Origin of the sequence: Pantoea sp. S62, assembly GCF_016658625.1 — a bacterium.
Taxonomy (GTDB): Bacteria; Pseudomonadota; Gammaproteobacteria; order Enterobacterales; family Enterobacteriaceae; genus Pantoea; species Pantoea vagans.
The window spans coordinates 1-57671 of record NZ_JACVVI010000018.1; the positions used below are offsets into that span (position 1 = coordinate 1).

The following is a 57671-nucleotide window of genomic DNA, read 5'->3' on the forward strand; positions in this document are numbered from 1 at the left end:
GCAGGCCAAAGCCGGCGCTGAGGCGCGTTGAAATTTTCATCAGTTCTCCGGTAAACGTTCGTTTGATGAACGGGTATCGGCAGAAACTTAAGATTCAGCAGGGTTTAGCACAATAGAATTGCACACGATGTAATTTGTAAGTATTGCAGCAGGCAGTAATCAGGACCGGTCTGCTGCATTGCTTAAAGCCTGAATACTGTTCAACCGACATGCCTGAAATGCGTCATACAACTGTCGATGTCAGGTGTGTCAGCAACATTCAGAATTGAAATGTATAACTTCTTAACTTTAACCTTACATTATGTTATTGATAACCGTTATCATATTTATTCTCATTACCGCTGTTTCAGTATGGCATTAAAAACCTTTCAGATAAAAAGGTCTTACACCAGAGGATTATCTGTATGAAGTATTCCACAGCGTGTGCTGCGCTAACGCTGCTCACTGTATCACCGCTTTATGCTCAGGATGATTCAGAAGGTGAACTGATAGTCAATGCTACCCGTACTGAAGGTTCACGTAATGATTCCCCTCAGGTCATCAGAGTCATTGATGAAAAAGAGATTAGCCAGCAGCGAAAAATCACGTCTGACACATCTCAGATCCTGAGTAACCTGTTGCCGTCATTCTCGCCTGCGCGACAGAAAATGTCCGGCAGCGGTGAAACGTTACGCGGGCGTATGCCACTGGTGATGATTGATGGTATTCCGCAGTCTAATCCTCTCCGCCCGACCGGTCGGGAAATGCACACTATCGACGCGTCCATGATTGAACGTATTGAGGTTATCAAGGGCGCAAACGCCAGCAACGGTATCGGTGCGACAGGAGGCGTCATCAACATTATTACCAGACGCGCGCAGCCCGGCACGGTAAATCAGCACTTCAGTGCGGAAGCCACAACGCCAGTGACTGATTTTGACCGCGATACGCTGGCCTATAAAACTAATTACAGCATTAACGGCAGCGAGGAATACGTCGATTATCTTTTTGCATTAAGTTATGAAGATCAGGGTCTGTTTAAAGATGCAGATAATCATGCGATAGGTGTTGATAATACCCAGGGTGATCTGATGGATTCCCGCGCATGGGATTTGCTGGCGAAGGTCGGTTACTGGCTGGATAATGACCAGCGCATACAGCTGAGTCTTAATCGCTATCAGCTGAAAAATAAAGACAATTACGTCAGCGTTACCGGCGATCGTGATGCCGGCGTGTTAACCACTTCTGTAAAAGGCCGTCCGGAAGGCAGCGCACCGCATAATGATGTCTGGACGGCAGGAACCACCTACGATAACTATAATCTGGCAGGAATGAAGCTGACTGCGCTGGCTTATTATCAGCGCTACGAAGCGTTATTCGGTGCAACAAATTCCTCCTCTTTTCAGGATCCTGCCATTGCTCCTCGCGGCACACTGTACGACCAGAGCCGCGCCTTTACAGACAAATACGGAACCAAAATCGCCCTGACTAAGGATGATATCTGGGACGACCGGATTAAAGCGACGGCAGGTTTTGACACGCTGTTTGACAATTCTAAACAGGATTTATGGTCAACCGGACGCACTTACGTGCCCGAAATCAACTACACCGACCTGTCGCCGTTCCTGCAACTTGAGTATGCGCCCGTTGAGTCAGTGAAGCTTAGCGGCGGCGTACGTTATGAATATGCACGACTGAATATAGACAGTTATCAGACGACATGGGCTAACAATCGCGTCAGCGTTGAGGGTGGGTCTCCTTCCTTTGAGCAAACACTGTATAACGCGGGCATTGTCTGGACGCCACTTGAGCCGCTCAGCTTGTTTGCCAGCTACAGTGAAGGTTTTACCGTGCCTGACGTCGGCCGCGTGCTCCGGGGTATTGATACCCCCGGCGTAAGGCTTGATGACTACTCAGGCCTGAAACCGATCGTCACCAAAAACAGTGAGGCAGGCTTTCGCATTCAGCAGGCACCCTTTGATTTTGAAGCGAGCTACTACCGGTCTTCTTCAAAACTCGGCAGCCGTGTGGAGCTGGTTGATGATGCATTCGTCGCCCGGCGGGAAAAAACAGAAATTGATGGGGTGGAAGTCAGCGCAGGTTACAGCGTTAATCCGGATCACAAATTGACGCTCGCCTGGTCGCATATGCGCGGGCGTTACGACAGCGATGACAACGGCAGCCTCGATGCGAAACTCGACGGTCTGAATATTGCGCCGGACCGCCTCATCGCCAGCTGGTCGGCAAACTGGAATTCAGAGCTGAGCTCATTCCTGCAGGCTAACTGGGCCATGAGCAAAAAATTCGACGATGAGGAAAAGGACTTTTCCGGCTACACACTGGTGGATGCAGCCATCGGTTATAAACTACCGCGGGGACAGCTGAGTCTGGGCATCTCTAACCTGTTGAATAAAAAATATATCACCTACTATTCGCAGAGTGCCTCCGTCGATCCTGATCGCTATTTTGCCGGGCGTGGACGTACAGCCACGCTCGGTTATAGTCTTGATTTCTGATGATGCCGCCCCCGTTACCGGGGCGGTAAACCTGATAATGAAAAACCAAATTTTTTTCTCACCTCATCGCCGGCTCTGTCTGCAGGCGCTGCTGTTATGCAGCATTTCTCCATCCCTGCTGGCGGTACAGCCGTCCGGGTGTCGTGCCGTTTCACTGTTTCAGGGCGCCACTGACAGCATGGCTGCGCTGGGCGTTACACCCTGCGGAATCGTTGAGTCCTGGGCTGAGAAGCCCGTATACCGCTACCTGCGGCAGCAGTTTGCCGGCGTGCCTCAGTTAGGGCTGGAAACCCAGCCTGCGCTTGAAAAAATAGTGCTGCTCAGACCCGATATCATTTTTGCCTCCCGGTTTCGTCATCAGGATGTTGCGCCGCTGATGGAAAAAATTGCGCCCGTGGTGCTGCTGGATGACGTTTTTGAATTCAAAAAAACGCTGACGGTCGTTGCAGAAAAGCTTGCAAGGGTAAATGACGCCCGAGTCCTGCTTCAGCGATGGGATGCACGGATTGCCGCCATTGAGACCCTGATGAGTAAGCAGTTTGGTGCACAGACCAGGCCCCAGGTGTCTGTCATTGAAGTCCGGCCCGACCATATCCGTAGCTACGCACCTCAAAGCTTTCCCGGCTCGGTAATGTCCGAGATCGGTTTTACCTGGAATGAGCAGGCCGCACAGGCGAGAAGCACGTCGCTTCGCTTCTCCGGTATGGAGAATATTCCACTGATGGATGCCGATATCTTTTTCATTCTGCTGCGGACAGGCAGCCCGGCCATCATGCGTCAGTACCGGATGATGGCCGCGCATCCGCTGTGGCAGCAAATGCGCGCAGTGAAAGCGCGACAATTATGGCAGGTGGACAGCGTTCCGTGGAGTCTGTCCGGTGGCATCCTTGGCGCAAATCAGATCCTCACAGACACAGAGCTGGCGCTGAGCCGGGGGCCATCGTGAAAGCACGCTTTTTATGCTGCGGTGCACTTCTGGTCCTGATGATACTACTCAGCGTCATGGCCGGTGCGCGCTTCTATTCTCTGTCACAGGTGGCTGACGCTCTTTTTCATACCGATCCCGTCCGTACGGCTGACATCATCATTCGCACTTCACGGCTGCCCCGCACGTACATGGCGCTGGCCATTGGTGCATTTCTGGCAGTAGCGGGCGGGCTTATGCAGGCGCTGACACGTAATCCTGTGGCATCGCCGGGACTGTTCGGTGTGAATGCAGGTGCGGTGCTGATGATTGTGCTCGCTGGCAGCATTTTTTCCCTGAGCGCCCCCTGGCAGACTCTTTTACTGGCATTTTTTGGCGCGTGCGCAGCGTGTGCACTGGTCTGGCTGGCCAGTAAAGCCGGTAACGGACGGCAGAACCCACTCCGGCTGGTGCTGGCTGGCGTAGCAATAACGGCACTGTGCAATGCTTTTACCCAGGCGATCCTCGTTATCGATCAGGAAACACTCGACACGATGCTGTTCTGGCTGGCGGGAAGCCTGACGGATAACAATCCGCATATTTATGCGATGCTATTCCCCGGCACGCTGCTGATAATGGTTGCGTGCCTGTCTGCCGGGCAGATGAATGTACTGAGTGCCGGTGATGATATTGCGGTCGGCCTTGGCCAAAATATCGTCCGGGTACGTTTGGTCGCCAGCCTGCTGGTTGTGGGACTGGCGGGAAATGCCGTCGCACTGGCCGGAAACATCGGTTTCGTTGGACTGATGGTGCCACATATCGCCCGCCAGCTTTTCGGCAGCGACCTGCGACATATGCTGCCAGCCTGTGCGCTGATCGGCGCGTTATTGTTACTGACGGCGGATATCGTCGCGCGCGTAATAATTGTGCCGCAGGAAGTGCCCGTTGGTGTGATGACAGCCCTGATGGGCGCGCCGTTTTTCGTGTTGCTCGCGCAACGCAGGGGAAATCATGCCAGATAACCGCGTTTTTCGCTGCGGCACGTTTTCCCGCCAGTATGCCGGCCGATTAACGCCGGTGGTACTGCTCTGCCTGGGTATCTCGCTGTTAATAACACTTGCAGCATTGAGTGCTGGCGACGTGCCTCTGTCGCTGCCTCAGACACTGCAGCTCCTGATACAGCCTGATGCAAGCGCGCAGAGTTTTATCCTGCATGAGCTGCGCTTACCACGCGTGGTGCTCGCGCTGCTGTCAGGCGCGGGGCTGGGACTCGCCGGACTGGTCATGCAGTTACTTGTGCGTAATCCGCTGGCATCTCCGGACACGCTTGGCGTTACCGCCGGCGCAAGCGTGGGGGCGCTGTTGTGGCTTTCGTTTTTCAGCGTTTCCTGTGGCAGCGCGCTGATGCCGGTGGCGGCGATGAGTGGTGCAGCCTGCGCGGTTGGGCTGATATTCCTGCTTTCATGGCGTAATGGGCTTACGCCGTTGAGACTGATTCTGACCGGCGTGGGCGTTTCGGCAATGGCGGGCGCGATAGTCACGCTCATTCTGGTTTTCAGTCCGCTGACCACCACATTTTCCGCCTGGGTGTGGCTCAGCGGCAGCGTTTACGCTGCGACCTGGGAGAAAGTCTGGCGTCTCCTTGCCATCGACGTGGCCGCATTACCATTCTGGCTGTTTTCGCTGCGTTACCTGAATGCACTTATGCTGGACGACGACCTCGCGACAGGGCTGGGTGTGCGGGTGCCTCTGCTGCGGGTATTGCTGCTGCTGGGCTGTGTGATACTTTCCGGCGGTGCGATCGCGATGGTGGGCGCCATGGCGTTTGTCGGTCTGGTCGCGCCTCATCTCGGGAGGCTGATCGTGCGGCACGGTATTTTTGGCCAAGCGTTTGTTGCCGCATGCGGCGGCGGTGTCATGGTAGTCCTCGCCGATCTGCTGGCCAGAACCCTGTTCCGTCCCTCGGACCTTCCTGCGGGAATTTTCATCGCGCTGGTCGGCGCACCGTTTTTTCTGGTGTTAATGATCCGGCAGCGAACCTGAAATGATGGAGAATGCGTGTCTCTTTCCACACATAAACTGAACGTAAGCTATTCACAGCAGAAGGTAATAGATTCGCTTGATCTGAGCCTTCCTGCAGCGAAAGTGTCTGTACTCATCGGCAGCAACGGCTGCGGTAAGAGCACGCTTCTCAGAGCGATGGCAAGGCTTCTCATGCCGCAGTCGGGCACGGTGATCCTGGATGGAATGGATATTCATGCCAGCAGCACGGTGCAGGTTGCACGCAGGCTGGCCATCCTGCCGCAGACGCCCGTTGCACCCGAAGGCATTTCAGTGCGTCAGCTGGTCAGCCTCGGACGCTTCCCTTATCAGAACTGGCTCCGTCAGTGGTCAGAGAAAGACGAAAAGGAGGTAAACGAGGCGCTTCGTCTGTCCGGCACTGACAAACTACAGCATCGTCCCGTGGATGCATTGTCGGGCGGGCAGCGACAGCGCGTGTGGATTGCCATGACGCTGGCGCAGGCAACGGATACGTTACTGCTGGATGAGCCCACAACCTATCTTGATTTAGCGCACCAGATTGAGGTGCTTGAGCTGTTACGCGGCCTTAATCAGAAACAGGGTAAAACCATCATTATGGTTCTGCACGACCTGAATCTGGCCTGCCGTTACGCCGATCATCTGGTCGCCGTGCACGAAGGGCGCGTTTATGCCCAGGGTGTGCCGAAAGAGATTATGACGGAGCCGCTGGTAAATAAAGTATTTAACCTGCGCTGCCGGATTATTGATGATCCGTTCTTTCAATCGCCGCTGTGCGTCCCTTTTCCCGGAGCGCTGAATGCTGACGCCTGAGGAGCATGCAGTTCTGCGGCAGACTTTCAGATTACGCGTAATCGCCGGGGCCGATGCGCGAAGTATGCCGGCAGAACACGTGCTTGATGAGCAACGTTGCCGGGCGTTATTACATCGTGTTATGCCGTTAACCGGAGCACCGGATATGGCCATTGCCGCTTCGTTATTTTCGAAGCGTCTGGCGTTTCTGGCCACCGGCAATGTGCTCTACGCGTTGAGCGTGTTTGATAAGGGCTTAAAATTGTCACTTTCATCCTGCCGGCTGGAGTATGCGCACGATGACGGGTTATGGACGTCGTCGCTCCCCGCAGACATCGGGGCAACAGGTTATCTCCCTGGTGAACGGGATGCATGGCGCGAAGGCGTCGTGGAGTCTCTTTTTAGCGGGTTTCTTTCTCCGGTCTGGCAAAGTCTGGCGCAGGTAAGCGGGCTGCCCGTGCAGATACTCTGGGAAAACACCTCAGTAAGGGTCTTTTCGCTTTATGAGGGCAGGATGAACAGGCTGGATGAAAAGCAGGAGCAGCGCCGGGAGGCGGATTTTAACTGGTTAATCGGGCAGGCTTCCCCGTCGCTCTTTGGCCTGCCCTGGAACCCGCTGAAACGCTTTCGCAGACCGCTTCAGCAAAACGCGGCGGGGCAGTCCGTGCGCTTCCGTCGGACCTGTTGTTTCTACTATAAGGCAACAGACCCCGCTGAGTATTGCCTCAACTGCCCACTCTGCAGGCGAAAATGAGCTGCGGCCATGGCTGATTACGTCTGTTTCTTGCTCATAGCAGGGTTTTACGATGAGATATCTGTTGAAGGTTTTTTGCTGAAACCGGCAGCATTATTTTGATGCTTACCGCGCGCGGCTGAGGCGTGGCAGAAATATTCGCGTCATCAGTTCTGAAGCTGGAATAAAAAAGCCCGGCGACCGGGCAATGACTCAGCCGCTCCTGTCTGAGCAGGCTACGGGGTGGGTTCATTCAGGGTAGGTGAGTATTAAAGATGGAGCCAAACGGCGGGTAAAAATATTTGCTCCAGAGGCTGCCGGCAGGGAAGAATCGTAGTGGCGGTCCTGAAACTTCTGAGTGGCCTCTGTACGTTATAAGGCTGACATCATTACCTATCAGTCAGCGGTATGAGCACCGGCTCTCACACAGCCTGCTACGGATAAGAGGACCAGTGTGAGATAACCGGTGTCAGCGATACTATTTCCCCGCCCCCTTTTAATGGCGAAAAAAAGCCCGTCTTACGCGGGCTAATTACAACAGAGCATTCAATAGAGAAGCGTTTATTGAGCAACGTATGCTCATTTTTATTATCGGCAGGCAGGGCAAGAGCTTTAAAAGCGGGGGGATGCCCGGACCTGATTTGCGCATGGCTTTATTGCGGTCAGTCGCCGGTCCGCTGGCGCTGCTCACGCTGATACTTGTGGTAATCTTCATCACATTCTGCTGAGCAGAAAGCGGTACCAGCAACAACGGCTTCTTCTTTACACCATATGCACTTACCATTGGGGCTTGCCAGTCGCGGCTTGCGCGCAGACAGTGAGGCTGCCAGGTGCGCTTCTTCGCGTTCCTGCGCCAGATCTGCATCATCCAAAATTTCTCTCCGGTAACGTAACAGAATGTCCTGAGTTCAGTGAACCGCAGGGAGTGAAACTCGCCCGGGCTGAATTGCGCCGGTCAGTATAAATTTAGACGGGTGGCGGGGCCACCAGTTAAGCCGGGGCAAATCAGCCTGAGAATAGCGACCCGCCCCGTCACCTGCCAGAGTAAAATCCTTTCCGGCCCGGTCTTAATACGCATGTGTGAACCGTCCCGTGTTTATCACCCCGCTGATGACGCTGTCTGTTCATACCTTCCTCTCTATGATGACAGACCTCGATAACAGACAATAAGAAGACGGATTCACGGAATAGCAAAGCGCGCCAGGCAATTACGCCAGCTGCATTCCGGAAGCAGCGGCTGTCCTCAGCCCGTTGATGACGGGATAGTTATGTATAAAATAACAGACAGCTTAACGGCCACGCTTCGCGCACCGCTGCCATCAGCCGGTAAAGTCATCTCTGCAGCCAGCCCGTCAGGGCCTGGGCTGCACGGGCATGAGGCTGTCGTCTTCCGCCATCAGCATTGCCTCAAAGGCCGCCGCGGTGAGCGGTCTGCACAGCCCGTTACCCTGCATGATATCGCACCGGGCAGTTGTCACAAAAACGCGCTGTGCCGCATCCTCCACGCCCTCCGCCGCCACGCTGAGGCCGAGGCTTTTCCCTAGTGTTGCGACAGCCCGGAACACCATCCGTATGCGCATGCTGTTGACCAGCTCATGAGTCAGCGACTTGTCAATTTTAAAGCCGCTGACGAAGCCGTGCTGCAGCAGGCTGATGGCGCCCAGCGTCCGTCCGTAATGATCGATAACGAACGTGGCGCCCGTGTGCCTTATCGCCTCCAGCTGCGCCGGCATGTCCTGAGCCAGCAACGCCAGATCCGGTTCATCCACCTCGAGGTCTACGAAGGTAGCATCACCGTCTGCCGCCTCCCGCAGCACGCTTTCAAGACCGTGGGCGGCCAGCTGGCGCGGGAACAGGTTGATGCTGACGCGCAGCAGCGGGCAGCGGGCATGCCACCGCCGAACCTGCGCCAGCGCAGTGCGGATAATCCAGTCGCCCAGCACAACCGAAAGCGGACTTTTCACCAGCATACCGGTAAACTCGGCCGGCAGCAGGAGCCCCCGCGTGGGATGCTGCCAGCGCACCAGCGCCTCGCAGCCGAGCAGGCGGCCGCTGCCGGCGTCATAGCGCGGCTGATAGTGCAGGATGAACTGTTGCTGCCGCACGGCAGTTTCCAGCTCACGCTCAAAGCGCCGCCGCCGCTGTTCCGCCTCGCGAAACGCTGGCCGGAAAAGTACGCTTCGGCCCTTGCCCGAGGCCTTGGCCCGGTAAAGTGCCAGGTCAGCCGCCGACATCACCGCAGACGCATCTTTACCGTGCTCCGGGCAGGAGGCAATGCCGGTGCTGGCACCCACCACGACAGGTGAACCGTGATAGCGGAAAGGCGTCTGCACGGCGGCGATAAGGCGCTCCGCCGTGGAGCTGGCATCGTCATTCCCGCCCGGCAGCAGAATGATGAACTCGTCACCGCCGAGCCGGGCGGCGATGATCGCGTCAGTACACACCTGCCGGATCTGCTCCGCCACGTGGCAAAGCAGCGCGTCGCCCGCAGCGTGCCCGAGCGTATCATTGACGGCCTTGAAGCCGTCCAGGTCCATCATGAGCAGCATGCAGGGCACGCCGGCTTCAGTCAGGTGCTCCAGCTGCTTCATAAATGCGCCGCGGCTGGCCAGCCGGGTCAGCATGTCCAGTGAGGCCAGTTCGCACAGGCGGGCCTCGCTCTCATGCCGGGCGGTAACATCGCGGATGATCAATCCCACCAGGCGTGTGCCGCCCTCGTGCCAGCCCGAGAACGAGACTTCGGCCGGAAACTCCCGGCCGTCGCGCCGCAGTCCCCATGTCTGTATCGTGCGCGGCTGTGAAACTGCCGCCTCGTCACCGCTGAGGCGGTCCAGCTCATTGCGGTAGTCGGTCTGACAGCGATCAGCAATGAGCCCGGCCACGTACCGGCCCGTCATCTCCTGCGGCCCGTAGCCAAACATGCCGGTGGCGGCCGGGTTCCAGAAGGTGATGCCGAGTCGCAGGTCGGTGCAGATGATGGCGTCCGGCGAGGTGGCTGAGATGGACTCCAGCCGCTGCTGGCTGGCGTGACGCAGCTGATCCAGCCGGTGAACTTCCATCCTGTCCATCACCAGCGCAGCGATGTCAGCAAGGTGCTGCCGGTCAGCGTCCGTCAGCGGCGGGCGTGGCAGCGTATCGGCCAGGCACACGGTGCCGATCAGGTGGCCATCCGGGGTGGCGAGCGGGATCCCCGCATAGAAGCGGAGGTGCGGATACCCCTGAACCAGCGGATTGTTGCGAAAGCGCGGGTCATCAAGCGTGTCGGGTACGCAGAGGAATGTCCCCTGTGCCAGCGTATGATCGCAGAATGACACGCGGCGGGCGGTGCCGGCAATGTTCAGTCCGTAGCGTGACGTAAAAAGCTGCCGCTGGTCATCAATCAGTGAAACAAAGGCGGTAGGCACACGAAAAAGCCGCGCGGCAAGCGTGGTGAGCCGGTCGAGCGCGTTCTCCGCCAGCGCATCTGCCTGCTGATACTGCGCCAGTGCGGCAAGGCGCTCGCGCTCAGGGTTTGTGGTCTGGCATTTCAGAGTCTGTCCCCTCGGGTAAATAGGCTGTGGCAGGCATGACACAGTAAAAAGCGGAACGGTTCAATCAGACCTGGGCGCAGAAATACCTGCCGTCCCGCAGCCGGAAGGCGGACCCGTGAGCGGGTCCTGCCACAGAGGGGCGATATACGGGCCGTGCAGCGTCAAAGTGGCATCGCAGCGTTGCTGTGACTGACGTATTCAGGCGGCAGGTTACCGCTGCAGTGCGGCGCACTGCTGGCAGATAGAGCAGTCGGGGTGTCGCAGGCGTGCTGACTGAAGTGCGTGCCTGAGGGAGTAGAACGTACCCATAAACGTCTTCCCGCCAGCCCGCGTCAGTACGGCGCAGCCCTCACAGTAAACTTCTTCAATGGCGGGGTGCCCGCATCGCACCGCATAGTAATATTTCCGGCTCATGGCCTCATCCTTTATCGGCCGGTAACACGTAAACTTCAGGCGCTGCCAGCGGGAACGCTACGTTTTCTTTTTGGGTACAAGGACATAGTGAGGATGACGCCCGGCGAGCAGAAGCAGCAGCTCATACTCTCCCTGACTCAGGGAGGCGGGATTTTTTGCGGCCTCTTTGGTCTGCCACACGCGCAGGCTGAGCTCAAACCGCTCAGCAGCGGCCTCCTGCGACAGACCCGCAGCCAGACGGAGTTCACGGACGGCGGAACAGACAATAACGGGGCGATTTACAGACTGATTTCCCAGAAGATACTCCCTTCAGAGATGCGGGCCGCACACGAGCGGCAGAATGAAAAATTACGCAGAGAATGACAGAGCAGTCATTACATTGTCTTAACTTTTCTTCTGCAATGCAACGCCAGCGGCCCGGATACTCACCGGTTAACCGCAGACCTGATTAACTGAATCATGCGGCTGCGCCGGATTATTTATTCAGTATTAACGCCTTATCGCCTGCAGGACCGGAAATAGTCTTCTTTTCTTTGGTTATTATTCCGGAGATATTCCGGTGTATGATCTCTGATAAAATGCCAGGATATTCAGGGCTCACGGGAACGGACGGTATTAATAATGAACCACCTGAATGAAAAAAGCATAAACGGATGAAATAACAGTATCTGTATTCAGCATCAGAAGCGCTGGTCTCAGCCGCACGGAGATCCGGGAAGAGTGACAGATAATTTTCCGCTGACGCTGCGCACAGCCCGTGAGAGTCTGAACCCGGCCGTGCGTGCAGCGGACGAATACCGATCGCGTGCGCGAGGCGGCAGAAAAACCCTCTGCCGCTCACTGGAAGCTACCGATGCCCGAAAGCCACCCAGTCCCCTTCCGGTGACGGCGTCACGGGGGGACTGGCCTGACGCCGCGGGCCCGCTAAGACAGAGGCAGTAACGTTACCGTTTGCCGCCGGCAGCGTAAAGCGGGTGATCGCTCCGCTCAGTGCGGTTGTCTGTCCGCTCAGGCTGCCTGCCGTCGCAGAGACCGCCTGCACCAGCGTGGCGTTCTGCTGCGTAACGCGATCGAGCTCCGCCACGGCCAGCGTGACCTGCGCGATCCCTTTGCTCTGCTCCCCGGAGGCAAGCGCTATCTGGCCGATCAGATCGCTGACGCCGCCGACACCCCGCAGTACCTCGTCCATGGTGGCACCGGCGCTGTCAGCCGCCTGGCGCCCGGCGCTGACGCGCGCCACGGTATCGGCGATCAGTTCTTCGATCTCCTTTGAGGCGAGCGCGCTGCGTTGCGCCAGCGAGCGCACTTCGGCCGCCACGACGGCAAAGCCGCGGCCCTGTTCGCCGGCGCGGGCCGCCTCGACCGCGGCGTTCAGCGCCAGAATGTTGGTCTGAAAGGCAATCCCGCTTATGGTAGTGGTGAACTGACGGATTTTTTCTGACCCCTCCGCAATGCCGCCCATGGCATCCACCACCGCGCGCACGAGATGCTCGCTGCGCCGCGTGGTCTCTGCGGTCTGCACCGCCAGCTCCCGGGCCTCATGGGCATTAGCCGCGTTGTGGCTGACGGTGGCGGTAATTTCCTCCATGCTGGCCGCGGTCTGTTCCAGTGCCGCAGCCTGGGTGGCAGTCCGGTCGGACAGGTCAGCGTTGCCGCTGGCAATGTCGCCGGCCTCGCGGTGCAGTATAACCGCGTTGTCGCGGATCGACTCCACCGCATCGAGCAGGCTGTGCTGCATCTCCCGGACCAGCGGTACCAGCTGCCCTACGCAGTTGCGGCCAAGGTCTTCCGGCTCATGGGTGAGGTCGCCATCCGCGATGGTCTTCAGGTGCGCACGGATCTTCGCCACCGGGCGCACGAGGTGCACGACGAGATAGCGGTCGCAGAACGCCAGCAGCGTGGCAGCGGCCAGCAGCGCAATGCAAAGAATCACCTCAAGACGGTGGCGCTCAGCCAGCACCGGCGCGTCGTCGGCCGCCAGCTGCTGTGTCAGGGCGCTGAGACGTTCTCGTGCCGCGGCCGGATAGCCCTGCGGTGCCGACAGCGTTGCCCGGTAGATATCCCAGGCCGGGTCTGCCGGAACGGCGGTCAGCAGAGCCGCCTTATCTGCTGCGCTGCCGTCCTGCATAACGAGGCCCGCACGGGTCAGAAAGGTGAGCTGCTGCGTCAGCGCATCGGCGCGATCGGCATGGCGGTACATCTCGCGCAGCGTCAGCGTGCCGTAGCCGCCGGCAAGCGCCACCACGGCCAGCGAGAGGATCATTATCCACAATACCACGCGGCGGATGGTCAGGTGTCGGAGTAACTGCATAAGGTTTTCCCTAGTGTCATATTGTTGTTAAATAATAATTGTCGTTTATTTTATTTTTGTGCGTGATTAATACGCGCTGCGTTTATTCAGAGGGAATTCTGGCAGGATTAATAAAAAAAGAATATGTTTCAACGATAGAATAAAAGAATCGTGATGCTGTGAATAATTCGCTAAAGAAAATAAATAATGACACCGGACCACGCGGTGCCTAGAATACATGGCATATTAATGCGTTAATTGTTTTTCCCTGTTGCAGTAATTCTTTTTAGTGCCGGTCCGTTACCGTACATTTTTTCTTTCTGATTTCGCACCGGAACCAGGCCGGGGCGGAGGGATACATGCTAATTAATCTTACCGGCGACGACGATCGCCGCGCGCAGGCGCTGAAAGCGCTGCGCAGTCCCGACGAAAGCCGCGACGACGTGCTGCAAAAATTTGTCCGGCTGGCCAGCCAGGCGCTGGATATTCCCGGCAGCTTTATCTCCGTGCTGGATGACGAGCACCAGCACGTGCAGGCCGCCCATAATTTCGGGCTGAAGCAGTCGTCGCGCGAGGACTCCCTGTGCCGCCATGCGGTGGACAGTGACAGTGCTGTGGTCGTGCCTGACACCTGGCTTGACGCCCGTTTTTCGTCACATCCGCTCATCACCGGCGCGCCTTACATACGCTTCTATGCCGGCGTACCGCTGAAAAATCGTGAGGGCATTGTGCTTGGCACGCTGTGCGTCACGGACACGGTCCCGCACCCGTTTGGCACCGATCAGGTAACTACACTTAAGCTGCTGGCCGCGCTGGTGATGTCGTTTCTGGAGGCCTGGCACTCCGCCGGATTTGCCGACCCGGTCACCGGCCTGCCAAACCGTCAGCGCCTCGTACGCGACCTGCAGTTTCTGGCTGCGTCGGGGGACAGCACGCCGCGCCGCCTGGTGCTGATTGACTGCATCGACATGCCGCGCGCCTACGAACTCGCCCGCTCGATGGGGATGGGGCCGGTGGAAAGCCTGCTCAGGGACGTGGCCACCCTGCTGCCGCTGCGCCTGCGCCCGGCCCCTGACGAGCTGTTCTATACCGTTGCTACCGGGCGATTCGCCGTTCTGACGCGTGAAGACAGCCACTTGAATGCGGACTGGGTCGCGGGTCGCCTGGAGGGGATCAGTGCCGATCTCGGGGACGGCATCGCCGTGGCGCTCAGCACTCATGCGGGCGAAGTGACCTTTGCCACGGGCAGCATAACAGCACAGGAAGCGCTGCGCCGTGCGGTGAGCGCGCTGCACGAGGCCATCGGCCGGGGTGTGCCCGCCATGCGCTTCAGCGCGGCCAGCGACGCGCGTCACACTCAGGACTTCACGCTGATGAATGACCTGGCCGCCGCGCTGCGGGAAGACAGCGGTCTGTGGCTCGCTTTCCAGCCCAAAATCTGCCTGCACAGCGGCAGGCCCGTCGCGCTGGAGGCGCTGATCCGCTGGCACCACCCGGTACGCGGCGAGCTCTCCCCCGCGGTGTTTGTCCCTCTGGCTGAGCAGACTTCGCTGCTCAGCGACCTCACGGCCTGGGTCACGGACCGGGTTATCCGCCGCCTGGCACGTCTGTGCAACAGCTGTATTCAGCTCCCCGTCACGGTGAACGTCAGCAGCCAGGACTTTGCGCGCGAGGGCTTTGCTGACGCGCTGGAGATGAAGATGATAAGGGCGAAGCTACCCACATCCCTGCTAGGCATTGAGTGTCTGGAGACAGAGCGCATTATTGAAAACCCGGCGGCAATGCACGGGCTGGAGATGCTGAAGCTGCGCGGATTCGGGATTTCGCTGGATGATTTCGGCACCGGCTACAGCAACATCAGCTACCTGCGCCGCATGCCGCTTGACGTCATCAAGCTGGACCGCTCGCTCATCAGTGAAATTTCGTCTGACACCGCTTCGCGCATTATTGCCCGCAGTATTATTACTATGCTGAAGGATCTTGACTACACGGTGCTGGCCGAAGGCGTTGAGGATGCGGAAACGGGCACCGCGCTCACCGAGTACGGCTGCGACCAGGCGCAGGGCTTTTTCTATTCCCGGCCCCTGCCGGAGTCAGAGCTCGACGGATGGCTGTCCTGGAAGCTTCGCGGCCAGTGCTGACCCGGCGTCATGCTATCAGACGGTCACCGGATATCGCCTGAACCCCTCCGGTCCGGCAACCACAACCGCGTTACGTCCGGCGCCTTTGGCCTCATAAAGCGCCTCATCGGCGCGGCGCAGAAGCGCGCCGCGGCCGTCACAGCAGTCAAGCGACGCGACGCCGGCGGACACCGTCATCGTTCCCACGTACGGAAACGTCGTGGTACTTACCGTTTCGCGGATGCGCTCCGCCGTACGGGCCGCATCTTCCAGCGACGTCTGCGGCAGCAGCAGAATAAACTCCTCGCCACCTGAGCGGCTGACCACGTCGCCGTTTCTGCAGGCCTGGCGCAGCAGACCCGCCAGGCTTATCAGTACCGCATCGCCGGCATCGTGCCCGTACCAGTCGTTTATTTTTTTAAAATGGTCGATATCAAGGGCTATTGCGCACTGTGACGCATCCTCACTTAACCGGTCCGCCAGAAGAATGAACCCCCTCCGGTTGCAGAGTCCGGTCAGCGGATCGGTCATGGCCTCGTCGCTGAGCGCTGCCATGCGTCCGGCCACGGCATGGCGTTGCTCTTCCAGGGCCTGCTTAAGGCGATCTGCTTCATAGTACCAGGCCTGCACCGACGCGGGTGACGCTTCACTGCCTCCGTCCCGCACCATGCTGGCCAGCTTTTCCAGGGGAGAGGCGATACGCCCGGCCAGCACGGTCATCACGGCAGCCGTCAGGATGATAATTCCCGACAGGAACCACAGCGCATTTTTTACCGTGCGCATCAGGATCTGCCGCACCGTCTCAGAGCTCCCCGCAATGAAAATGTTCCAGTCCGTCCTGTGCAGGCTGGCATAGCCGGTAAGGAACTGCTGCCCGTCCGCTTCAGAGCTGAATTGGCCACTCTGCGTTGTGGCCAGCTGTTTCTGCAGCGCGGGAGGCAGCGTCATTTTTTTCCCGACGCGTGCGGGGTCGTGGCTGAATATGATAAGGCCGTCATTGCTGACGATGCTGACGGTGGAACCACGGGCGTAGAAATGCTGGCTCAGGATATCGCTCAGCATGCTCTGCTTTCTGAGATAGATTGTGCCGCCGATATAGCCCAGATAATGGCCGTCAGAGGTAAACAGCGGCTGGGACAGAAACACGACATAGTTGCCGGAGGCTGACGTAAAGGGCGCTGAAATAAACGGCTTCTGCGTGGCAATTGCCTGCCTGCTCGCGTCAGAATAGAGTTTTATGCCTACAAGATTCAGGCTTTCCGGTGAGGTGGCAGCAATGACGGCGTCACGGTTAACCACCACGACCGTATTGAAAAAACCCGACTGCAGGCGCAGGCGGTCGGTCTCGGCCCGGAGCAGTGCCGGGTCGGAGAGTCCGTTAATCTGCCGGGCGCTCCAGGCCAGTTCGCGCTGTGCGATACCAAGATATCGGTCGGTCGTGTCGGCAAGCTTGCGCGCGTAGGCGATATTGCCCTCGAGCAGGCTGTCCTCAATGTTGCCTTTCTGAAAAATAAGCAGCGCGCCGAGCAGCAGGCTGGCGGTCAGGATCACCCCGCCGATGGAGAGCGAGATGAGGAGCGTGCGGAGGCGCAGTTTTTTCAGCGACATGACGTTAAGGTCCGGTTAAGGTATATCCAGAGTGTAGCTGTTATGCCGCTGACTAAAGCCATGAATAGCGAGCCTTTTATGCCCCGCACGGCAGGATTGCGGAGACCGGCAGGTTCATGCAGGCTTAGCATTCCTGATTCCCACGGCTACTAACCAGTCTGATAACCCGGTAGTTATTACGAAACCCGTAGCGTAATGTCATAAAAAGTGCTTAACAGTGCAATGCCACCTCACCAGGGCATTTCAGCCATTAGCCCGTGAAATCCTGCGGGCCTTTTTTCAGGCTGAATACTGAAAACAGGTCCGCAGGCGCCACCTTACCAACTTATTCACCTGCGCAGTGGATAACCCTGTGATCAGCCGGTATAAGTCAGCCGGCAACCGGCCGGTAATGCATGACAACGCGAATCGTACAAATTATATACACCCCGCATAGCCGGTCATGCCCATGAAGTGGCTGTGATTCTGTAAAGCGTATACCGGTTCTGGTGACTCAGAATCTGCCCGTGCCCTGACACATTCGTATCTGATTTTTTTTAGCCGCGGCGGTGCAGGACGGGCCCATGCAGTCCTTTTCTGCTGCCTGCCTGTGCAGGCCAGTTGATTTTTTCTTTACGTTTCGTTATGGCTGGTCCGCAGCGTTTTAAGATATATGTGAACCCGGAATTTCAAAAAAGCCGGATACGACCTGAGGCATTATCCTGTTGCCGCTAATGCTCAGTGCTGTTTCCACAACAGCAGACAGCTTCTTTATTTATACGATTGCTCAAAGACAGCAGCTCAGATGGAGAATCAGAACGCAATGGTCACCGAACGCTGCAGGCGATGCTGTGCAACGCTGACTCCTGAGGAGCGCCACCATTATGTCAGCCTTTGTGAGGTCTGCGCAGCGGACATCCGGAGGCAGGCGCGCGAGGCGAATACGCCGGTAAAATCACCGGTCTATGTGCTGAGATACGCCGCTTTTATATTACGGCGTTACCGTCACATCCGGAAGGTCAGGAATTGACAGCCCAGCATGAAGCCAGTTGTGACTGGCTCTGCAATTTGAAAACAGGTATTGTCCGGATGCTAGGGGGAATCTATTTTCGGTTTAAAGTTTTTATTTCTGTAATCTTAATGAAAGGGGATTAAAGAAATCCCGCACTACCCTGATACAGGAACGGTTTGTCATCTGGTTAATGAATCTTTCTGGTAAATTAAATGAGAGACCATCACTTTTTAGACTAGGGCACTGAAAATAATAAATTTTAATCTATATTTTTATTTTTCATTACATCCCGAGGCGTAATGAAGCTGTAAGCTTTTATTACACCTGCACGAGTGCAGAAATCAATGTGAACTATAAGACCTTCTAAGGAAATAAAAATTTTTATATTTTTAATTAACGCATGATTTCTTCTGTAACTATCATGCAATTATTAACCCTCCCTAATTATTCTGAAAGTAATCTTAAGTGTAAGTCGTATGAACTTTAATTCGGACAAATAGGTTCTTCCGACAAAAAACAGGTAAAAAAATGTGAATTTAGTTAGTGCGGATAAAAAACTGCATTTATTGAGGCTGATGACCTGGAAAGATAAAATTCTATCCTGGAAATATCGCGCATGAGGTATTTTTCCTGCTTTTACCTCATGTCAGATTTCATAGCCTGGCCCGGGCTGGCCGCCATTGCCACCATGGAGGTTTCCAGATGTCAGCGTTTCATCTGTAGTTTAACTTCTGGCTTACCGGGATATATGCAGTCTCAATCCGCTACCACGGACGGGTTTACTTAGTATCATACCGCACGGAATCTGGTTGCGCGTATCCGGAATTTGATGTCCGCTTCGTGCCAGTAGCGGTCGTTGCTTTCACAGCATGCATGGTCAGTCACTCCACCGCACAGGTAAATCCCCTGATATTGTAATGTAATTTTTTCCATTCTTCCATCACCACCCCGTCAGGGGCAGCGCACCGCCGTCCGTGTTTATTCCTCTGGCAGAGCAGACCGGACTTATCCATGAGATGGGGGCTTTCGCCCTGAGGCGGGCATGTGCAGAAGTAGCCGGCTGGCCTGATAGCGAACGCATAGCCGTAAACCTTTCGCCCTGCCAGTTTCGCGAACCCCGGCTGGCCGACATCGTCAGTGACGCTCTGCAACAGAGCGGTCTTGTGCCGCACCGGCTTGAGCTGGAGATTACGGAGTCGGCCCTGTTTGAGCATCCGGAAGACAGCTATCGCGTCATTCATGAGTTAAAGGAAATGGGGGGGCATATCGTACTGGACGACTTTGGCACAGGCTATTCATCACTAAGCTACCTGCGTACCCGCCTGTTCAGCAAAATCAAAATTGACCGATCCTTTATCAGCGATCTGATTTCAGATGCGGGCGCGACGGCAATTGTCAGTGTCGTCCTGACGCTGTGTCGCGAGCTCGGGCTGGAGGTGGTGGCGGAAGGCGTTGAAAAAGAAGAGCAGGCTGAATGGCTCCGGACATCCGGCTGCGGGATGCTGCAGGGCTTTCTTTTTGGCCGTCCGGGTCCACACAGAAAGCAAAATCAGACAATCTGATGGTTTTCTGATACACGCAGGTTTTACCGGTCAGCCACTGTCCGGATAAGACAGGCCGCCACTTAATAAGCGCAATGCCCGAAGGAATTTTATTTTTAAAACGAAAACACAACGAGCTCTGTTCACCTAAAGTGAACCCCGCGACCGTATTTGTAATGTCTGCTTTGTGCCAAAAGCAGAAGTTCGACTTTTGAACCGTTCTACAGCACAACATTGTCTCCGTGCCAAAAACTTTTTGAAAACTATCGAATGGCAGAGGCCTTGCACAAGCATCAAACAGGCAGCGCGCGATCTTTCACAACCGTTTTCATAACTAATGTTGAGGTAAGCCGCTGCACACCTGAGATACCAGAGAGTTTTTCATCATACAGCTCCTGAAAAGCCGGCAGGTCACGGGTGATAATATGAAGCAGATAATCGGGATCGCCAAACAGTCGCTGCGCCTGAATAATTTGCGGTATCTCCTCTACTGCCGCCTCGAAGGCGGCGACCGCCTGTCGGTCTCCCTCGCGCAGGGTGACGAAAACTATGGCTGAAAAGTTCAGCCCGAATCTGGCCGGATCCAGATGCGCCCGGTAGCCGCTGATTACCCCTTCCTGCTCAAGGGCTCTGACCCGGCGCTGGCATGACGACAGGCTGACCCCCACCCGTTCCGCCAGGTCAGTGAGCGAAAGCCGCCCGTCATTCTGAAGCTCTGCAAGAATATTGCAGTCTGTTCTGTCCATTCCTGAAAACCTCCCGTCCCGACTCATCTTTTAAGCTGTAAATGAAAGCACATTCCGCTTGCAAAGCGATATTCTTTCTTCAATTTTTAACGTATTAGTCAGGTAAAGATTTTACTAAATGCAGCTTTTTAACACTGATCAATGCCCGGTCAGCGATGCGGTCGATAAGGATTACGCTACATGTCACTGAGTATATTCGCCGCCTTCTGGGCTGTTTCCGTGCTTTTTGTAATCACGCCCGGCGCCGACTGGTCTTACGCCATTTCAGCCGGCATCCGGGGACGCCGGGTTGTGCCGGCGGTTGCCGGCATGCTGAGCGGCCATCTTGTTACAACGCTCATAGTGGCAGCGGGAGTCGGCTCAGTCATTGCAGGCACGCCGGGCGTACTGACGCTTCTGACCGTAGCCGGGTCGGCCTACCTGCTCTGGCTAGGCCTCGGCATGTTGCGCCATCCGACAGCGCCGGCGGCGGGGCAGAATGATGATGCAGGCTCGCCACTGAAATGGGCGCTCAAGGGCTTTTGCATCAGCGGGCTTAATCCGAAGGTTTTTTTGCTGTTTCTGGCTCTGCTGCCCCAGTTCACTGACGTCCACGCTGCCTGGCCGCTTCCACTGCAGATGATCGCGCTGGGGCTGGTGCATGTGGTCAGCTGCGGCGTGGTCTACCTGCTTGTGGGGTATGGCTGCGGTAGGGTGCTTGGGACGCGACCGCGCGCCGCACAGAATGTCAGCCGGATGTCAGGCGCCCTGATGATCATTATTGCGGCCCTGCTGCTGGCAGAGCAGCTTCTCTGACGCATGGGCATGAAGGCTTATAACAACGCATAATGCAGCAGGGACTCTATGAATACACTAAACGTCAGCCCGAGCTTTAGGGTGTCCTGCAGACCGAGCAATACAATTAGCGTTGCGAAAGCTGGTATTATCGCACCGCAACATCCTTCATCAACGTAACGAATTAGCAGAGAACACCATGTCATCAGTCACACTGACACATCTGAAAAAACTCAAGCAGCGCGGCGAGAAAATCACCATGCTCACCTGCTACGACGCCACGTTTGCACACCAGCTGAGCACGGCAGGCGTGGAGATGCTTCTTATCGGCGATACGCTGGGAATGATCCTGCAGGGCCATGACAGCACCCTGCCGGTCAGGCTGGAAGATATGGTTTATCACACGGCCTGCGTTAAGCGCGGAAACAACGGCGGCTTCATTATAGCCGACCTTTCATTCATGACCTGCTCCTCACCTGAGCAGGCACTGCACAGCTCCGCGCAGTTAATGCAGGCCGGTGCGCAGATGGTCAAGATTGAAGGTGGAGAGTGGCTGTGCGACACGGTGCGTCAGCTGACGCGTAACGGTATACCAGTTTGCGCCCATATAGGACTAACCCCGCAATCGGTTAACGTCTTTGGCGGCTTTAAGGTGCAGGGCCGTAATAAAGAGCAGGCGGCCTCCCTGATTGAAACGGCGAAAAAGTTAGAAGAAGCCGGTGCGGCTATGGTGCTGGTTGAAGCCGTCCCCGCCTCTCTGGGCAAGGCGCTGAGCGAGGCTGTATCCGTGCCGGTCATAGGCATCGGTGCAGGTCCGGATACTGATGGACAGGTTCTGGTGCTGCACGACATGCTTGGCTTGAGCATGACCGGCAGGGCACCGAAATTCGTCAAAAACTTTATGAAAGGGCAAGGCGACATTCAGGGCGCATTAAAAAGCTACATTGCCGCCGTCAAGGACGGCAGCTTCCCGGCGGCGGAGCACTGCTACTCAGAATAAGTTACAGATGCAGCCGCTTATTTTAGCGGCTCATACATGTAATCTGGCTAAAGAGACTGATCACCGACATCCTCTTTTCGCTCATATGGGACAACCATAATCACATCTCCAAACCCAAAGGAGATTGAGCATGACAACATCCGCCTGGAACAAGGGCCGTATCATTGGCCAGAAACGGCCTCTTCAGATCTCTCATATCTGGGGAATCCGTATCAGAATTGAGCTGAAAGGAAAAGTACGCGATTTAGCTCTGTTTAACATGGCTCTGGACAGTAAACTTCGGGGCTGTGATCTGATTAAGCTAAAAGTTTCTGATATGGCCTATGGGCACTCTGTTTCAGGCAGAGCGACAGTGCTGCAGCAAAAAACGGGAAGCTCCGTTCAGTTTGAACTGACTAAGGGAACCAGAGAGGCTGTAGCAGCGTGGATCAAAATGGCTCATCTACGTAGTAGCGACTATCTGTTCCAGTCCCGCGTCGGTTCCTCACGACATATCTCAACCAGGTAATATAACCGTATCTTTCATGGATGGATTGATAAGCTGGGTCTCGACGAGACTCTGTACAGTACGCATTCTATGCGAAGAACCAAGCCATATCTGATCTATAAAAAAACGAAGAATCTTCGAGTGATCCAGCTACTGTTAGGTCACAAAAAACTCGAAAGTACAGTCCGTTATCTCGGTATTGAAGTGGATGATGCCTTGGAGATATCTGAGTCTATTGAAGTCTGATTTGTGAGGGCTGCAACAGCAGCCCTGTGCCAGAAACGGACATTGAGTTCTCCCTTTCATGTAATCGACCAGGAGTGTTGTTATTCCATAAACGAATAATATTGACCTTACATCGATTTTAACGTTATTAGTATGGCCCTCTCTATTAGTATGACTTCCTCAATAAGGATTAAAAGATGGTCTCGTTTCGCTCAATGACAGAAGAAGAGTACTCTGCTTATCTTGAATATTTTATTCCTGACTATGCAATTGAGATAGCATCAAATTATGGAATGTCAAAAAGTGATTCTCTGACGATGGTCCAGCTGGAAATATCAAAATTGCTTGCGGATGGAGTGAATACACGCGGGCAAATTTTACTGTCCATTTTCGCGAAATTAGATATGTCTGAGAGGCACGTAGGCTATCTCTGGTACAAACCAGATGCGGCAATGCGCACAGTATTTATCTATGATTTCCATATTTTCAATTCATTCCAAGGAGAGGGGTTGGGTAAACAGGCTCTACGCACTTTTGAAGAGGATCTCCAGGATAAGGGTTATAAAGAGATTAGACTACGCGTAGCTGGAAATAATGCCCGGGCTTTCCATGTATACGAGAGCAGCGGTTTCGGAGTAACGGGTATCAATATGAGCAAGGTCATCGTGCGTTAGGATATTAATTAACAGAATCAATAATTGAAAATTTCGTCTGCTTTTCGCTCACAGCGGCCCTTAAACTTCATTATGTTAAGAAGGTGACTGAACTCACTCGGCCTCGCAAGGAGCGTGAATAACGCCTAATTTCTACGTTTCTCTCTGCCGTTCCGCGAGTGCATGTTTTGCTGCGCGTGATGCCCATTCATCAGATTGGTCCAGGTGTTCAATCTCGGTTTCTGCTATCGGCGTGACACGGATCAGCGGAACTGAGCCAAAAGGTAAATTATCAATCCTGCGGTCATCAAGACTGAGAATGATTCGGGTCAATGGGTGATATTCGTCTGTAAGCGTACAAAACAGTATTGCGCTATATTTTTCAACATCGTCAGTAACCTGATACCCATCTGCAATGAGATCGCCCAAACTAATTAAGAGAGATGCCCAGTCATCCATCGGATGGCTGATGGTAGTTGAAGCGTCTAATTCCATGAAAAGTTCGCAGCCTACGCCATTTTCCGGGTCAGCAATGCCGGCCCAGGGCGTCGAGAGGCCATCGGTGGCCAGCGTAAATGTCGTTTTGATCTTAATGTTGAGTACTCGACGATGGGGCCCGAACCAGTTCGTCTGGTTGTGTACGTTTGAGTCATCTCGTTCAGCTATAAAATCATCTGAGACACTGCCATGCCTTTCCCAAAAGGCTCGTCTTGCTATAGCGGCGGCCTCATAAATTGGGTCTTGAGGACCGCGCGGCACGATTGTCTTATCGAACAGTGTATCAACTGTAACGCGCCCGCGTATTAACGGTATTTTAGATCCTGTCCAGCGAACGATGACCTTATTAAAAGGCTGTAAATGTGATGCTTCAATTTTCTCGACAACCTCCCGGACCGTTTGAAGGGCGTGGTTCCCCTCTGCAATGTGACTCCCATCTGCATACATGTAGCCTCCAGTTAGTGAGGAGACGCCAGCCTGTTCGGTTATAAAGAACCATTCTCCGTTCACAGCGCCAACGGGTGCCTTGCCTAAGGCCGAGCGCAAGTCTCTTGCCGCATCAGCGTTTGAATATGCTGTCATGTCTGCCCTTTAGCTCCACGTCTTAGGTATTTTTTGTAATTTACATTCCAAGCCCTGCGCGCCAAAGTGGCGCGCAGGTAGTCGAGAACATGAATGAATGGCGACTGTTTATAAAAATACTCTTATGGATGCAAAAGTACCAAAGTCCGCTCCTCGCTCTTAGCGGACTTTGCCTTGTTCATAGTGTCTGTTCTAGGGTTACCCCTTTAATTTCTGGACAGACATCAGGTATGTACAAAGAGGTTTTAAATCTCGTCACAGAATGCGGTACCGGTTTTCAATACACCGTAACACCAGTGCACCAGTTTTCTCATCAGGGCTCCGATAGCCACCATTTTTGGCTTTCCTCGCATGCACAACTCATCATACATATTGCGCATCCGCTTATTGTGAATTTTTCCGCAAAGGGCTGACATGTAAAGCTTTGCTCTTAGCTGAGGAGGACCTATTTTCGACATGCGGGGGCGACTTCGTACCGACGTGCCTGAACGCTTCTCCACAGGCACTACCCCCAGAAAAGCTGCAGCCTGTTCAGCTGACTCAAAGTTATGGCTGCGCAGCACGACCAGCATGTGCATTCTCAGCTGTGGCCCGACAGACTTAATTGATGTCAGCAGGCTGTAATCCTGCTTCAGGTCAGGACTAGCCTGAATGTGTGCTTTGATTTGTCGCTCGATGCTGTCTACCTCTTCACGGAGCAGCTGCGCCATGCGCATGCAAGAGCTGATGACATCTGCAGGCGTATCGGTTGACAGGTATTTTTCCAGGCGATTCTCCTCACGAACGGCATCGCCCAGCAGTACATCCCTGCGACGTAAGAGCGCACTGAGATGTCTGATTTCAGGTGCAGGCGGCTCCCAGCGATGTGGTTTTTTCAGGAATGCGTAACAAGCCAGCATGTATGCATCAACTTTGTCCGTTTTCGTCATGATCCCCATACCGCGGGCAAATTCTCTGGTACGGTGAGGGTTAGCCAGTGACACATAAAAACCCGCGTCATGTAAGTCAGTGGCCAGCCGCTCGTGATAAACACCGGTTGCTTCCATAACTAAGTGAACGTCCTGCGGACCACAGTGCTGGAGCCTGAGCCAGCGAATTATGTTCTCTGTTGCGCTCCGATCATTCAGGATATTGCGCGTTTTGATGCGACCTTTGATACCGTCATAAAGCATGCACACATCAAGCGTGCTCTTGCTTACGTCTATACCCACTGGAAACATAGTCTTGCTCCTCTCACATAAACCGTCACGCCTGTTCGCCTTGTACATACGGAGTCGAGCTCCCGGTAACCGTTCAACCTGATGTGCTGGCGTGAAAGGTGAAGCGGAGGGCCTCATGCTGCTAAACAAGGTTCAGTGTGGTAATGACCTTAAGGACGAGGGCGGGCTCGCTCTGCTTCAGTGGTGGTAGCTCTAATCACCACATAATCTTAGATACAAGGAAGGGGTTGGGTAGCGCCATATATAAGACAGTAACCGGCTGCGCCGGGCGTACGGCGCCTTCTGACCACTGTACCCTGTTCTGCCATGGTCTGGCGCCTCCATGACGCTAAAGCGGCATTCAGGAACTGTCTGTGCATTGCTCACCAGCCTTGTTCGATACATGAAGGCAGGAAATAACCAAGTTGAACGTCCGCTTTGTGCAAGAAACGCTCGCTTTTAATGAACCGGGTGGTTCTGTTAATATAAGCAGGTTTACAGGGAGAAACCACATGCGAACACTGACTGAAAAGAAACGAAATGACATCCTTGACGCTGCCACGACTGTCTTTCTCGAACACGGTTATGAACGCGCATCCATGGAAGCTGTGGCCAGAGCAGCAGAGTGCTCCAAAGCCACGCTCTATAACTATTTCTCCTCCAAGGAGAGCCTTCTTGACGCCGTCGTCAGGGCGTACGGCACCAATTTTCTGACGCGCGCCGCAGACGATATTGACAGTCAGGACAGTCGTCATCTGCCCCTGGCTGACAGGCTGCAGCGCTTTGGTGAAGGCATGCTGGGTGCAATGACATCGGACTGGAAGGGACTGCAGTTGTATCGCATGGTTATCGGCGAGGCCGGACATTCCGGCATCGGTGATATTTTTTACGAATCGGGCGTCCGCGAAAGCATGAACGCGCTGGCAGCGCTGATGAAACAGCATATCGAGGCTGGAGACCTGGTTCACGCTCGTCCCGACCTGAGGGCGAAACAGTTTTCTGCACTGGTGAAGGCCGAGGCGGATGAGCTTTTTCTGCGCCATGAAATGCCGGTTTATACGCGCGAAGATGTCATCGCTATGGTGAAAAGCGCTGTAGAGGTATTTATATCGGGTGCAGCACCCCGCTGACCAGGCCAGCAGGGCTGGACTATTCACGATTAAAGATTGACTAATTCCTGGTTATAATTAAACTGGTACGTACAGTTCATTTATAGAGGTAACGTTTATGCTTAATCGTTTCATTCTGGAGGCAGGTCTGGCCGTGGGTTCGCTTCTGCTGAGCGGCTGCGTTTCTTTATTCTGAGGAGTTAACATGCGTATTGTTTATAGCCTCATTACCGGCATGGCCGTACTGCTGCTTACCGGATGCCTTTCTATCGGCAGTCACATCTGAACCTTACCAGCCCGTCAGAAGGCGGGCAATTTTCTGATGCCGTCTGCGCACAGCTAAATTATTACCTCCGACAGCATGAGCACAATCAGGGTGCTTATGGCCAGAGCCACCATAATTTCTGCAACAAGCAGCGAGATTAACGAGTTCTGGTAGACCCTCCAGGCCCCCTTTGTATATTTTCTCCCGCGGCGGGCTTTCAGGCGCCGGATATGAACGATTTCTTTTACGTTGATGATGACGTGCCACCACATAATCATGACGGTCACCGCAAGAGCGCCAGATAAAATCAGGATACTCAGGATGCTCCAGTCCATCCAGGAACCCCCGCCATTAATCACTGACAGTTTCTCCTTCAATGTATTCTCCTTCATGTAAGTCTTCGCTTATGGAATTCTGAAAACGCGTATCCCTGCGAGCCGGGCTGAATACTGCGAGGTTTTCACCAGGGGGTGACGTCACTGAGCACCAGCAGCACAAGCACAGACAGCGCATCAATAATGAGACATTCCGCCACCAGAAATATCTTTACCCGTTCTGATGAGGCACCCCACACCCTGACGGCATAATATCCGGCCCGTCGCTGACCGAACCGGCGCAGACGGCGCATTTCAATGAGGTTGCCGGCGGTTCTGAGCAGGGCACATACCACGGTCAGCAGCATGGCTCCACAGATGAACCATTGCCTGGGCGATGCATTTTCCAGCCCCCCGGTTATCGGCCAGCCGTTCATCAGCTGACCCGGGCGTCAAATGTGGTGAGGATGCCGGCGGCAATAAAAACAAGCACCAGAACGATCCGGATGAGCAGTACCTTCATGTTCCTGCACACGCCGCATACCGCCGAAGGAAATCAGCTGTACTGCGCCTCACTTCTTTACGGAGCAGCGCCTTATCCTGCTGAAGGCCAGTCATCAGGCACCGCAGCTCCTCCGTCAGCTTCAGCCAGGCATGCGCCATTTCGCCAGAGGGCCGGCAGCGCAGCTCTCCGCGCAGCATTGCCGTATCAATAACGCTCCGCGCATAGTCCGCTGCCGGTGTAAAGGCATCATGTCCCGGACCGTCCAGGCTGCTTCTGGCTTCGCCATACATTTGCAGTGTCAGCATCATTCTTATGAGCCTGCGCCGTACCGGCAGACCGGAATAGCGGAGCGGCAGGCTCAGGATAAAACAGGCATGCTCAGCACTCACTTCCCGTGTGCGCTCCGGCCAGTCCTCCCTCACTCCCGGCATGATGGTCATCATGGAGCCGGGCAGGCACGCGATGCCTGACGACGAAACCTCCGGTTTTAAATAAAGCATTCCGCACTCCTCATGTGAACGTTAACGACACGCACAGAAACATTTTGTTGACAGAGCCAGGATAAACCATATTAACTATACCGTACAGTTCATTATATCAAAAAGTAACCGGAGAATAATTTATGGTTTGCCTCACAAAACAGCTGTCCCGCACGCTTATCCTGACCGCCATCATTGCCGCCGCAGGATGTTCGTCCACGTCACCGGTAAAATATTCCGGCATTCAGGCCACATCCCGGATGACGCCTAACATGGCTGATGACAGTGACCGGATCCCCTACCGCTATGCTGCCCCGGTTGACTGGAGCAAATACCGCAGCATCACCATCGATCCTGTTGAAATTTATGGCGGCAGCGACGCACAGTTTAATGACATGTCGCAGGAAGACCGGCGCAATCTGGCAGACTACATGCAGAAAAAGTTTGCCGACGTGCTGCGGGAGAAGTTCACCGTCAACACCAGCGCCGGGAATGCCCCTTCTCTCCGGCTAAAGCTGACGCTGACCGGTGCGGACACGACGCCACAGGTTGTGGGGACCTTTACGAAATTTGACCTGGCTGGCGGCCCTTATAATATTGTTCAGTCTGTGCGAGGCGGGCGCGGACTGATGAGCGGTTACGTCAACTATGCTGTGGAAGTGCAGGATGCCGCGACCGGTGAACTCCTGCTGGCCTACGTAGCAGAGCAGTATCCTAATGCCATGAACGTGGGGGCCACGTTTGGCTCACTGAGTGCGGCCGAGACAGGAGTGGACAAAGGCGCTGAGCAGTTGCTGGAAAAACTGCGCTAAAGCAGGCGATAACCAGGTCATGACGGCCTGTGAGCACAGGGGTCTGTCAGTGTAGCGATCGCTGTACTGATGGGAAATGAATGGATGCAGGCATTCTTCATAAAAGCTACCCCCGCATCAAAATGATCTGTGTTATGAATTCCCAGTGTCCGCTTTTCGCTCATAGCGGACATTGGGCCGGATAGCGTCCGCTTTGTGCCATGGACTGACGTTGGCTAATCAGTCTGTCAGAATTGCCACGAAACGCTGACGTTCACGTTGCGTGGCTCACCGTATACGTAACTGTTCATATAGCTGTAATACTCGCGATCGAAGAGGTTATCGACGTTGGCCTGCACCGCGACCTGCTTATTCACCTGATAGCGGGCAAACAGTGAGGCCAGCGGATAACTGCCCTGATAAACCCGTATGCTGTCGCCGCTGGCGTTGGTCACATCCTTAAACACCCGGTTCTGCCAGTTGACGCCGCCGCCGACAGTCAGGTCGGGGATTGCGGCCAGCTGATAACGGGTAAAAAGCTTAAATGAGGTCTGCGGCTGATAGCTGTTAAAGCGGCCACTCTGGTCACGAGCCACATAGCGGGTTGCGCCAAAGGTCAGCTGCAGATTATCAGTCAGCGCACCATTCAGTTCGAACTCGGCACCTTTACTCACGGCACCTTTGGCTGCGGCATAGGCCTGCTCACTGCCACTCAGGTAGACGCCATCCAGCGCCTGACCGACGTTATCCTGCTCGATGCGGAAAATCGCCACACTTGCCGTCAGCAGCCCGTCGTTCCAGGCCGATTTCAGACCGGTTTCGTAGCTTTTCCCCGTGACAGGCGAGAGGTAACTGCCATGGGTATCACGATTTGTCTGCGGCAGGAAAATGGCGGTGTAACTGCCATAGGCGGACCAGGTATCATTGATGTCGTAGACCAGCCCGGCGTAAGGCGTGGTGTTGTTTTTGGTCATCTCTCCGCTGCTGCCGTTCGTGCTCCACTGGGTATAGCGTGCGCCAACGATGAGTGACAGCGGATCGGCCAGCGAAAGACGTGCAGCACTGTACACCGATTTCTGACGAACCGTGTCATCATCATTGAGATACCAGCCCTGCCACTCAGGCTCCGCGACGTTACCGTTCCAGTGATTATTGAAAATACCCATATCGGCAGTGGAGATTTCACGCGCCGCCACATCACTGAATCCATCCTGACTGTAGGCGGCATTGTGCTGGCGACTGTAGCTCGCACCCGCCATTAACAGGTGCTGACGGCCCATCAGTTCAAAGGGTCCGCTGGCAAATCCATCTATGGAATCCATTTTACGCTTGCCGCGATCCATGCTGCCGTAAGCGGTGGTCCCTTCACCGCTCTCCTGGTCGGGATTGCCCATCACATAGAGCAGCTTATCGCTAAAGGTGTTTTCGGCGTGCGTGCCGTTGATATGAATATTCCAGCCGTTATCAAAGTTATGCTCGATGTCCGCAAAGACTTTGCGCGAGTTAGTGTTGTAACGTGTCCAGCTGGCTGACGAATTCAGGCTGCGATCGTAATGTGTGGTGGCGTTGTTGCTGTAAAACATCGGCAGGCCACCCCAGGTCGGATTGCCGGTATTGTTATCTTCATAGTCGTAACCCAGTGACAGCGTGGTCTTCTCAGAGAGATCGGCATCCATCACACCGTAGATAAATTTTTGAATTTTCTGATAGCGGTCCAGCCAGCTCTGCTGATCGGTATAGCCGGTCACAACGCGGCCACGCAGACTGGCATCGCCGTTCAGCGGAGAGGAGAGATCCGCCACATACCGCTGTTTGTTCCAGCTGCCATAGCTGGCGCTCAGCGTACCGGTGGCGGTTTTACTGTCGGCATGTTTACGCACCATGTTGATAGAGGCTGACGGGCTGCCCGCGCCGGTCATCAGCCCGGTTGCCCCTCGCACGATCTCAATGCGGTCATAGATAACAGTGTCAGACGCCGCATCGCCGTAATTCCAGTTATCGTTGACCGACGTCGGAATGCCATCGAAGGTGAAGTTACTGACCTTAAAGCCGCGTGAATAGTACTCAGAGCGTTCACTGTCGATCAGATTGGTGGAGATACCGGTGGCATTGGTCAGCACATCGTTAACTGATTGCAGATCCTGATCCTGCATCCGCTGCTGTGTCACCACGCTAAGGGATTGCGGCACATCGCGTGGTGTCAGCATCAATTTAGTGCCCGCGCGGGTGGTCTGGACTGCGTAATTCTGTTTATCGCTTTCGCCGTTATCGGCGGGGGTCGCGCTGACGACCATATCCTGCGATGTTTCCGCTGCCGCCAGAGCGGGGTTGAGAAGGGCATGTACCGCCAGTGCCAGCAACGAGATGCCGAAAACGTTTTTACTTTCTGATTCCCTGCCACTACGAGCCATAAATTTCCCATTAAATGTTGGTAATGCGTTAAGCCATTACGCTTTGATTGTTATTTTTCTCAGCCCATTACAGGAGACAGAAGCGGAATCTATTGTGAGAATGCCAATGATAATCATTTGCTTTATAAATTCCCTGTAAGATTCAACTGAAGATGTAACATTATATTAATTTCAATTAAATCAAATAAATAATCGCGATAAAGGCCTCATACTTGCTGGCGTTTACATTATTTTGGCGCTGAAAAAGGGCGAATTGACCCTAAAAAAAAAGAGAAAGTTGGAGGTTTATGTCGTGAGAACGCACTGGAGCGCTACAGGAATCTGAGCCATTGTTTGCTTAGCGACTGTTAATGAGTATGATTCGCATTCTTTATTCTGGCCGATCAGAATGGCCCGGCACCCTTTATTCCCTGATGGAGTTCTGCATGAAATCGTTAAGCCCGCGCAAAGCCGCTGTTGCCATGGCTGCCGCCGCTACCATTAGCCTGACAGCGTGTCAGGCACCTGCTAAAAAAGTTGATGCGCCTGCTGCAGAAGCCTCTAAACCAGTCGACAGCGCGGTAACTCAGCGCGCCCTGGGGGATGGTCTGTATGAAATGGCTTATTCTCCTGCAGCAAAAGCGTTATTTGTTGCCAGTGCGCAGGCGTTTAAGGATGTGAACGGCGGCATGATCTACCGTCTTGATCCAGCCACACTGACTACTCAGGGTGAAACACATACCGACATGAAAAATTTCGGCACCGCTATCGATGAGGCGGGTGAGGTGTTCTACACCACCAACTCGCTGGATGGCGCAATCTCCAGCGTGGATGCGAAGAGTGGCAAAGTGCTGCAGCGTCTGGTCTTCCCGGGCAAAATCAGTAAAGAGGGCTATCCGGCAGGTGCACGTGAAGTGTTATGGCATGGCAACGAACTCTATGTGGGCCGCGTGGCTGAACCAGGCTATATCTCGGTAGTCGACACCAAAACCTTTACGCTTAAAACCGAAATTAAGAATGCCGGTAAATGGGTGACGGGTATCATCTACTCACCGCTGACTGAGCGTATTTATGCGGCAAACGGCTCCGGTGAAATTCTGGTAATCAATCCACGCAGCCATAAAATCGAGAAACGCTGGACGGCAGGCGATGGCAAAGCGTATCTGTTCCTGAACATGGCGGAAGATCCTGAAACCGGTCGCCTGTTCGTGACCGACGATTCCCAGGGTAAAGCCACGCTGATCTTTGATGAGCGCACGGGTAAGGTGATCAAGCGTATTGAAGGTGATGCTCTAAGCATCAAGTTCAGCGCGAAACGTAATGAGCTTTACATCACGCAGCGTGAGTCGAAGAAAGTGCTGCAACTGGATGCCACGACTTACGCGGTGAAAAACAGTTGGTCCTTTGATAAAAATCCAAACAGCCTGTTAATTGGACCAGATAGCAATACGCTCTATGTCACCCTGAAAGCGGAATTTAATAAAGACTCTTCCACGAAGGGCACTGATGAAATTGTTCGTATCGTCCTGAAGTAATCTAGTGCCGATAGAGTGAATAGCCGACATCAGCAACCTTATAGCGCATAAATAATGGCACAGGCCCGCTCAGGTAAATCTGACCGGGCCTGTTCAGGTAAAGGTCCTGCTAGTGAACCTGCTCTGATTAAGGTTCAGTTAACATAATAGTTCAGACCAGCCCCATGAACTTTCTGACTTAAATGCTTCACTCCCTCCGGGATATGCGTGCACGCAACAGAGCCCCACACCCTGAAGAGTCTGATGTTACCGGGCATTATGATGAGCAGCCTTGCAGGCAAAGGCCGAAAGCTGACGATCTGCCGGACTTTGTTTTCAGCCGTCAGGCCGTATGTCATCTCTGTGTTTCATATCTGTTAATCTGGTTTCTTATGTCATCCCGTAATGGCGTCACTGCTGACCATAAAATAGAGTGCATAAGGACTGCCGGAATTACCACATATCTGAATTTATCCTGCCGAACTTCGGAAGTCAGCAAGAGTCTCACCCATTCGGGATCATTCATTTCCAAAATGTAGGCCATACGGTAAAATAAGCTGAAGCCTGTCAGGTCAGCCTGGTTTCAGCTATGTACGCCTTATAAACTGCGGTTTGGTCTTCGGCTGCAGCCACATATCAGTATCGGACGGCGCGGGCACGGAAGGAGCCTGATAAGTCATCAGGAAGCATTGTTGATTAATAATTCTCAGGCTGTGGCATACGGACAAAATCAAAAGCCAGTCTTATTACAATTGCTCTTCAGTGCTGTTTCTCCATAAGGATACTGCCGGATAAAAATGTGCAGACTGACCACCCTTACCTTGATGAAACACAAGCGCTGGATTAATGCCGGGATGCTGACAGCGATTAAAGGCATGAACGCAGACCGCGATCAGGCTGAGCGTAAAGGTATGCTTAGCCTGATGCACCATATTTATACAACCGATATCGGCGAGCGTGCCAGCCTGACTGGCGGAATGCATGAATACACTGCACTTCATTCAGGCAGAATCCCTGAAGCAGCAGCACTGGCGATGTCCATGGCAGACTGTTGCCGCTGGCACGTCGATTGTCTGCGCCATCTTTTTACTGATGAACTGGACTTGCAAGTGCCATACCGCCGCGCTGACGGAAAATGACACAGTCTACCGCAGTGCTACTTGCTCAGGTATCAGAACACGATACCTGAGCAAGTAAATCAATCGGCTGGCTTAACAATGCCTGTGGCGGGCGTGCTCCCCGGAACCTGCTGCCAGTATTTCTGCATGAATGCCTGCAGGAAAGAAGGAGTGCAGGAGGGTCTGGTAATCAGAACCGGCAGGCTGCAATCATAACCTGTGTGTATTCAGATGCTCAAACCTGAGCATATTTACTGTTAAGTGACGATAACTTCCTTTTTGACTCTGCCGCACATGCACATGTGCACAACCGGAAACCTGAGATGCTTACAACAATTATCTACCGAAGCCATCTTTCAGAAGATGCCTCCGTCAGTATCCTGCGGGGTATGGTAGAAAAAGCCAGCCTGCTGAACGTCCGCCATCAGGTTACAGGGATCCTGCTCTTTAATGGATCCCATTTCTTCCAGATACTCGAAGGGCCGGAGGAGGGTGTTATTGCTATATATGAGCGTATCTGTGCTGACACGCGCCATAACAATGTTGTTGAGCTGATGCGTGACTATTCGCCATCGCGGCGTTTTGGCAATCAGGGCATGGAGCTTTTCGATCTGCGCCGCAGTGACCCGAACAACGTTCTTCAGACTGTACTTGACCGCGGCACGTCGAAATACCAGCTGACCTATGATGATCGTGGGTTGCAATTCCTGAGAACGTTTGTCGAAGCCCGCGAGAAAGAGAATTATTTTGAGATGCTCCCTGCCGACTACTGGGAATTCATCCCGGGAGGGGGCGTGCTGCCTACAGCGCCGGGCCTTTATTTTCGTCCGGTGATTGATCCGCTCGGACGTGTAATAACGGCTATGGAAGCTATCCCTGACGGAACAGCGGGCGGTCTGAGCGGCGAAGCGCTGCATGCCCATAACCTGAATGCAGTTACCGAAGCCCTGCAGAACGCGGGCAGATCCATCCCGGACGGGATGACGCTTTATATCAGCATTCTGCCAATGACACTGGTTTTCGTGGCTGACGCCGTGAGCCGCATCGTCAGTGCTGTTAAAGATGCCGGCCTGGTGCCTCAACAAATCGTACTTGGGGTAAGCGAAAAGGAAGTTATCACTCAGCTGAACATGTTTTCTTCAGCGGTCCGTCAGCTGAAACAGGCGGGTATCAATCTGTCCATTGACGATTTTGGTGACGGTTCTGCCGGGTTATCACTACTCGTAAATGTACAGCCTGATCGGGTACGTATCAGCGCTACAATTGTGCGAAATATTCACAGAAGCGGTCCGAAACAGGCTGTTGTTCAGGCTATTATCCGCTGCTGCTCGGCACTGGAGATTAATATAATCGCGGCAGAAGTTAACCGGCCTGAAGAGTGGATGTGGCTTGAAGCAGCCGGCATTATTGATTTTCAGGGTAGCCTGTTCACGCCTGGAGGGGCGTGCATTGTCTGGCCGGAGACTCGCGAAGCCATCTGATTCTGAAAAAACAATCCCGGCCGGTATGCCGGCCGCCACGGCAGTTATGTATACCCGGCACTTTTCCTTTCTCACCAGTGTTATCAACGTGCTGGCCTGGATGACCACCGACATTGCCAGAAAATATCCTGATTTATTATGCGAATAGCATTTTTCGCTATTGCAGTGGTTTTGCTGTCCACGGTATTTAACTGCGAGCTGGCAGTCCGGATACGAGACTACATGTTGCTGCAGATAAGCCAGCCTGCTACAGCTGACAGAAAAATATTATCGGCAGGGCCCTGTTATTTCAGTGCGCCTGTCCGCCCCCTGGCTGTGAAGGTTAATCTTACTTAGTTCTTAACCTGCATCTGAGATATAAGACCGGAATGATACTGATACGCTCTTGGTCATGAGTGCGCTGAAAGATCAGAAGTGAAAAAGGGCTGCTACACCACTGGATATGCTGCTGCATCTGCCGATTCTTTCTGCATAGTATTTAACTGCCACCGCAGGTGGTAAAGTTGTACAAAAAATAAAATGGTGTACAATAATATTGTGAGTTTCCGATATTCATTTTATCCAGCCGATGAGCAGATCCGTGGAGATCGTTTGCGGTGTGGTTTGTTTACTAGGTGTCTGCAGGGACATGTCTGTTTCAGACGCAGCAAGCGCGTATTGCTTTCCTCTGGCGCTTAACAATTATTAACTGATATGGTCTGCGCGGCTGCGCCTGCAGTACAGATTGTATGAGTTTTTATTACGCGGGCAGTTAAAAAATGGCGGTGAATCTCTTCTCAGCGGAGGGGCGACAAGTAATCATAATTCTGGGGGGGATGATGATACTGTTGTGGAAAGCTCATGCTTTTCACCGGGAGGCACCCGGCACCGCCGTTTTTCCCTGCCTGCACTGACGTTTCAGGGTCTTTCAGGTTTTCCATATCCTGTTTACTTCCTGTCAGCATAATCGACCGTTAGTTTAAGAATGCGCTAATGCCTGTGGGCAGAGAGTAAAAGACTGACTCTTCGTACGCAGAGCAGCGTCATTCAGGCATACATATTTAAACCATTCCGTTTGAAACGGCTATTGATGAGTTATTGAGATTATTACTATTACCTTAGCTGTACCCCCCCTTTTCCCATTATTCCGGATGAGAGCCTTATGACCCGACAACAATGGCTGCTGAAATTTCGTCGCTGTTCCACGCCGGAAACGCTTGAAAAGGTTTATGAGCACCTTTGCTACACCGGGGATCCTTCCCACGAATTTGCGATGACACAGGCTTATGATCACCGTAAAGCAGAGCTGGTCACAGGTAAGCTGTATGACCGTGTCCCTGAATACGTATGGCACTTTGTAAGGTAAATCTGTGCAGTTCAGAATCTGCAGGTCGCAGGTCCGCATCATGACTATGTCACTCATCTTCGGGCCCTGAAGAAATGCGTATCCTGAGCATCACTCTCCAGCTCTATTCAGGGCGGTCCTTTATTTCAAGGTGAATAATTGTGAGCAACTCACCCCAGTCTCCGGTCGTATAATAGTGCTCTGCTGACTGTATCTGAGGATCTCGCACTTCAATCATGTCCGCAAGTTCGCGGAGCTTGTCTGCCAGGCTGGGAAGGGAGATAGATATGTATGACGGTGGAAGGCATCTGGCCATGTTTTGTCTGTCTGTGAAATATATAGTCTGTTCTCACAAAATGCAGGAGTAAAGCAGTTTCCCCGGCTCTGTTACTTAACAGTTAATCCTGCATGAAATTTATTTTACCGCAGGAATTCCGGTTCTGCCGATGGCATCGCCGATATGTTCATGCTGGACCGCCTGCGTCAGCATGAGCAGACGCGTTCGCCTGGTCATCTGCGTTCTGTCTGCATTTTTCTGGCTTTATTCACACCGCATCACGTGACTGTCATCTGCCAGTTCAGTGTCCGTAAGCGTCTGTTTCTGCTCGAGCCTTCTGACTGCGGTACTTTATCCTGTCCGGCCTGCAGTGCAGAATAAGAAGCCGTTCATTGCAGCCGTCCGACACTCATAGCATGGTGTTTCACTTAATGCAGACGGCGCGTACATTCTACCGGGAAAAAGAAATCTCTGAGGGCGCGCAGGGCGACCCGGCCGTATTCTGGCAGAGCAGAAGAGCATATCGGTGCTGACCTTATCCCCCTGAAAAATACGAGCACTGACATTATCGTCTGAATCATGATGACCGGCCATAGAGTCGCCTGCCAGTTTACCGGACTGCACCCGGCAGAGGTGACGGAAGGCAGACATAGATCTTTGGATGCTAATCCGGAACAGCACTACTGACTGCATGTTATCCACAGAAACGGGGGATAAGTGCTGTATAAATAGCAACAGGACTGATGGCCGGCAGATACATTCGGCCGCATGCATGCCCTGATGGCCTGCTGCAGGCAACAATCCGAGTGAGAATCGCACCGGGATACCGCAATGCATACGCAGATCCGATACAGCCATATATATGTGAGCCCTTTCATGAACTACCTGAAATTAAAAAAGGGCAGTCGCCGTTCAATCAGACTCGTTTTTTCAGCTTAAGGTGAAAGTATTTAACGTTCACGGTGAGAAAGAGCATCTGACCGAAATACGTTTTCAGCCGGAGCTCTTCTTCACCGGATGCTGCTATTGCCACGGCCCTGTTAAGCAGGCGGGAGCTGTGTGGTATCAGAAATATTTTTAATCCTGTTGCAAAGTTTACCGGCAAGTTTGTCGAGTTCTCGGTCATAAGAGGCTCGCTCTGCTGCACTGAGGTAACCCTGCTGTTTAACAAACTGTGCCGCGTCACTGCGCACTTTTCCGGCGCGACGCCACAATAAGTCAGCCTGCCCCTCCGTCAGCCTCCGGGCTTTACGTGCCGTACTGATATCAGCCTGCAGTATGTTAACCCTTAGGGAAATATACGCCTCAAGCGGATCTGTGACGCTGCCACCCGTTTCCCCTTTAAGACTACGTTGCGCCTGCACGTCGCATGATGGGTAAGTTTTATCATGCGTTACGTCAGCCGCTGCCTGAACCGAAGTCAGCACAACGAGTACCATAATCAAATAGTTCATGTATATGTACAGGCTCCTGTAATGATTTATGTCCTATGGGGAGGATGAATTACTCCGGCATACCTGCCATCAGAGTACCCTGTCAGGCCTTGCCGGAACGACAGTTCCAGTTAATCCTTTCCGGAGATACTGTAAATGAAAACATTTGGGTCGCTGTTTGTTTCTGCTGTATTGATGCACTTTTCATTCAATACGTTTATATACGCAGGGTGTACTGAAACATTCTGACAGCCGCACAGCCCGGTTATGAACGCTGTCTTAACTGCGTAAGAATACTACGATGACACACTGTCTGTTTTTCCTCTCCTGCTGACTTTCCTGCCCTTACGTCCCGCTTCGGCCGCACGCTCATGATCATTCCTGAAATTGCCACCGCTTATCTGACCGCCTTTTCTGCCAGCATCCACAGCGCGCTGTGGATTTGCGGCGAAATTGCCGGCCCCCCCTCTGAGCTTCGTCATAATGCCTCCTGTCTGAGTTAAGTGAAGTCTGACAAAGCATAGCCGGGTTTATCCCGCGGAGAATAAATCAGGCACAGACAGTGTCCGGCGTGCTGTCCAGATCACGCTTTGCCTTTTTTAATGCAATAGCAGGAAGATCAGATGCAGACTCCCCTCTAAAAAATTATGGCTGAATTTGATAAATAATCCTGAAGCGCTCCGGGCAAGGCCCGAAACACTTGTGCTGACTTCTGAGCGGTAGCAGCTCCTTATCTCGCTTCAGAACTTATCCGTAAATACTGAGAAAAACAGAGCCTGAGGAGCAGCCAGAGTGTATTTCACTCAGCAAAGATGACGTCAATCCGGTTTTTATCGCGACAGGCAAGGGCAGGCTCGCTTATCCATATAGAGGCAGGCTTGAAATAACGGATGCTGTATCCGGGTTTAGGTCGTCAGGTAGGCTCTGGAGCAGGGAGCAGGGAGCAGGGGCTGGGAGCCTGAAGTGACCTTAACTGTCTGAAGGGTGCAGCTGAAACACTGTGCATTAAAAGATAGGAAGCAGGTAGGGGTTGGCAGGAAAATTAGCGCCGCTATCGCGGGATAGCGGCCTGTTAACTTAACTGATGGCATCAGGTTGCTGAGCAACCAGATTACGTCGCTTACTCTTAAGCTCATCAATTCTCTTATCTATATCTTCAATCCGCTCCTCGATTCCGTCATGATGCTCCTTTAACAGCTCTCTGGCTTCTGCCAGAGATGAGGCCGCAGGGGTGTCACCGTATAAAGGCTTATTAGCCGTTTCTCTTACCGTGACACCTGTTATTACGCCAATCACACCCACAACCATCAGATACCATGCAGGCATGTAAAGATTCCCTGTTACCTCAACCAGCCACGCCGTTAATGTTGGGGTAATACCGGCAATCAGGATAGCGATGTTATAGGTACCGGCCAAAGCACTGTAGCGCACTTCTGTAGGAAATAGCGCTGGCAGGGTCGATGCCATTACACCTATCAGGCAGTTGAGTATGACAGCCTGTATCAGGAGCCCGAAGAAGAGCGCGACCAGGCTGTCCGAGGTAATAAGCATAAATGAAGGAATGGAAAGCATCACCATTGCCGTGCTACCAATGATGATAAAAGGTTTTCGCCCGAATTTATCACTGAGTAGCCCCATCACCGGCTGTACAAAAAGCATCGCCAGCATGATGACAACTATAATCAGAACACCACGGTCCTCTGAATAGTGCAGATTATGCGTCAGGTAACTCGGCACGTAAGTCAGCAGCATGTAATAAGCGACGTTAGTGGTGATCACGATGCCGATACAGGAGATCAGGTTTCGCCAGTGTTTACGCGCGATCTCTTTGAACGGCACCGAAGGACCTTCACTCAGGCCCTGTTTAGAACCCTCCTCAAGCGAATCAACATGTTTCTGGAACGCCGGAGTTTCTTCAAGGGCATGGCGCAGGTAAAGACCTACGAGTCCTAAAGGCAACGCCATGAAGAACGGAATACGCCAGCCCCATTCATTAAACGCTTCCTGGCCCAGAATGGTCGTCAGCACTACAACAATCCCCGCTCCGCAGACGAAGCCGGTGAGTGAGCCAAAATCTAACCAGCTGCCTAAAAATCCCCGTTTTCTGTCAGGAGAGTACTCCGCTACGAATATTGAAGCGCCGGTATATTCCCCTCCGACTGAAAAGCCCTGAACCATTTTGGCTATCAACAGCAGGACCGGAGCCCAGAAGCCGATCGTCGCATAGGAGGGGATAAGACCGATACAAAAGGTGCTCAGTGTCATCAGAATGATGGTCATGGCCAGAATCTTCTGGCGACCGTATCTGTCACCCAGCGCGCCAAAGAACATACCGCCTAAAGGCCGGATAATGAACGGGACGGAAAACGTGCCCAGCGCTGCAATAATCTGAATCCCCGGGGAGGCATCAGGAAAAAAAACCTTGCCCAGTACAGCTGCCACGTAACCGTAAACGCCAAAATCAAACCATTCCATGGCATTGCCCAGCGCTGCCGCAGTGATCGCTTTCTTCAGACGGGCATCATCGATGATGGTGACGTCTTTAAGGCCTATCGGTTTTACTTTTTTACGTCTTATACCTGCCATTTATTTTCCTTTAAAAGTGAACGATTTCTGTAAAAACTATTGTTATCAGAGACAATTAGAAGAGAAATGCTTTGTGATGTCTCTGTGCGGACCGGTTAAGAATAGACATAAACTTACAAACTGCTTCAGAACATGACTTTAGTACCGGTATTTTTTTGTCTGATGACCATCCGTAGCCATGATAAGGCCTCCGGGTGACGGTCAGATATAACCCCGGTGCAGCTTTTATCCTTGCACGATATCGGAACTGGTTGAGGCTTCAGGTGGTATGTAAATGCGTCGGGCAGGGAGATAAGGTGTTTCAGGCCAAAGGATGTTGATTAAAATAATCTACCCATGCTCACCTTTTTATGGCAACCCGTTAGTATGGCAGGTTTCGTCAGTATCCTGAAAGGCAGAAAGGTATGTATTGATGCTATATGAAGATGGCCGGGCTGCTTAATGCTCATGGCTTTCACCCGTCGCCTGTATCCTGTTCCGCTATTAATCGGGCATTTATGACATTACCGCTACGCTCAGTCTGCTCCACCTGTCTGTATGCACTGTGTATTAAGGGATTAAAGTTTTCGCATTGCTGGCCGATGATCTTAGTGAGCATAAATCCTGCGAGAAAACGCTTCTTTATAAAGCTCTATGTTGTTATTAGCCCGTCTGATGCGGGCTTTTTTTTTGCCTGTAACTGGTAAAGCGAAGAAATTGTCACCGCTTACGCTTGCCATTGAAGTCTGGTCTATTAACCTGTAGCAGGTTGTGTAACGGCAAAGCGCTCCTGTGGCTGGCGGAGAAGACGCCGGTAAAAAAACAGGGTGTGAGCTTAGCAACAATTACAGGCCGGAAAGAGCTTCATCATCTTCACCACGATTTATGCCTGTTTCCGACCTCCGGAGCAGGTATTTTTTTGCCTGCCATACAGCTATTGCAATGACTGGCCGTCCGTTCATCTTCAACATATGGATCCGTAAAACTTAAGCCATATCTGCTGCCGGTGTTTTTGTGACCTGTACCGCTTGTTTACATCAGTTTACTGATCAAGAGTTAATTAATAATAAGAAGGTCTCTCAGTTACTGTCTGCCCGCTCCTCCACTCCGGAGTGCGGGCCTTTTTATATCCGTGAGCCTGACAGCAGCCTCATAAGCTGACTCCGGCAGGCCAGCCATATGACTTTTGTCAGTCAGCAGGCGATTCAGCAAATAAGCCCGAAGCATAGCTGTTTTCATCTGTCCCCGAAGCCTGCAGAGATGGGCACGGTATATAGCTGCCCCGTCGCCGGGGCTTTTTTTATGCCTGCCATAGCTCCCGCTCCGCAGTGCACGTAACCGGGATCAGTTCGTTCTATGATCACTGGCCTGCAGTTGAAGATAAGCTGAAGGTCATGCTTTCCGGCAACGAACTGACGAACTGACGCCGGAGCAGGAAGAACTCAAAACTGTGCTGAAAATGCCGACTGACCAAAACAGAGGCTGCATAGCGGCCTTTCTCTTACTAAATGAAGTGAATCAGGCCCTAAACGCTTTTCCTTGTCAAAAGGAACACTGGTATACGGTTCGGTAACGTCCCGCAATTTTTCTCAGGTCTCAGTCACTGGGTGAAGACGGCAGGATCTGGCCGTTGCGCGCGGTCGGGGTTAGGAGGCGGCCTGAAGAGAAAAGGATAAAGAAGCAGGGTCATTCAGGGCCTGAATATTATTTCTGAATGCCTTTTAAATGCGTACAAATGCGTCTCATACGGCGCACCAGACAGCACGCGTTCATCAAAGGGATGGTGTCTGATAAAAGAAAAAAAAGATACAAGCTGGCCAGCGTAAGAACGGACAATAAGCAGCAGGCCGTCACAACATACAGCAGTACCGTGAAGTCGGCGGACAGCAGCTCATTCCTCAGTTCCCACATGAAGTAGCCACAGTAGGCTAAAAATAGGATGAACCATGTACTGAGTATGAATATCGCACTGCTGAGCCTGAGCATATGCGTTCCTGAACAGAATTAAGAGTGAATGTCAGTATACTCCCGGTCGCGCACAGTCCATACAGAAGGCTGGAGTAGCGCCCAACATTGAGTGGCTGCTAATGCAGGGGCGCCAGTATGGCGTTGGCGTAAAGCTTGCCGGCAAGCAGGACTATCTCAGGCGTTCCTGCACAGTCGAGCTGTCCCAGCAGAATGACCTGTTCCGTCTGACATATGCCCTGGAGATGGCGAAAGATATGTGCTGGGCTTACCAGCTGTTCAGCGACCGGGAGTGGTCAGGAAGGCACGCCGCTGTCCTGAACGGAATTTATCTGTCCCGGAGCAGCCTGGATGCTGCATTTGACGATGGCGGCCAGCAGGTCGCACCGGTAATGGCACGACTGACAGTGCGCGTGCAGGGGCTGAAAACGCTTCTTAACCGTTGTGAATGGCAGATAGCTATTAATGGGCCTTCCGGGCTTTATGGGCTGACGGCAGAAAAATATGAACTAAAGATGGGACAGTAAGACCCTGCACGGCTGTACCTGGCGGGATCAGCAGTGCGGCCGCAGAGGCCGCTAAATAAGTCAGTGTCGGATCTGCGCCAGCTCGTCTTCAGTCAGTCCGGTCATTTTCATAACGGTATTACGGTCAAGACCGTTATGCAGCATGGTACGGGCAACTTCCAGCTTGCCTTCCAGCATGCCTTCATTTCGGCCTTCCTGCCTGCCTAACTGGATACCCTTCTGGATGCCATTCTGTTCGAGCTGTTGTGCGATGGTCATAAGTGCGTCTCCGTGTTGCGGCACTCGCTGTGCCAGTTCGCGTACAAAGCCTTCGGCGTCGGCTGTTTCGCCTGCCTGTACAATATAGTGTACCAGCGATATCACCTGTGATGAAGACAGATAGCCGGCCAGCAGAATGGGCGCCAGTCGGTCAGTCAGTTCTGCCAGGTCCCGCTGATGAATATGTTTCTGCAGCAGGGTCAGGGCGGCCATGCTGCGATGGCCGGCGATTTCATCATCAGGAATGACGGTAACGTCAACCAGCGGGAAAGCGCTGCTGTACAGTTTGCATGCCAGCGTCGGATCATCAAACTCATTCAGCCACCGGATGGAGTAAGGATACGGGCTGCGTTTACCCGTATAAAACAGCACGGGTATCACCAGTGGCAACTTCTTATGGCCCGCCTCAAGATGGCGCTGCATGGCAGCCACCGCATAACGCATGAGCCGAAAAGCCATGTGTTTATCGGGTGAAGACTGGTGCTCGATGAGCACGTGGACATAACCTTCACCGGCTGTGGTTTTCAGACTGTAGAGCACGTCGCTAAAGTACTGCCTCAGGTCATCCTCGACGAACGAGCCGGATTCCAGCTTTAGCGTACTGAGGTCACAGATAGCACGCAGCTCTACGGGCAAGTGGAGTTCCATGAAATCACGGGCAACATCCGGGTGAGTCAGAAACTGCCGGAACGTGGCATCGTGAGGAGTTGGTGTGCGGTTTTTCTTCTTCTTCATCAGTCCCGGCTCTGAAAAATAACCGCAGTATGTTATCACAGGCAGAAAACCGTCTGTATTGATGGCGAACAGATCTGCAATTCCTGCAGGTAGCCGTTCGGGTTATTTTAATTTTTTCAGATACACTGCTTCATCGTACGATCTCTAATAATCGAAGCATAATCATTCTTCGTCGCTATTCGCACAGCCAGATGCGTGATGGAAGCATAAAACACCTTCAATAATGCTGGGAGATGTGGCTACCTTCACTCTTAACTCTCATTCAGGCTCGTGCAGCCCACCCAGCTTGCTCAGCAGACGCTTTAAATCTGCAACATCTTGCGTGTCTAACCGCTGCGCAATCAGTTCTTCCGCCTGTTTTGCCTGCTCAATCATTCTGTTAAGCATAACTTCTCCCTCTGTCGTCATCTTCACCAGCTTACGGCGGCGATTATCAGCATCCACCTCGACGCATAGCAGACCACCTTTGCTCATGCGATCGATCAAGTAACTGCCGGTGGCTTTATCAAATCCGGCGCGGTTGCATAGCGTCTGCTGGTCGCAGATAGTTTCCTCATCCAGCACCACAAGAATGGCGTACTGCACGGCTGAAAGCCCGGTATCGACACATTGCGTCCAGCATGTGGTTGAATACTGACCTGCGCGACGTACCAGATGCATCAGTGAGCACTCTCCGTGCGGCCAGAGGGGGGCGGCGATTATCGGGTCGTCATGTTGTGACATTTGGTAACTTGACTCCTGAAAAAGGCAATCTTATAGTTCGAGTTCGAACTGTTTGATACGGAACTATATCCGCATACTGAATAAAGTGAGCCATTATGAAGCTTGTGGCAGGCATGACTGGTGCTGCAATAGGCGTGCGTTTACTGTCTGCGCTGCGCGATGTTGAGGTCGAAAAGCATCTGATTATTTCTAAATGGGCGCGCGCGACTATTCAAATGGAAACGCCCTACAGTGTAAAGGAGGTTAGTGTCCTCGCCTGCCGTACCTATAGCGATTATGACCAGGCGGCGGCGATTTCCAGCGGCTCTTTTCAGGTTGACGGTATGATTATTGCGCCCTGCAGCATGAAGACTCTGGCCGCGATACGCTGCGGCTACGGAGAAGGCCTGATTGCCCGCGCCGCCGATGTCACCCTGAAAGAACAGCGCAAGCTGGTGATGGTCCCGCGTGAAACGCCGCTTAACGCCATTCATCTGGAAAACATGCTGGCCTTAACCCGCGCTGGCGCGATGATGCTGCCGCCGATGCCCGCCTTCTATAACCATCCCTCAACTACAGACGATATCGTCAACCATATCGTGTCCCGCATTCTCGATCAGTTTGGCCTGGATAATAACTACACCCATCGCTGGACCGGACCGAACCGCGTCAACCCCGGCACAAGGAGAGCCTGATGAAATATTACGGTGATTTACGCAGTTTTGTTGATGCCCTCGACGCCATGGGTGACATTATGCATGTCCATCGCGAAGTGGACGGGGATTTTGAACCGAGCGCGATTACCCGCCGCAGCTATGAAATCCAGTCGCCTGCGCCGCTGTTTCATAAGGTGGCTGGCGTTGCGCCGGGCTTTCGACTTTTCGGGGCGCCTGCGGCACTTTCGTCCTGCAAAGAGATGCCCTATGCGCGCGTGGCAATGTCGTTCGGCTTAGCACCGGAATCGACAGGCCCGGAAATCATCGAGGCCCTGTCAGCCGCGCGTACCAAGCCAGGCATCCCCCCAGTACGCGTTGACGCGGCGCAGGCCCCCTGCCAACAAAACATTTTAGGCGGGGTAGAGGCGAACCTTGACCATTTTCCCATTCCATTCGCGCATGACAAAGATGGCGGGCGCTACGCCAACACCTGGGGCACGCTTATTGTTAAAACGCCCGACGGCGACTGGGTGAACTGGTCGATAGCGCGGGTAATGAAGGTTGATGGCAAGCGTATGACCGGACTGATCGTGCCGAGCCAGCACATCGGCCAGATCTGGACGCAGTGGGTCGAACGCGGTGAGCCTATGCCCTATGCGCTGGTACAGGGCCCTGCGCCGGCCATTTCATGTGTGTCTGGCATTCCCATCCCGGCACAGGCGGATGAAGCTGACTACATCGGCACTTTGGCTGGCGAGCCGGTCCCGGTTGTTAAAGCCGTTAGCGTCGATCTGGATGTGCCCGCTACCGCCGAAATCGTGATTGAAGGGCACGTATCCATTGCGCGTAATTGTATGGAGGGTCCCTACGGCGAATATGGCGGCTATCTTGGAGAAGGCGCATCCGCGCAGCCAACCTTCCACGTAGAAACCATTACCTACCGAACCGATCCCATCTGGCCGATGTCAATAACCGGGCGCCCGACCGACGAGTCTCATACGCTGTGGGCCATGGGACTGGCGGCGGATGCGCTGACCACGTTGCGCGAGGCAGGTCTGCCGGTCAAAACCGCCTGGATTCCGGAAGATTCGACGGTGCACTGGCTGCTGGTTGTCATGCCGCAGGACTGGCGCGAGCAGCTGCCGGACGTCAGCAGCATGGCGCTGGCGCAGCGCATCGGCGACGCGCTGTTTAAGACCAGCGCCATGCTGTTTCTTCCCAAGGTTTACGTTGTCGATGACGATTTTGACCCGACGAATCTGCGTGAGGTGGTCTGGGCGCTCTCGACACGCGTTCACCCGACCGGCCGCCGCGTGGTCTACGAGGATCAACGCGTGGTCCGCCTGCCCCAGTGCTATGAAGAAGAGGAATACGTTGCCGGTAAGGGGGCAAAAGTGGTGTTCGACACGCTGCAAAGCAAACGGCATCTGCACGCCTCTTTCGCTCAGGGATATCCTGCTGAGGTACAGCAGCGCGTGCTGGATAACTGGTAAAGACGCTCTGCCTGCGCATGCTGGGGAAACCCGGCATTTTGTATCCGCTTTAAGCTGAGTTGCAGAAAAAACGTGGGATGAAAAAGCTGCATTCCCGGAGAAGTGCAGCTGCGCAGAAACTTATACTTCAGGACCTGCGCGATACTGGCCCCATTTCAGCACGGAATTGACGCCGACCGACAGGAACGGCTCGCGCGGCGTAAGATTCGGACCCGGCGAGGCGGTAAGAAAATCGATCAGCTCGTTTCGCTCACCCGCAATCATATCGGCTAGCAGTTTGCCCGTGGCGGTGCCGCGCGTAATGCCCAGACCGTTGCAGCAGAGCGCGCCGTAAATATTGGGCGCCAGCTTGCCGAAGAATCCCTCATGGTTTTCCGACAGGCAGATAGCGCCGCTCCAGGTATATTCAAAATCCACCTGCGGCAGCATCGGAAAGCGCCGCTCGAAGGATTTACGGTGGTTCTGGATAAACTGCCGCAAACGCTTTTCGCGCGGTCGCCCGTCCGGCTGGAAGCTAAAGCTGTTACGTACCAGAATCCGGTTATCCGCGGTACGACGAATGGTGCTGCCGAACGGATGCGCAGGAATTACGCCCCAGACAGGCTTACCACCGAGACGTGCCTGCTCCTCTTCAGTAAGTGGTCGCGTCAGGCTGCCGTAGAGAAAAGTCGGCAGCAGACGACGCTGCAGGAATCCAAAATGAGAAGCGAAACCGTTATTGGCGAGGATCAGCTTATCGACCGTAATCGTGCCACGGTCATGCATTAGCGTCACTGTGTCGCCATAGTCGACCGACGTGATCGGCGTGTGTTCATACAGCGTTACGTTAGCGGGCAGGTTATCCGCCAGGCCTTTCACCAGTGCTGAAGGCTGCAGCAGGAGCGTGCCGGGGATAAACAGCGCCTGTTTGTAATAGGATGTGCCAATATGATCGGGCAGATCCTTGCCAGCAATCATCTCAGCGTCGCGACCGATTTTAGCCAGCCCGCGGCGATAGGCTTCCAGAATGGTAATTCCCTGCTCTCCGACGGCTGCCTGATATTTTCCCGATGTCGACATCTGACACTGGATATCATTCTCCTGCACAATCTGGCGCAGGTAATCCTGTCCCAGCGTATTGAGTCGCAGGATAAGATTCGCGGTAGTGACATCGCCGATATAGTCTTTCGCACCGATATCATGGGGCACGTCGATGGCGAAACCTGCATTGCGCCCAGCAGATCCATAACCGACCTCCTGTGCTTCAATCAGCACCACCTCGTCCTCAGGAAAATTGAGCGCCAGCTGGCGTGCCGCCGCCAGTCCGGTCAGACCTGCGCCAACTATTCCCCATCGCGCTTTTTTCTGTCCCACATGTTCAGGACGCGGGGTACGAGACGGACTGGTATGAAACCATCCCGGCATGGAATCGTCGGCAGGTAAAGAGGTAATCTTTTGCAATTCCGTCACTCCAGTGCATATATGTCAGGGTTGTTCGCCAGCGAAAAAGCCAACGAACCCGTTTTACGGCGAACAGGTTGTAGCCGCTAAACCACGTAAACAGAGATGAGAAGATAAAGATTTTATGTATTTTTAATGTATACGTGATGTATAAAATATTTAGCACAGAGGGATAACGTCAACGGCCTCACGCAGTATTTGCGTTCGGTATCGCAAAATTGACATAAATTTTTAGCACAGGAAAAACGGGGGGGAAAATAAATAGGAAAGGAGCGGAAAAGGCTGCCCGTATACAAATGAATAAACGGGCAGTCAGGCAAGTTTTAAAGATAAATACTATCAGACCAGATCGTCAGCTTTCAGTCCCTGCGGCGCAATAAAGATCTCCATATTTTCACGCGAAAGCTCCCAGTGCGCGAAAACCAGATCTACCACCGCCTGTTCGTCGTGTGCCTCAATCGCCGCGATAAAGGCATCGTGATGGTCGGCAGCGAGCTGTAAACGATGCGCCATGTCACTATTTTTCGGGCGATAGAAGGTATGGCCAATACGACAGTGATCGATTAGCAATCGTCCCAGGCTGGGCTGAAGGTAGGGGTTAGCAGCCATCTCACCCATGATTTCATGGAAACGGTTATTTTCCAGCACCAGCACAGCGCCATTATGCGTCTGCACCGCTTTGCGGAAGCGTTTTTGCGTCTCCTTGAGGGCCTTCAGCTGCGCAGGTTTGTAATTCTGCACGGCAAGTCTTCCGGTGGCAGCATAAATCATCGGAGCAACCAGAAAAAAGTTACGCAGCGAGGCATGGCTCATGGGGATGACTCGCACACCGCGCTTTTCAACGATCTCAAGATAGCCTTCGCCTGCCAGGCGATGGAATACTTCGCGCACCGGTGTACGCGACAGCCCATACTGCGACGTCAGGCTTGACTCGTCCAGCACCTCATCCGGGTCGAGTTCCATGGTGAGAATGAGCCGTTTTAAATCTTCATACAGTGCCGTTTTACCCGAACCCAATGCCGCCTCCCGATTAACAATGCATAACAGATAGCACCACGAACGCGATCTGCAGTAAGGAGTTATAACCTACAGATAAAAGGGGTATACAGCAAAAATAATCAGGGCGTTTTATCTCTAAAAAGGCATATGAAAATAGTAAACTATTTTCAGCGGGTTAAATTTAATCTCATGCTGTCTTTCCTGGTAATATTTAGAGGAAAATACCGGAAATTATCATGGCTGCACACTTATGGCTGTTCTATAAATCAGATGCAACATCGGCTCAGGGTCACGATCAGGATGATTGCGCAGGATTTAGCGGCGTAGCCACTTAATTTCTTCACTGGCGAAGGGTTTAAACGTCACGTTTTCAAGTGCTCGCTTTAGCCATTTCATAATGAATGCGTTTTTTGCCGATTTGAACGAATTCGTCCTTGTTTACGTGTTAGTCCAACGGCAACCAGCAGGCAGAAATAAAAATGCACACGAATATTCAGGCCGTTACTCAATACGGCAAAAGGAGTGTGATACATGGCTGGCATGGTCATTAATACCTAATCAGGCTGCCCGCGGCGCAGAGCAGGCAGCTTTTTCACCTCTGTCAGACGTTATCCTGCGCCGGAACGTCAATCCACAGCGTTTTCAGCTCGGTATATTGATCGAGGGCAAACACTGACTTATCGCGTCCGCCGAAGCCGGATTGCTTATAGCCGCCGAATGGCGTAGTCGCATCGCCCTCGCCAAAGCAATTTACCGTGACGGTACCTGCTCGCACGGCGCGCGAAACGCGGATAGCACGATTAAGATTGCCCGTATAGACCGAGCCTGCCAGGCCATATTCGGTATCGTTTGCCAGTGCGATCGCTTCCGCTTCGGTTTTAAAGGTTGTTACGCACAGGATCGGCCCGAAAATCTCTTCGTGGAATAGCGCGCTTTCTGGGGTCACGCCGTCGATAACTGTTGGCTGTACGTAAGTATCCTGCTCGGTATTTCCGCCCAGCACAATGTTTAGCCCCTCTTTACGCGCTTTATCGAGATACCCGCTCACCTTGTTAAAGTGCTCGGTACTGACCATTGCGCCCAGCCGATTTTTGGGATCAAGGGGATTACCCATCGACCACTCCATCAGCTGCTCGGTCATCAGTGCCAGTAACCGCTCTTTTATCCCTTCCTGCACCAGCAGGCGCGAGGTGGCGGAGCAGTTCTCGCCCATATTCCAGAATGCGCCGTTCAGCACGTTAGCTGCCACGCTGGCGAGATCCTCTGCGTCATTAAATACCACCGCAGGATTTTTGCCGCCGCATTCCAGCACGATTTTCTTCAGGTTTGAATCTGCCGCGTAGCGCAGGAAACGTCGCCCGGTGGCGGTAGAGCCGGTAAAGCTCACCATATCGATATCCGCATGCAAGCCAATTGGCTCGCCGACCTCTTTACCCGTGCCGGTAACAATGTTCAGCACGCCGGCCGGCAGTCCGGCCTCTGCAGCAAGTGCCGCAACGCGCAGCGCGGTCAGGGAGGTCTGCTCGGCGGGTTTTACAATGACCGAACAGCCTGTCGCCAGCGCTGGCGCGATTTTCCAGGCCAGCATCAGCAGCGGAAAATTCCACGGCAGCACGCAGCCTACAACGCCAATCGGCTCGCGTATCACCAGCGCCAGCGCGCCATTTCCAGTTGGCGCGCTGTGGTCATACAGTTTGTCGATCGCTTCTGCATGCCACCTCAGCACATGGATCGTCTCCGGCACGTCCACAGCGAGGCATTCGCTGACCGGTTTACCGCTGTCAAGACTCTCCAGTACCGCCAGCGACTCAAGCTCGCGCTCCATCAACGCAGCCAGCTTCAGCAGTATGGCTTTACGTTCGCCGGGGTGCGCCTGGCGCCAGCTGCCAGCCTCAAACACCGCACGCGCGCCCTCAACAGCGGCATTGACGTCTCTGATATCGCAGGCTGCAATATGCGTCAGAGATTCTCCCGTAGCCGGGTTAACGGTGTTCAGTGTTGCGCCTGACGCCGCCGCGCAAAAACGTCCATTAATAAAAGCTTTATCAGGCAGGGCGAGTTCCGCGACGATACGTTCGACATCGCTTAGCGTTGCTATGTGACTCATACCGCCTCCTTATTGCTGGGTGGCCGCAGCCACATTACGTTTCACGCCTTCAATGACCACCTGCAGCTGCGCTTTCTCTTCTTCTTCAAGCGCCTGCAGTGGTGCGCGCACCGGGCCCGCTTTCAGCCCGGCCAGCTCCGATCCATGTTTGATTGACTGCACGAACTTGCCGCCGTCGAGGAAATTCATCAACGGCATCATTGCCGCCATAATCTTGCGGCCTTTATCAAAATCTTTTTCCACGACGCAGGCCTCGTAGAGCGCCACATGTTCGCGTGGAATAAAGTTTGAACCGGCGCAGACCCAGCTGCGTGCGCCCCAGGCGAAGAATTCCAGCGCCTGATCGTCCCAGCCGCAGGAAAGCGCAATTTTTGGAAACTGACATGCCAGCAGATGCAGGTTATTGAAGTCGCCAGAGCTCTCTTTAATCGCCACTACATTAGCGGAGCGGCTCACTTCACGGAAATAGGTTTCGCCCATCGAGATGCCCATGCGGCCCGGATAGTTGTAAAGCATGATTGGCAGCTGTGCGGCATTATCGATTGTCAGAGCGTGATGCGCATTTTCGAGTTCGGTTGGCAGCGCATAGGGTGGTGAGGTGACCAGAATCGCGTCCGCTTTGTGATCGCGCGCATGAGAGGCGAACGTAACGGCATCTTCAGTGCGAATTGCGCCTGTACCGACTATCAACGGCAGTCTCTGGCCAATGACTTTGCTAGCATGTTCAACCAGTGCCAGACGCTCTTCTGCGCTCTGTGCGTAATATTCGCCGGTCGAGCCGCCGATAATAATGCCGTGCACGCGCGCTTCAATCAGTGACTCCAGCACATCTGCGAAGGCAGCGAAATCAATACTGCCATCTGCTGCGTAAGGAGTGATTGCCGGGGTATAGATACCTTCAAATGTCAACACAGTAGCCTCCAGGGACTATTCAGGCCGCCCACAACCGTTGCGGGCTTAGATGTTAAACAATTTGCATAGACCGGCAGGGGAGGTCAATCAGCCCAAAAATATTGCATACATATAAAATACAAAGAAAATACTTAATAGTAGTATAATTTTACATAAACTACTTAACTTTATAATTTATATCAATGATTTAACTTAAATTAAAGCCTGTAATAATTTTCTAATTAAATTCGGATAAGGATCACATTCCCGCATTCTGACCCGTTTGAACATATTTACAGTCGCTGTCAGGAAGCATAGGTTTGTTGCTAGTTTTAACCTGAATTTAACAGGTTCTTTCACCGGATTGGCGAGCGAGCCTGGCTGACACAGAGGTAGCGGGGTATGTCCCAGAAAAAAGCGACGCTCATTGGCCTGATTGCCATTGTGCTGTGGAGCGCCATCGTTGGACTAATTAAAAGCGTGAGCGAGGGCTTCGGCGCGGTAGGCGGCGCAGCACTGATTTATAGCTGCAGCGCTGTCCTGCTGCTGTTTACAGTAGGTTTTCCTAAAATACGCATCTTTCCCCGGCGCTATCTTATCGTAGGCAGTGTTTTATTTGTACTTTACGAACTCTGCCTGTCGCTATCGCTCGGCTTTACCCACAACAGCCGCCAGGCGATTGAGGTCGGCATGGTGAATTACCTCTGGCCAAGCATGACTATCGTGCTGGCGATAATCGTAAACCGGCAAAAGACCAGTCCGCTTATTATTCTAGGCCTTTTGCTGGCCGTCGCCGGAATATGTCGGGTGCTCGGTGGTGAGGCGGCTTTTTCAGTCAGTGAAATCAGCAAAAACATTATGGATAACCCGTTGAGTTACGGGCTGGCATTTAGCGGCGCGGTAATTTGGGCGATATATTGCGTGGTAACAAAAAAAATTGCTAATGGCAGTAACGGAATTACACTATTTTTTATATTAACCGCTATGACTCTCTGGGTGAAATTCCTGCTGTCGCCGCAGCCTGTATTCGCAGTGTCGCCACAGGTACTGATTAATCTTGCGCTGGCGGCGATGGCAATGGGCTTCGGCTACGCCGCCTGGAACGTCGGCATTCTGCACGGAAATGTGAATTTATTGGCGGCGGCATCCTACTTTATCCCAATTATTTCCTCTGTGCTGGCGGCCTTTATCCTCAGCTCACACCTGACGATATCGTTCTGGCAAGGCACAGCAATGGTAAGTCTGGGTTCGCTGATCTGTTGGTGGTCAACCCGCACGACTGAAACGAAAAGCGTCACACGCAAGGCGTCGTAATATTATAAAAGAGAGGGTTTTGACTCTCTCGGCTAATAATAAATAAAAAATGAACATCAACATCCGAATATTTTCCCCCGGAGGTAATGCTTTATGACAAGATTAAATTGACCAGCCTGTTTAATTTATCGGGAGCTCGTTGTCAATCCGTATAGTCTTTTGATAATTCTAACCGCCTTATATTAATTGCGACGCCTTATTCAAAGGGGCCTGGCACCCTGCGGCCGTTTTAAGCATTTTTTTTGCTTACCTCTGCCATCACTACGTCGGTAAAAAGAGGAGTATGTGATGTCTAATCACGTTTCTGTTGAAGATGTACCGCTTAACCGCTTTCATCGTCTGCTAACCGTACGCTCCGGCGGAGGCTCGTTCGTTGATGGCTATGTGCTGAGCATTATTGGCATCGCCATGACCAAGGTCTCACCTGCACTTGGCCTGAATACTTTCTGGGAGGGCCTTATCGCTGCATCCGCCCTGATTGGCATTTTCTTCGGCGGGTTTATCGGCGGTGCCCTGACCGATCGACTCGGCAGAAGGATACTCTATTTTTTTGGTCCGACGCTGTTTATCATCTGCTCGCTGGCGCAATACTGGGTACAGAGCGGCGAGATGCTTTTTATCCTGCGCTTTCTTAATGGTGTTGCGGTTGGCATCGAGTATCCGGTCGCCACGGCGTTCCTGGTCGAGTTTTTGCCAAAGCGCTACCGTGGCCCTTGCCTGGCAACGCTGACCATTCTCTGGTTTGCGGGTGCAGCAGCAGCATACGTTATCGGCGAAGCTATTCTGAATTTTGGCGGACCAGACGCCTGGCGTCTGACGCTGGCGAGCACCGCGATTATCGGCGCGCTGCTCTTTCTGGTGCGTCTTGGTACGCCCGAATCCCCTCGCTGGCTGATGAGCAAGGGGCGAGGACAGGAAGCTGAGGCCATTATTCAACGTGTCTATGGCCGTGACTTCGGGCTGAAGAATCTGCCACAGCAGGCGGAATGTAAACACCTGTCGTTTGGCAGTCTGTTGCATTCGGGTTACGGCAAGCGCATGGCATTTGTCACCATTTTCTGGACCTGTTCCGTAATCCCGGTGTTCGCTGTCTATGCTTTTGCCCCACGCGTGCTCGAAGCGCTGCATCTTAGTGGTAACTGGGCCTCATACGGTTCGATTGCTATTACGCTGTTGTTTGTCATCGGCTGTATTATTGCTACGCGGCTGGTGAATTCGCTTGGGCGCCGCAAACTGCTGCTACATAGCTTTCTTTGGTCCGGCCTTGCCCTGCTGCTGCTGGGATTGCTGCGTGACGGGCCATCAATAGTCATCCTGCTGATGTTCGGCGCTTATGCACTCTTTATTGGCGGTGCGCAGGTGCTGCAGCTGGTTTATCCCAATGAGATTTTCCCGACGGAGATACGTGCGGGTGCGGTAGGCGTTGGCACCTCGATGTCGCGCGTTGGTGCTGCCGTCGGCACCTGGCTTGTACCGGTATCGCTGCAAACTATTGGAATCGGCTACACAATGTATATCGCTGCAGGCATTACCTTTTTCGGCTTGCTGGTCTCCTGGTTCCTGGCGCCGGAAACCGCGGCGCGCAGCCTCGAAGACGCGGCATCGCTGGATGAGCCTCAACCCAGGGTCACAGGTAATCTGTCGAAGCGCAGCTCGTGGTGAACAGCAGGGGCCAAAAGCGCCCCTGTTCTACTCCTTGATCAGCCGTTCGACTTCGCGCCGGCGCTTACGGAAAGAACTCGGCGTCTCGCCATAATGTTTGCGGAACCAGGCGATAAGGTGCGAAGCGTCAGCAAAACCGGTCGCTCCTGCAATAGCGTTAAGGCTGTTGCTCGAATCCGCCATCAGCCTGCGCGCCTGTTCCAGCCTCATGCGACGCCAGTACACCGCTGCCGTATAGCCTGTGCACCTGGCGAAAATCAAATTGAGCTGGCGAACAGTTACTCCGACAAATTCCGCGACTTCCGCCAGCGGCGCGGGCGAGTCAAGATGATGCTTCATGAACTCAATAACCCGGCTCACCAGTTCATTATCATAGACATCCGGCTCAATGACACTCTGCTGCTGTTTTTTTACCGGCGCGGCAGGCTCTTCTATCAACAGATACTTGAGTACCTTTTGCGAACGCACCAGCCCGCAGTGCTGGCGAATAATATCCGCCGCCAGATCGATTGCGGTGCCGCCTGGGCAGGTGATGATGCCGCCATCCTTAATGTAGGCTTTATCGATCACCGGAAGGGCTTTGGGAAAACGAAGCCTGAATTCGTCGCGGGTCGTGAAATGAATTGCGCACTGGCGCCCATCCAGCAGCCCGGCATTACCCGCCACAAAAGCGCCACTGCAGAGCGTGATAATAGGCACTCCGCGAGCGTGCAAATCGCGCAACGCCTGCAGCAACCAGGGTTGAGGCTGGCGCGTCTCCTCCAGCAGACCGCCAGCCACCACGAAATAGTCCCAGTTTCGGGTAACATCAAGGTCGGCCGTCGGCGAAACCGGTAACCCGCAGCTGGCTGTAACTGGCTGATTGTCACAGGTCATCCATTCCCAGCGGCAAAAGATCTGGCGGCTGGAGAAAGATTCGTCCGCCGCAAAACGCAGAGACTCCGCCAGACCTGCGACTGAGGCCAGCGTAAAGTGATTCATCAGTAGAAAACCTACTGTAAGATCGGGTTTTGGCTGTAGCTGCGTATTGATAACAGAATTTGTCTGCGATTGCATGCGTATGAAACTCCAGCCTGATGCCCGGTTTGTTTAATAAAGTGAGTCGTCATACCTTATTTGCTCATTCACAGAAGTTTACGCGATAAAAGTCTGAGGGTACTGCTTAAAGCTGCAGGCACCATTCAGCTGAGAAAAGGCTGGCTGAAACCCTCTGAAATCAGGGAAGGTAATGAACCCGTATTTATCAACTGCCATTAGCTCACCATCATGTCATACGTCATATCTTCAGCTGAAGCCTGCAACGCAGAACTGTAATTCTGTCAGCAGCGCAGGCAGATTTCTGTCAGGGTAAAAAAATTACTGAACCTCAGAAGCAGATCGCGTTATCAGCTAATCATCATCGTTTTCCATCAGGGTGACCATTGCTCCGCGGTGAGCTTCAACCATTCGAATGTAGCGCATGACAGTCTGGGTCTGCGTCCAGGTACCTTCCTGCATGATCTGCGCGATGGATATTCCTTTTCTGGCCATATCCTGTGCGGCGCCGACGCGGGCACTGTGGCCGCTCCAGCTTGCATAGCGCCCTTTGTTGGTTTCAAGGGGCTTCGTCTCACCCGCAGCCTGACGTGCACGGCGATAAATATCTTCCAGGCAGGGTGCGCTCATTGAGACTTCCGATACCCTGGCTATACGGTTAGATCGATGAACAGGACAGAAGATAACAGCGTCAGGTTCG

At 53.4% G+C, this 57671-nt stretch carries 43 protein-coding genes and 3 pseudogenes (1 of these 46 running past the window's edge); 23 read left to right on the forward strand and 23 right to left on the reverse strand.

Translation table 11 applies throughout. From position 1 onward, the window contains the following. Positions 1–404: 404 nt before the first annotated feature. Genes IBT54_RS20505 through IBT54_RS20530 form a run of 6 tightly spaced genes read left to right on the forward strand, consistent with a single transcriptional unit; the run spans position 405 to position 6985 of the window. Positions 405–2495, forward strand: coding sequence for a TonB-dependent receptor (locus tag IBT54_RS20505; RefSeq protein ID WP_201252840.1), 2091 nt, complete (start codon positions 405–407; stop codon positions 2493–2495). Positions 2496–2532: 37 nt separating this feature from the next. Further along, a complete protein-coding gene (locus IBT54_RS20510) occupies positions 2533–3441 on the forward strand; it encodes an iron-siderophore ABC transporter substrate-binding protein (protein WP_236263551.1) in 909 nt (302 codons plus the stop codon). Continuing rightward, positions 3438–4421, forward strand: coding sequence for an iron ABC transporter permease (locus tag IBT54_RS20515; RefSeq protein ID WP_201252841.1), 984 nt, complete (start codon positions 3438–3440; stop codon positions 4419–4421). The genes IBT54_RS20510 and IBT54_RS20515 overlap by 4 nt, the downstream gene beginning before the upstream one ends. Beyond that, the gene (locus tag IBT54_RS20520) at positions 4411–5442 is read left to right on the forward strand and encodes an iron ABC transporter permease (RefSeq protein WP_201252842.1); all 1032 of its coding nucleotides are present in this window, start codon (positions 4411–4413) and stop codon (positions 5440–5442) included. Before IBT54_RS20515 ends, IBT54_RS20520 begins: the two co-directional genes overlap by 11 nt. A 15-nt stretch (positions 5443–5457) precedes the next feature. After that, entirely contained in the window at positions 5458–6252 is a 795-nt protein-coding gene (locus IBT54_RS20525) for an ABC transporter ATP-binding protein (protein WP_201252843.1), read from the forward strand. After that, entirely contained in the window at positions 6239–6985 is a 747-nt protein-coding gene (locus IBT54_RS20530; protein WP_201252844.1) for an IucA/IucC family C-terminal-domain containing protein, read from the forward strand. The genes IBT54_RS20525 and IBT54_RS20530 overlap by 14 nt, the downstream gene beginning before the upstream one ends. Positions 6986–7626: 641 nt before the next feature. Here the strand turns inward: IBT54_RS20530 and IBT54_RS20535 are convergent. The 4 genes from IBT54_RS20535 to IBT54_RS20545 all read right to left on the reverse strand — a co-directional run bounded on the left by IBT54_RS20535 (position 7627) and on the right by IBT54_RS20545 (position 13219). After that, the gene (locus tag IBT54_RS20535) at positions 7627–7836 is read right to left on the reverse strand and encodes a hypothetical protein (protein ID WP_201252845.1); all 210 of its coding nucleotides are present in this window, start codon (positions 7834–7836) and stop codon (positions 7627–7629) included. A gap of 480 nt (positions 7837–8316) precedes the next feature. Then, positions 8317–10449: a putative bifunctional diguanylate cyclase/phosphodiesterase gene (locus tag IBT54_RS20540; protein ID WP_370585183.1), complete on the reverse strand. Its 2133-nt coding sequence runs from the start codon at positions 10447–10449 to the stop codon at positions 8317–8319. 516 nt (positions 10450–10965) lie between these two features. Continuing rightward, positions 10966–11205, reverse strand: a complete 240-nt coding sequence (locus tag IBT54_RS25255; RefSeq protein WP_236263568.1) for a transcriptional regulator — start codon at positions 11203–11205, stop codon at positions 10966–10968. 550 nt (positions 11206–11755) lie between these two features. After that, positions 11756–13219 (reverse strand): methyl-accepting chemotaxis protein, encoded by a 1464-nt coding sequence (locus IBT54_RS20545; RefSeq protein WP_201252846.1) that lies wholly within the window; start codon positions 13217–13219, stop codon positions 11756–11758. Positions 13220–13557: 338 nt separating this feature from the next. Between IBT54_RS20545 and IBT54_RS20550 the strand changes: the two genes are divergently transcribed. After that, on the forward strand, positions 13558–15339 hold the full coding sequence (locus IBT54_RS20550) for a sensor domain-containing phosphodiesterase (protein WP_201252847.1): 1782 nt from the start codon (positions 13558–13560) through the stop codon (positions 15337–15339). Positions 15340–15354: 15 nt separating this feature from the next. Here IBT54_RS20550 and IBT54_RS20555 read toward each other — a convergent pair whose 3' ends face one another. Continuing rightward, positions 15355–16926, reverse strand: coding sequence for a diguanylate cyclase (locus IBT54_RS20555; protein ID WP_201252848.1), 1572 nt, complete (start codon positions 16924–16926; stop codon positions 15355–15357). 1944 nt (positions 16927–18870) lie between these two features. On the opposite strand from IBT54_RS20555, the pseudogene IBT54_RS20560 reads away from it, so the two are divergent. Further along, positions 18871–19479: pseudogene (locus IBT54_RS20560) on the forward strand (EAL domain-containing protein); the annotation flags it as partial. 272 nt (positions 19480–19751) lie between these two features. On the opposite strand, the gene IBT54_RS20565 reads toward IBT54_RS20560, so the two are convergent. Beyond that, positions 19752–20204 (reverse strand): Lrp/AsnC family transcriptional regulator, encoded by a 453-nt coding sequence (locus IBT54_RS20565; RefSeq protein ID WP_201252850.1) that lies wholly within the window; start codon positions 20202–20204, stop codon positions 19752–19754. A 180-nt stretch (positions 20205–20384) separates the two neighbouring features. On the opposite strand from IBT54_RS20565, the gene IBT54_RS20570 reads away from it, so the two are divergent. From IBT54_RS20570 to IBT54_RS20585, 4 genes and pseudogenes are all read left to right on the forward strand, one after another. After that, positions 20385–20999, forward strand: coding sequence for a LysE family translocator (locus IBT54_RS20570; RefSeq protein ID WP_201252851.1), 615 nt, complete (start codon positions 20385–20387; stop codon positions 20997–20999). A gap of 178 nt (positions 21000–21177) precedes the next feature. Further along, a complete protein-coding gene (panB, locus tag IBT54_RS20575; protein WP_201252852.1) occupies positions 21178–21978 on the forward strand; it encodes a 3-methyl-2-oxobutanoate hydroxymethyltransferase in 801 nt (266 codons plus the stop codon). A 130-nt stretch (positions 21979–22108) separates the two neighbouring features. After that, a pseudogene (locus IBT54_RS20580) lies at positions 22109–22711 on the forward strand (tyrosine-type recombinase/integrase). Positions 22712–22887: 176 nt separating this feature from the next. Beyond that, positions 22888–23364, forward strand: a complete 477-nt coding sequence (locus tag IBT54_RS20585) for an N-acetyltransferase (protein WP_201252853.1) — start codon at positions 22888–22890, stop codon at positions 23362–23364. Between the two features lie 132 nt (positions 23365–23496). Here the strand turns inward: IBT54_RS20585 and IBT54_RS20590 are convergent, their stop codons facing one another. After that, positions 23497–24423, reverse strand: coding sequence for a hypothetical protein (locus tag IBT54_RS20590; protein ID WP_201252854.1), 927 nt, complete (start codon positions 24421–24423; stop codon positions 23497–23499). A 245-nt stretch (positions 24424–24668) separates the two neighbouring features. After that, the gene (locus IBT54_RS20595) at positions 24669–25643 is read right to left on the reverse strand and encodes an IS110 family transposase (protein ID WP_201252855.1); all 975 of its coding nucleotides are present in this window, start codon (positions 25641–25643) and stop codon (positions 24669–24671) included. Between the two features lie 404 nt (positions 25644–26047). On the opposite strand from IBT54_RS20595, the gene IBT54_RS20600 reads away from it, so the two are divergent. Next, a complete protein-coding gene (locus IBT54_RS20600; protein ID WP_370585173.1) occupies positions 26048–26752 on the forward strand; it encodes a TetR/AcrR family transcriptional regulator in 705 nt (234 codons plus the stop codon). A 318-nt stretch (positions 26753–27070) separates the two neighbouring features. Here IBT54_RS20600 and IBT54_RS20605 read toward each other — a convergent pair whose 3' ends face one another. The 3 genes from IBT54_RS20605 to IBT54_RS20615 all read right to left on the reverse strand — a co-directional run bounded on the left by IBT54_RS20605 (position 27071) and on the right by IBT54_RS20615 (position 28315). Then, on the reverse strand, positions 27071–27373 hold the full coding sequence (locus IBT54_RS20605; protein WP_236263553.1) for a hypothetical protein: 303 nt from the start codon (positions 27371–27373) through the stop codon (positions 27071–27073). An 83-nt stretch (positions 27374–27456) separates the two neighbouring features. After that, positions 27457–27747, reverse strand: a complete 291-nt coding sequence (locus IBT54_RS20610; RefSeq protein WP_201252856.1) for a hypothetical protein — start codon at positions 27745–27747, stop codon at positions 27457–27459. Positions 27748–27829: 82 nt separating this feature from the next. Continuing rightward, positions 27830–28315: a hypothetical protein gene (locus IBT54_RS20615; protein WP_236263555.1), complete on the reverse strand. Its 486-nt coding sequence runs from the start codon at positions 28313–28315 to the stop codon at positions 27830–27832. Between the two features lie 122 nt (positions 28316–28437). Between IBT54_RS20615 and IBT54_RS20620 the strand changes: the two genes are divergently transcribed. Next, complete coding sequence (locus tag IBT54_RS20620) at positions 28438–29106, forward strand: DUF3313 domain-containing protein (protein WP_201252857.1); 669 nt, start codon at positions 28438–28440, stop codon at positions 29104–29106. Between the two features lie 227 nt (positions 29107–29333). On the opposite strand, the gene fhuE is transcribed toward IBT54_RS20620, so the two are convergent. Further along, positions 29334–31496 carry a ferric-rhodotorulic acid/ferric-coprogen receptor FhuE gene (gene fhuE, locus IBT54_RS20625; RefSeq protein ID WP_201252858.1) on the reverse strand — a complete coding sequence of 721 codons (2163 nt, stop codon included), beginning with the start codon at positions 31494–31496 and terminating at the stop codon, positions 29334–29336. Between the two features lie 425 nt (positions 31497–31921). On the opposite strand from fhuE, the gene IBT54_RS20630 reads away from it, so the two are divergent. The 4 genes from IBT54_RS20630 to IBT54_RS20645 all read left to right on the forward strand — a co-directional run bounded on the left by IBT54_RS20630 (position 31922) and on the right by IBT54_RS20645 (position 36933). Then, positions 31922–33010 (forward strand): YncE family protein, encoded by a 1089-nt coding sequence (locus tag IBT54_RS20630; protein WP_201252859.1) that lies wholly within the window; start codon positions 31922–31924, stop codon positions 33008–33010. A 776-nt stretch (positions 33011–33786) separates the two neighbouring features. Beyond that, a complete protein-coding gene (locus IBT54_RS20635; RefSeq protein WP_201252860.1) occupies positions 33787–34128 on the forward strand; it encodes a hypothetical protein in 342 nt (113 codons plus the stop codon). Positions 34129–34430: 302 nt separating this feature from the next. Continuing rightward, complete coding sequence (locus tag IBT54_RS20640) at positions 34431–35588, forward strand: diguanylate phosphodiesterase (protein WP_201252861.1); 1158 nt, start codon at positions 34431–34433, stop codon at positions 35586–35588. A gap of 1141 nt (positions 35589–36729) precedes the next feature. After that, positions 36730–36933, forward strand: a complete 204-nt coding sequence (locus IBT54_RS20645; protein WP_098050820.1) for an Hha/YmoA family nucleoid-associated regulatory protein — start codon at positions 36730–36732, stop codon at positions 36931–36933. A 1296-nt stretch (positions 36934–38229) separates the two neighbouring features. Here IBT54_RS20645 and IBT54_RS20650 read toward each other — a convergent pair. From IBT54_RS20650 to proP, 3 genes are all read right to left on the reverse strand, one after another. Next, complete coding sequence (locus IBT54_RS20650; RefSeq protein WP_201252862.1) at positions 38230–38643, reverse strand: hypothetical protein; 414 nt, start codon at positions 38641–38643, stop codon at positions 38230–38232. 275 nt (positions 38644–38918) lie between these two features. Then, entirely contained in the window at positions 38919–39104 is a 186-nt protein-coding gene (locus IBT54_RS20655) for a general stress protein (protein ID WP_201252863.1), read from the reverse strand. Positions 39105–39699: 595 nt separating this feature from the next. Then, positions 39700–41208: a glycine betaine/L-proline transporter ProP gene (gene proP, locus IBT54_RS20660; RefSeq protein ID WP_201252864.1), complete on the reverse strand. Its 1509-nt coding sequence runs from the start codon at positions 41206–41208 to the stop codon at positions 39700–39702. A gap of 2039 nt (positions 41209–43247) precedes the next feature. Between proP and IBT54_RS20665 the strand changes: the two are divergent. Continuing rightward, positions 43248–43679, forward strand: a pseudogene (locus tag IBT54_RS20665) (hypothetical protein); the annotation flags it as partial. Between the two features lie 60 nt (positions 43680–43739). On the opposite strand, the gene IBT54_RS20670 reads toward IBT54_RS20665, so the two are convergent. Both IBT54_RS20670 and IBT54_RS20675 read right to left on the reverse strand, forming a co-directional pair. Continuing rightward, positions 43740–44672, reverse strand: coding sequence for an Rpn family recombination-promoting nuclease/putative transposase (locus IBT54_RS20670; RefSeq protein ID WP_201252865.1), 933 nt, complete (start codon positions 44670–44672; stop codon positions 43740–43742). 258 nt (positions 44673–44930) lie between these two features. Continuing rightward, positions 44931–45395, reverse strand: coding sequence for a MarR family winged helix-turn-helix transcriptional regulator (locus IBT54_RS20675; RefSeq protein ID WP_201252866.1), 465 nt, complete (start codon positions 45393–45395; stop codon positions 44931–44933). Positions 45396–45490: 95 nt separating this feature from the next. Here IBT54_RS20675 and IBT54_RS20680 point away from each other — a divergent pair, with 95 nt between their 5' ends. Beyond that, positions 45491–46069, forward strand: a complete 579-nt coding sequence (locus IBT54_RS20680) for a UbiX family flavin prenyltransferase (protein ID WP_236263557.1) — start codon at positions 45491–45493, stop codon at positions 46067–46069. After that, the gene (locus IBT54_RS20685; RefSeq protein ID WP_201252867.1) at positions 46069–47523 is read left to right on the forward strand and encodes a UbiD family decarboxylase; all 1455 of its coding nucleotides are present in this window, start codon (positions 46069–46071) and stop codon (positions 47521–47523) included. Before IBT54_RS20680 ends, IBT54_RS20685 begins: the two co-directional genes overlap by 1 nt. A 120-nt stretch (positions 47524–47643) precedes the next feature. Here the strand turns inward: IBT54_RS20685 and IBT54_RS20690 are convergent, their stop codons facing one another. From IBT54_RS20690 to IBT54_RS20705, 4 genes are all read right to left on the reverse strand, one after another. Beyond that, positions 47644–48963: an FAD-binding oxidoreductase gene (locus IBT54_RS20690; protein ID WP_201252868.1), complete on the reverse strand. Its 1320-nt coding sequence runs from the start codon at positions 48961–48963 to the stop codon at positions 47644–47646. A gap of 339 nt (positions 48964–49302) precedes the next feature. Continuing rightward, the gene (locus IBT54_RS20695; protein ID WP_201252869.1) at positions 49303–49980 is read right to left on the reverse strand and encodes a GntR family transcriptional regulator; all 678 of its coding nucleotides are present in this window, start codon (positions 49978–49980) and stop codon (positions 49303–49305) included. A gap of 583 nt (positions 49981–50563) precedes the next feature. Further along, on the reverse strand, positions 50564–52069 hold the full coding sequence (locus IBT54_RS20700; RefSeq protein ID WP_201252870.1) for an aldehyde dehydrogenase: 1506 nt from the start codon (positions 52067–52069) through the stop codon (positions 50564–50566). Positions 52070–52078: 9 nt separating this feature from the next. Next, positions 52079–52981: a dihydrodipicolinate synthase family protein gene (locus tag IBT54_RS20705; RefSeq protein WP_201252871.1), complete on the reverse strand. Its 903-nt coding sequence runs from the start codon at positions 52979–52981 to the stop codon at positions 52079–52081. A gap of 381 nt (positions 52982–53362) precedes the next feature. Between IBT54_RS20705 and yddG the strand changes: the two genes are divergently transcribed. Together yddG and IBT54_RS20715 are read left to right on the forward strand one after the other, a co-directional pair. After that, positions 53363–54274 (forward strand): aromatic amino acid DMT transporter YddG, encoded by a 912-nt coding sequence (yddG, locus tag IBT54_RS20710; RefSeq protein WP_201252872.1) that lies wholly within the window; start codon positions 53363–53365, stop codon positions 54272–54274. A gap of 288 nt (positions 54275–54562) precedes the next feature. Further along, positions 54563–55936: an MFS transporter gene (locus IBT54_RS20715; protein WP_201252873.1), complete on the forward strand. Its 1374-nt coding sequence runs from the start codon at positions 54563–54565 to the stop codon at positions 55934–55936. Between the two features lie 27 nt (positions 55937–55963). Here IBT54_RS20715 and IBT54_RS20720 read toward each other — a convergent pair whose 3' ends face one another. Further along, a complete protein-coding gene (locus tag IBT54_RS20720; RefSeq protein WP_201252874.1) occupies positions 55964–56992 on the reverse strand; it encodes a GlxA family transcriptional regulator in 1029 nt (342 codons plus the stop codon). A 333-nt stretch (positions 56993–57325) separates the two neighbouring features. After that, on the reverse strand, positions 57326–57671 hold the final stretch of the coding sequence (locus IBT54_RS20725; protein ID WP_201252875.1) for a tyrosine-type recombinase/integrase. The gene runs 686 nt beyond the window's last position; only the last 346 of its 1032 coding nucleotides appear in the window; the start codon falls outside the window, past its right edge; the stop codon is at positions 57326–57328.

What these genes read in the sequence shown, in the direction of transcription:
- panB (WP_201252852.1), top strand. Translation starts at nt 21,178, where the DNA reads ATGTCATCAGTCACACTGACACATCTGAAAAAACTCAAGCAGCGCGGC.
- yddG (WP_201252872.1), top strand. Translation starts at nt 53,363, where the DNA reads ATGTCCCAGAAAAAAGCGACGCTCATTGGCCTGATTGCCATTGTGCTG.
- IBT54_RS20520 (WP_201252842.1), top strand. Translation starts at nt 4,411, where the DNA reads ATGCCAGATAACCGCGTTTTTCGCTGCGGCACGTTTTCCCGCCAGTAT.
- IBT54_RS20635 (WP_201252860.1), top strand. Translation starts at nt 33,787, where the DNA reads ATGTGCAGACTGACCACCCTTACCTTGATGAAACACAAGCGCTGGATT.
- IBT54_RS20685 (WP_201252867.1), top strand. Translation starts at nt 46,069, where the DNA reads ATGAAATATTACGGTGATTTACGCAGTTTTGTTGATGCCCTCGACGCC.
- IBT54_RS20565 (WP_201252850.1), bottom strand. Translation starts at nt 20,204, where the DNA reads ATGGACAGAACAGACTGCAATATTCTTGCAGAGCTTCAGAATGACGGG.
- IBT54_RS20645 (WP_098050820.1), top strand. Translation starts at nt 36,730, where the DNA reads ATGACCCGACAACAATGGCTGCTGAAATTTCGTCGCTGTTCCACGCCG.
- IBT54_RS20555 (WP_201252848.1), bottom strand. Translation starts at nt 16,926, where the DNA reads ATGTCGCTGAAAAAACTGCGCCTCCGCACGCTCCTCATCTCGCTCTCC.
- IBT54_RS20530 (WP_201252844.1), top strand. Translation starts at nt 6,239, where the DNA reads ATGCTGACGCCTGAGGAGCATGCAGTTCTGCGGCAGACTTTCAGATTA.
- IBT54_RS20670 (WP_201252865.1), bottom strand. Translation starts at nt 44,672, where the DNA reads ATGAAGAAGAAGAAAAACCGCACACCAACTCCTCACGATGCCACGTTC.
- IBT54_RS20650 (WP_201252862.1), bottom strand. Translation starts at nt 38,643, where the DNA reads ATGAACTATTTGATTATGGTACTCGTTGTGCTGACTTCGGTTCAGGCA.
- fhuE (WP_201252858.1), bottom strand. Translation starts at nt 31,496, where the DNA reads ATGGCTCGTAGTGGCAGGGAATCAGAAAGTAAAAACGTTTTCGGCATC.
- IBT54_RS20505 (WP_201252840.1), top strand. Translation starts at nt 405, where the DNA reads ATGAAGTATTCCACAGCGTGTGCTGCGCTAACGCTGCTCACTGTATCA.
- IBT54_RS20615 (WP_236263555.1), bottom strand. Translation starts at nt 28,315, where the DNA reads ATGCTTTATTTAAAACCGGAGGTTTCGTCGTCAGGCATCGCGTGCCTG.
- proP (WP_201252864.1), bottom strand. Translation starts at nt 41,208, where the DNA reads ATGGCAGGTATAAGACGTAAAAAAGTAAAACCGATAGGCCTTAAAGAC.
- IBT54_RS20550 (WP_201252847.1), top strand. Translation starts at nt 13,558, where the DNA reads ATGCTAATTAATCTTACCGGCGACGACGATCGCCGCGCGCAGGCGCTG.
- IBT54_RS20715 (WP_201252873.1), top strand. Translation starts at nt 54,563, where the DNA reads ATGTCTAATCACGTTTCTGTTGAAGATGTACCGCTTAACCGCTTTCAT.
- IBT54_RS20630 (WP_201252859.1), top strand. Translation starts at nt 31,922, where the DNA reads ATGAAATCGTTAAGCCCGCGCAAAGCCGCTGTTGCCATGGCTGCCGCC.
- IBT54_RS20675 (WP_201252866.1), bottom strand. Translation starts at nt 45,395, where the DNA reads ATGTCACAACATGACGACCCGATAATCGCCGCCCCCCTCTGGCCGCAC.
- IBT54_RS20720 (WP_201252874.1), bottom strand. Translation starts at nt 56,992, where the DNA reads ATGCAATCGCAGACAAATTCTGTTATCAATACGCAGCTACAGCCAAAA.
- IBT54_RS20620 (WP_201252857.1), top strand. Translation starts at nt 28,438, where the DNA reads ATGGTTTGCCTCACAAAACAGCTGTCCCGCACGCTTATCCTGACCGCC.
- IBT54_RS20545 (WP_201252846.1), bottom strand. Translation starts at nt 13,219, where the DNA reads ATGCAGTTACTCCGACACCTGACCATCCGCCGCGTGGTATTGTGGATA.
- IBT54_RS20595 (WP_201252855.1), bottom strand. Translation starts at nt 25,643, where the DNA reads ATGTTTCCAGTGGGTATAGACGTAAGCAAGAGCACGCTTGATGTGTGC.
- IBT54_RS20510 (WP_236263551.1), top strand. Translation starts at nt 2,533, where the DNA reads ATGAAAAACCAAATTTTTTTCTCACCTCATCGCCGGCTCTGTCTGCAG.
- IBT54_RS20610 (WP_201252856.1), bottom strand. Translation starts at nt 27,747, where the DNA reads ATGAACGGCTGGCCGATAACCGGGGGGCTGGAAAATGCATCGCCCAGG.
- IBT54_RS20590 (WP_201252854.1), bottom strand. Translation starts at nt 24,423, where the DNA reads ATGACAGCATATTCAAACGCTGATGCGGCAAGAGACTTGCGCTCGGCC.
- IBT54_RS20700 (WP_201252870.1), bottom strand. Translation starts at nt 52,069, where the DNA reads ATGAGTCACATAGCAACGCTAAGCGATGTCGAACGTATCGTCGCGGAA.
- IBT54_RS20585 (WP_201252853.1), top strand. Translation starts at nt 22,888, where the DNA reads ATGGTCTCGTTTCGCTCAATGACAGAAGAAGAGTACTCTGCTTATCTT.
- IBT54_RS20680 (WP_236263557.1), top strand. Translation starts at nt 45,491, where the DNA reads ATGAAGCTTGTGGCAGGCATGACTGGTGCTGCAATAGGCGTGCGTTTA.
- IBT54_RS20655 (WP_201252863.1), bottom strand. Translation starts at nt 39,104, where the DNA reads ATGACGAAGCTCAGAGGGGGGGCCGGCAATTTCGCCGCAAATCCACAG.
- IBT54_RS20570 (WP_201252851.1), top strand. Translation starts at nt 20,385, where the DNA reads ATGTCACTGAGTATATTCGCCGCCTTCTGGGCTGTTTCCGTGCTTTTT.
- IBT54_RS20640 (WP_201252861.1), top strand. Translation starts at nt 34,431, where the DNA reads ATGCTTACAACAATTATCTACCGAAGCCATCTTTCAGAAGATGCCTCC.